We start from the raw sequence: 47,225 nt of genomic DNA on the forward strand, positions 1-47,225 counted from the left end.
ACATGAGATTAGAAAATTGATTTAATTTTGTCGCATTACTTATTGCAATCCATCATATGTAAAAATTTCATTATATGCCAAAAAGCGATACCCTAATCAAGTTAGAGTATCGCTTTTATTTTATTCTTCAGTATCGAATACAACGTCCAGAGGTTGACGTTCCACGATATTACGATAATGAACGCGTGGATAGCCCATCAAGATAGCACCAGCAATAACTTTATCCTCTGGCACACCTAAAAGCGCCAACAATGGTTCATATTCTGCTTCGCCTGCATGTTCAAAAAAACCTGCCCAACAAGTACCAAGCCCTAATGTCGGCGCATATAGTTCAGCATAAGACAAGCAAGAGTGACCACTATCATGGGTACGGTGAATATCCTTTTTAGAGCCGATAGCCACTACGAGAGCCGGTGCATCGCGCAAGATATATTCCTTGCCTTTATCTACTTCTGCTTGAGCAGCACGAGCATAAAGGCGCATGATTGGTACTGTTTTTGCAGCCAAATGCATCCACTCCAAAACGAGATCAGCAATACGGCGCAACTTTTGTTTATCCCGAATTACTATATACGAAATACCTTGTGTGTTAGTTGCTGTTGGCGCCATTCTTGCAACGTTTAGCACTTTGCGAATGAGCTCTACAGGGACTGGTTTATTTTGATAGTTACGAATAGAGCGGCGACTACGCATAAATAGTTCAGCTTGCTCAGGCGTTAACTTAGGTTCCTTTGTAATATCGATTTGCTCCTTGCGCGGTGTCATATCGCTATCAAGAGCAAGCGTTGGGCATACGGAAATACAATGCCCACAGGAGATACAACCTCCCCTGCCAGTTATAGGTCCAGCATCGGACATCACCAGCAATCCGGTCGGACAGTCAGCAACGCAAAGGCCGCATCGTGTACAGACTTCTGTATTGACGGTAAATAACATCTGAATATCCTCCAAATACTACTATAAAGCCTATTATAACATACAAAATCAAGTCATATCTAGTTTTAAACAATTATTCTAATTGTATTGGGACTCAACTAACATTTGTTCATCCGCTTTTAGGATGGGACCCCATCTCGTTAGTACAACTTGGTAAAAAAAGTAAGAATACGCTTGCTTGCTCCGTTCTTCGCAAAGTCGCTGCACAAGCGTATTCTTACTTTTTTATCACTGTATTTATAAAGATGTCCCATCCAAAAGCGTAAATAATCTAGCTAATACTTATGTAGAGTCATTACAATTACACCTTGAAATAAATCATAGAAAACACTATCATTTTACACATTATAATAAACTTTATAGTAGTGGCGCCATGCCCACCGTATGGGAAGGACTGGCCAGAGGCTAATCTACCGTCTAGTCTTGATGCAAATTCAGTCAAAACTACTTAGCCGCTCTCGCCTCTCCGCTCCTCTAATTATAAAAGCATATTGAGTAAATATCAGATGTAGCTTGTCATGGGACTGGTTAATAGCAGACGCTCAAATAATAAAAAGAGTTCCCTATGCAGCGACTTTGCGAAGAACGGAGCAAAGAGGGAACTCTTTTTATTATTTATTGAGTTGTCGCAATCTAACAGAGCCCCATCACAAGCGGAAACCACATTTACTCAAATGCTTTTATAAGTTCCATGTATTGCGCTTTGTGTGTCATTCTCCATGTCCCAAAGTCTGGTTCTGGAGATTCGTTTAGAATATTTGCCAAAGATTCCAAAAATTCCGGAATTTTTGTAGCTACAATATTGCCAGCCATTTTACCGAAGTTTTCAGAACCCATGTGTTCTGATCCACCATCTACAAGGATGAATGCTACCATAGGTTTTTTATCTACTAATTTTACAGCACCATGGAATCCAATTTCACCGATTTGGTGTGTACCACAAGAATGTGGACAGCCGGATATATGTAAACGAGGTAGTTTTCTTGTGTCTACACCCTTTTTTTCAAGGTGTGCGAAGATATCTTTTAACAGACCGTTAGAGTCTTGCATACCAATCTGACATATAGTAGAACCAACACAAGATACGGAACGGCGGAAATCATTTTCGGCACTATCATCAGTTATTTCCGCAATTTTGCGTGCTTCATCAGCTGTGAGATTAATGAAGAACAATGCTTGGTCTGGCGCAATACGTGCTTCTACTTGGTCAAGTGTCACTGCATAGTCAAGGGCAGCCAACAAGTGTTCTACGTTCGCATCACCACCTGCTGGATGGTATTCTACGTAATATAAACCTTCCTGTTTTTGACGGTGAATACGATAATTTTCCACAGAATCATCACGCTTACCAGTTTTTGTAATTTCATAAGCATAATCAGCTGGATTAATAGTTAGGTGTTCTACTTCTTTTACCATAGCTAGGGTTTCTTCATAGATCTTGATGAAAACTTCCGCCCCACCCATTTCAGCAGGCATGTAACGGGTACGAGCCTTACCACGGTTTTTGAAATTACCATGGTTAGCAAAAACCATAAGCATAGCTTTCACATGGTACAAAACATCCTCAGGTGCTACATCATGTGCCACCGGAATACCAATGCGAGGATTAGGACCAATACCATCACAAGCATACACATCAAAAGTATTGTGTTTTGTTAAGTTAAAACCTAGGTCCTTGAACGTAGAATGTGGGGTACTATCAAAACCATTATCTATACCCATTTTAAATTTGCGAGGAATCTTGATATAGAACATTTGCTCCATAAGAAATACACTAATAGCTGTTGCATATGGCGTAATATCTAAAGTTTCACGAGGATCAATGCCGCGTAAAATACTAGCCACCACATTGGGATTGTCACCGCCAGCGCCACGGTTATAGATACCGTGGTCATAACATTCCTTATAGAGACTCAATATAGTATCACCATCAAGGCCATGCATTTGTAAGCATTGGCCGGTAGTGAAATGTACGTGTTGCAGGTTATATTTACGAATGGAATCCGCTAAAAACTGTATGTGCTCGCGCGTCATGCGACCACCGTTGAAGCGCCAACGGCTCATGCCAGTATTTGCACCGCGCTCAGCGTAACTACCATAAGCACCAGATTGTCCTTTATAGTCTGCAATGGATAGTTCTTTCTTATAGAACTTATGTGTCATATCCTCAAACTTTGGATAATCTGCAATTAATCGATCTTTCAATTCTTGTGTAATCATACTATTACCCTCTTGGCTTATATTTATTAAGCATAATTCGTAACTTTATAACGCTTAGTATACCATACATGCATAAGCATGTTTGTAGCTAAGCTCACAATTTCAATACCGATTATTAATAACATGGTTTACAATCTGTAATAATTATCACTTGTAAAAAAAGAACAGCCCTAAGACTGTTCTTTTGTATGATAGTTTTATATGGCTAAGTGTTGCTAGTTTTTATACGCGACCTTCATTAGGATTATTGTATGCGTCTTTATCGATAGTTCCCATGATTTTATCTACTACGAGAGCATTTGTTAAGGAACCAGATACGTTCAAGCATGTACGGCCCATGTCGATCAATGGATCGATAGCTAAGATTGGACTAATGGAGGTGAAGTATGCACCAAGGCCTGTACCACTAAGGGATACGGATGCAGCCATTGTAGCCGTACCTGGTACACCTGCGATACCAACGGAACCGATAGCGATAACGATAACACTCATGATGTACATAGTCATATCGAATGGAATATTCGCTACATTAGAAATGTAAACAACAACAAGTGCAGGGAATACGCCGGCACAACCTTGCATGCCCGCAGTAGTACCGAAGGAAGCTACCGTATTAGCCGTTGTAGCATTTACGCCAAGACGTTTTGTCAAGGTCTCTACAGTTAATGGCAATACCCCCATCGAAGAACGAGAAGTAAACGCCAATAAGAGTGGTGCTTTTGCTTTCTTGAAGTATGTAATCGGATTGTAACCAAAACTAGTAATCAAGATCGCTTGTACAACAAACATAATCAAAAGACCAACGTAAAGTAATACTACGAACAAGCCCATATCAAGAATAGCTTGTACACCGCGTGTTGCCAATGTAGAAGCTAATAAGGCAACTACACCATATGGCATAAGACCAATAATGAAATCAGCTACCCAGGAAATCAACTGGTGAAGTTCATTAAATAGTTTTGTGAATACCTCCATAGAGTTTGTCCCTGTTTGTTTTAATAGACGAGCTACGCTACCCAAGATAATTGCAAATACAACAATGCCGATAACATTTGTTTCAGCAGCCGCTTGAATTGGATTGCTTGGAATTAGTGCTCGGAATGTATCAACCATAGGTTTGATTTCACGAATCTTCTTACCAGATTCAACAATATCAAAACCTTGACCTAAACCGAAGGCATTCCCCAAAATTAGACCGACTATAGCAGCAACGGCTACCATGCCGAGATTCGTAGAAATCATAGCAACTACTAACTTTTTAAGATTAGCATCTGCCTCCATGTGCAAAATAACGTGAACAATAGAGATAAAAACGATAGGAATAACAAGCATGCGGATTAAGTCGATGAAACCGCCCCCTACGAGAGAGAACCACTTTGTACTTTCCTTGATATAAACCACTTTTGATGGATCATCAGGGAAGCCTGCAATAATTTGGACCGCTATACCAAGTACGGCACCAGCAATAGTACCAATAATAACGAGATTACCGAAGGATGTGCCCTTGCGTTGCAATACATAAATACCTATTAACACGAGCACGAACACCGCGATAATACCAATACTTAATGGATTGCTTAACATGAGGTAATCTGTAAAGAATGGAATATTCATAATACACCTCTTTAATTCATATCACAACAATAGGTTATGAACTTAGTATAGCATATATCGAAAAAAATACAAGTATAATATTTAATTTTTGATAACATTTAATGTATTCTGTAATATATGCACCAAAAAGGCGATTTTCTAAAAGAAAATCGCCTTTAGTAAATCTAGCTATTATATTATCTATTAATTAAGATATAGGTTACTTGGATAGGACCATGAGCACCATCTACAGTTACCAATTCGATATCCGCCGTACGGGACGGACCAGAAATCAAGCAGATATTTGTAGGGAACTTAGCTGGATCGTTATGATACCGTTCAGCCAAATGTTCCATTGTTTGTGTCATGCGAGGATTAATTGTGTCAGTATACAACACAGCAATATGTGTTGTAGGCAACAAACTAATCGCACGGCCAGAATCCTCACCAGAAGCTTGTACTACAGTAGCAGTTTCCGCAATACCGCAGTATGGGAATGTAATACCAATATCAGCATTAGCAGTATTAGAAATACATTCTTCACGACCTTTAGCTGGATCCCATTGGAAGTATGTACGAGTGCCGCCATTATTAGCTGCATCTTGTTCGAACAATTCTTTTAATTTATATTCTTCTACTTCAGGAGAGCTTGGGAATACAATTTTACCGTTTCCCCAGTCGTCGATAGCTGCCAAAATTGTTTCACCTAGTTTGTCAGGTGTAGTTTCAACGAATTTTGTACCAACACGTTGACATTGTTCCTTAAACATTGTCAAAATTTGATCGCGGTTCAAATCTTGGAACATAGTTTCTTGAGGACCATGGCTATAATCAAAGCCTTCTACAAAAGCAGGGCACATTTCTTGATCACGGCCTAATGCACGAGATAAACGTGCAATAAATTGATTACGTTTAGCTACATCCATTATTTTTTCTCCTTCTTCTTGTTCTTTTCATGTTCAGCATATAAATCACGGAATTTCTTGAATTTCAAGGAACCCAATTCTTTAGATTTAGTCCAGCCATTCATAACTGGAATAGCTTGAGTCCATTCAGGCATGTTACCCTCTTTATTACTAATTAAGTTCATACCGATAGCACCAGCTTTTGTGCCAAGATCAAATAATGTTGCATTACCGAACATCTTAGCAGCTGCTGTGAAGATAGCTTCTTCTGCTTTTGGACGAGTCTTTTCAATATCAGCCATGATATGACGGTGCTCCATCAACAATTCATGCAATGGAATAGCTACTGGACAGTTCTCTGTACATGCACCGCATAATGTAGAAGCATATGGAAGATCGCCGGCTACATCGTAACCTTTGAATAATGGAGTCAATACAGCACCCATTGGACCTGGATATACAGAACCATATCCATGACCGGAAACGTGACGGTATACAGGACAAATATTCATGCATGCGCCACAACGGATACAACGTAGCATTTCTTGGAATGTCCCACCCAAGATGCCAGAGCGTCCGTTATCGATAATAATGATATGAGTTTCTTCAGGGCCATCAGCTTCACCAGGACGCGCAGGGCCAGTCATCATGGAGAAGTAGTTAGAAATTTTAGAACCTACTGCAGAACGGTTCAACATTTCCATCATAACATCAAGAGCTTTAAAATCAGGAACAATACGTTCTGTACCTAAGAAGATTAATTGAGTCTTAGGAATAGAACTAGCCATACGACCGTTACCTTCGTTGGAAACGATTGTACATGTACCAGATTCAGCAACTGCAAAGTTACAGCCGTTAACACCTACATCAGCTTTTAAGAAGCGCTCACGTACATAACCGCGTACAAAGTGAGTCATTTCCGTAGGGTTTTCAGTTCCTGTATAACCTAATTTTTCAGCGAAAATTTCGCGGATTTTGTTACGTTCAAAGTGAAGACCTGGTACTACGATGTGAGATGGAGGACTTACTGCAGTTTGCAAAATAAATTCAGCCAAGTCAGTTTCGTTAACTTCAATACCAGCTTCTTCTAACACTTCGTTCAAACCAATTTCTTCAGTTAAGATAGTTTTGGATTTAACGATCATTTTTGCTTCGCGTTGGCGAAGGATATCTAATGCAATTTGAGTTGCTTCTTTGTCATCGAACGCAAAGTGAACTTTAGAACCTGCTTTTTCAGCGTTGTCAGCAAATTGACTTACATAGTAATCCAAGTTGTTAAGTACGTGATCGCGAATTTTAGCCGCTTCAGCGCGGAAATCTAACCATTCAGGAACATCCGCAACTACTGTATTACGTTTATCATAAAACACGTCTTGTGCTTTTTTTATAGCTGCAACTTTGAAATCGTCAGCCAAACATTCTTTTATACGTGTTTTATAGGGGCGATTGTCATATATAAGTGCCATGTCGTCTCCTCCTTAACGGCAGTTTAAGATTTCAGCAATATGCATAACTTTGATACGGCGATCAATTTCGCCTTCTTTATGAAGACGATCAAGCATACCAGCGATGTTCATCAAGCACGCTTGGTCAGAACCGGAGATAACGTTGGCACCTGTGCCAGCAATTTCCAATGCTTTTTCGCGTGTCATAACTTCACTGATTTCAGGGTTTTTAACTGAGAAAGTACCGCCGAAACCACAGCAACGATCTGCACGTGGTAATTCAATCAAGTTGATATCTTTAACATTTTTAAGGAGTTTGAAAGGAGGCTCTTTAATGCCCATCAAACGAGTTACGTGGCAAGATGTATGGTATGTTACGGATTCGTTGAAACGAGCCCCTACATCTTCAACACCTAATACGTCAGTAATAAATTGAGTGAATTCGTAAATTTTACCACTCAATTTTTCTGCGCGCGCCAACCACTCTGGTTGATCTTTTAAGAAATGATGATATTCATCGCGGATTGCAAAAGCGCAAGAACCGGACATGCTGACTACATATTCAGCGTTCTCAAAGCATTCGATTGTATTCTTAATTGCATCCATAGCTGCGTCATTGTAACCGGAGTTAGTAAACATTTGTCCACAGCATACTTGTTTCTTAGGTACTACAAGCTCACAACCTAATCTTTCAAGTACTTCTACACCAGCCATACCTACATGAGGGTAGAACATGTCAATCAAACACTGTTGGAAAAGATGAATTTTCATATTATCTTCCTCGTCTTTTCTAGTACTTAACCTAATAAAAAATTTTGATATGTATGTGTTATGGCAATTTTTAGTAGTGAATTTTTCGACTAAATTTCTGCCCTGAACATTACTTATGCTTTCAAATAAATATTCAAAAGCTCATCGCTATAATTATAAATTAATCATGTAGATATTGTCCAAAGAATTGCTATATTCGTATGTACCCTTTTATTTCTTATATCGTTATGACTTTTTGTAATAGCAAACATTGAATTTTATCACATCTATTATTTCATTTATCATTTTTTCTTGTAAAAGCCCCTTAAAAGCTATATTTTGCGAATGTTTATCATTTTGCATTTTTAACTACTAGAAAATCAACTTTTATCTATATTTCATTCTATATTTATATAATCAAACTTAATTTTTCAAATTCATGTAAGTTTTATCCTTATATATTACATTTTCTTATAGTAGTGTATAAATTTAAAAAGTGTTATAATTTATTTTATAATAAGTATAGTTTGAAAGGAGCCCTTTTCATGAAACTAAATAAATTATCTTTGTCTTTAGCAATTACATTGGCCCTTGGTTCTACATTCAGCATGGCTCACGCTGAAACAACTGTAGCTCACACTAAAGCAACACCAGTAGTAAATACACAAACTAAAGCAACTACGGTTAAAGCTACAACTACAACCGAAAAATCAAATACTAAAACTACTAAGTTAGAAACTAAAACTGCAGAAGCAAAACCGGCAACTACTGATAAAGTTACAGAACCAAAAACTGAAGCTAAGACAGCCACTAAGGCAACTGAAGCTAAAGCAGCTACTAAGGCTAGAGAAACATTGCCAGCAGGCATTTATTCTGATACAAAAGATAACTGGGCTCGCGATGCTATCCAAGCAATGACACAAGCCGGTTACCTTTCTGGTTATGCTGATAATACATTCAAACCTAGTGCACAAATTACTCGTGAGCAAGCAGCTGCTATTTATGGCAAAGTGCTACAACACAACTTAAACGAACAAGAATTAGCGGAGATTGTAACAAAAGAATCCTCTACCTCCTACTCTGACGTGGAAGCAGATCGTTGGTCTAGCTCTGCTATCAAATTAGTTAGTGCTGCAGGCGTAATGGAAGGCACATCTAAAACAGCTTTCACACCTAGCAAAACTATGGACCGCGAACAATTCGTTGCATCCGCCGCTAGCCTAGCTAAAAAATTAAATCTTTCTACACCTGTAAAAGCAGAAAAAGTAACATTTAAAGACGAAGCTAGCATCTCCTCTGCTTACTTGGCAGATATCCAATACATGGCTCAACGTGGCATCGTAGCATCTGGGGCAACAGAAAACTTTAACCCTAAACAACCTGTAACAAGAGCACAAGCGGCAACAATCTTGAACCGCATGCTTAATGGTGCTGGCCTTGCAACACCGAAACATAGTACAACTGAAGCTAAAGCTGAAACAACTGTAAAAGAAGATATAATGAAAGCTGATACAGCAATCGAAAAAGAGGCCTCCAAAGTAAATAAAGATGCAAAAAAAGATATGTCCAAAACTGATAAAGACATGAAAAAAGAGGCAGAAAAGACAGATAAAGTAGCCAAAGCTGAGGCAAAAAAAGCTGAACCTACTCGCACAGTTCGCCCTGTTCGTCGTAGCACACTAAAAGCACTTGATCAAAAGCAACAAGCTGCATTAGAAGACAAAGTATTTTCTGAATTAAATAAAACTTATAAAACAGAAGATGCATTCCAAAATTACGGCGTAATGTACTGGCGTGACAACCAATTACACGTAGCTTTGAAAACAGACAGCGATATTTCCACAGTAAAAGCGAACCTTGCAAACCGTGGTGATTCCACTGTAAATAACTATGTTGTAGTTGAATCTTCCCAGTACAGCCAAGCTGAATACGATGCAATTGATACAAACTTCCGCAACTACTACAACAAAAATGAAAAAGCAGGTACAATCCTAGCTACATTCCCTGATGTAGAAAATAACCAACTTTACGCAGTTGTATCTACAGCATCTAAAGAAACACAACAAGGGATCTCTAAATTATTCGGGTCCAAAGTAAAAATGACAGTAAAACGCTAATCGGCGTTACACTTAACCAGCCAAAGCAGCGTATACTCAATAGTACTACGCTGCTTTGTTGTATATCACAATGCATGCCAACTAGTTGACTATAATGCGACGGATATAGCTTTTTATGCTGGTAAAAGTTTATATTCTACGGCTATCGCGCATTAGCCTTTACCATGATTAGGAAGGATTTTTATGTACAAGAATACCCCTTACGCATTACGTGCCCTCGTGCTCGGCACATTATTAACTACAACAGGCCTTGGTTTTGCTTCTGCAAACACAACCACTACAACTCATGCTCCTGCGACCACTGTTAAATCCACTAAAATGGAAACTACTAGAGCAGATGTAGCTAAAACAGAAGTAGCTAAAATGGATGTTGCTAAAATGGAAGCTACCAAAACCGAAACAGCTAAAATTAAATCTACTAATACTGCATCACCTGCAGTTGTAAACACCTCTATTGGTACGCCTCAAGATATTCAAAAAATCCGCGCTCACATCTTTACAGATGTGCCTAGTGATTTTTGGGCAGCTAACTCGATTAGCACTGTAACAAAAGCTAACCTAATGAAGGGGTATTCCGATGGTACATTCCGACCTAACCAACCTATGACACGTGAAGAAGTAGCAGCGCTCTTCAACAATATCACGGATGATGGTACAGCCGCCTTTTTATCAAGTAAATTTAAAGATATTACATCTGACCGTTGGTCTGCTCTTGCTATTGAATCTGTAGCGCGCAAGAATATCATCAGCGGATATGGCGATGACACATATAAACCAGAAAAATATATGTCTCGCCAAGAGTTTGCTGTAGTAGCAGATAACTACATCCATTATTTAGGATATACCACTGAAGACCCAACAGTTCTTGATAATATATCCTATGGAGACCAAAAATTCGTGGCTCCTTGGGCACAAAATGCCGTTCGCGAGCTTGCCTATCTTGGGTTCACAAACTACGCTCCAGGTACATTGTTTAACCCTGAAAAATATGTAACTCGTGCAGAAGCCGCGGAAATTGCGTACCGCATGACACAAACAGAACAAGCACTTGCCTTCCACAACACATTGTTCAAGCAACAAGTAGAAAATAAAACAGCTAATATCATCGACAAAGCATTAGGCTATGGCAACGATTTCACCAAATTTCGTCAAGATGGGGCTCTCTTCTGGGAGGCAGGCCAATTACATGCATCTTTAACGGATCAAAAGAAAACTGACCTCGTCTCCAAAGCTATTACAGAGGCTCATGATCCACAGCTAGATAGAACTGTAGTCGTGTCAAAAGGCAAATTAAATCAGGCCCAACTAGAGGAGTATCAATCCGATGCCATCGCCCTTTACCAACAAAAAGAACCTCAAGGAAAGATCATTTCCATCTCCCCAAATACTGATACGAGTGCCCTTCTCATTACCGTTGATTCTATTCAAAAATCGACGTTGAAAGCATTTAAAAAGAAATTCCATGATAATGTATTCTTACAATTACCACCGGAACCGCTTACAAACTCAGATGGAAACATTCAATTCCCATTACCGCCACGCGTAAACTATTATAACGACAAACAATAAAGTAGATAAAAAAAGAACCGCCCCCTTAGGAGCGGTTCTTTTCACAATTAAACAGCTGTTACTATACACACATAATCGAGTTTACACAGTTCGATTATTTTTTTGTTACATCATTTTCGCCGTCACGCAAGATACCAACTGGTACATATACAGTACCTGCGCTATGGATTGCATCTACGTCTTGTTGCAAGATCATTACAACGGAATAATCATCTGTTGTGTAGAATTCAGTAGGCATTTTATCGATATTTACATCGCCACCTAATTTATCTTTCACATCTTGATTATTATTAATCGCATTCACCAATTCTTTTTTATTAAGACCACCAAGATCGTACAAGGACAATTGGCGACCTGTTGTGGTATTAAATGTGAAGCCTTTTACATAGTTTACACCATTGGCATCATGATCACGCATTGTATATGTGTGAATCAATACGCTGAAAATACCGTTTTTATCTGTTTTAACATCATAGTACATAACTACATTTGTTTTAGCAGATTCTTTAGCATTTAACTTTTCTACATCATTTTGTATTTTAGAAACATACTTTTTGATGGTCGTATTGATTGCTTTTTCTACCGCAGGGCTAACAGATTTAACCTCTGGGAATACTAAATCCAAATGATCTGTAGTAGATTCCACAGGTGATACAGCAACCTCTTTGCGATCCATATAACGGTCCGCATTTGGAGCTATCACTTCAACTGCATTACGATCTACTTTAGACGCTTTAGAGCGCAACGCACGGTTCTGCTCAGGTGTAGCAGTGCTAGAAATACGATATGTTAAATCATTACGATTTACACGTTTCGCATTTGTTTGATTTGCTTGTACATTTACAGTATCTTGCGTTACAGGTATTACTTCGCTTGCTGCGAAGGAGACTACTGGCAATGCAGCAGCCATAATGATGAGTACAGACTGTTTTAATTTCATTGTTTAACCTCTTATTGTTCTTGCTCAGCTTTCATAGCAAGAGCTTCTTCTTTATTGAACTTGTGTGTAACAACACGGCGAACAAGATAGAGACCAGCGAATATGAATGCAAGCAATCCTAACCATTGTGCTGTGCTTTCAAATTCAGGACCTACTAATTCAAGTGGGAATTCCCCACCACCAGTTGTAACAGACAATACAATAATAACAGCTATGATTACACCAATCAAGCTTTCACCAACAATCAGACCAGAAGCAAAGAGAACACCGCGGCGATTGGATTGCTCTACATCGTAGTCAGCAAGCTCACCGGCACGCATTTTAGCACGAGCTACAAGATAACGACCTACGAAGTAGCTGATGAAAGAACCAATAATAAGCGGTACTTCTAAAGTAGGTGGTAAATAAATACCCATACCAACAGCCAACGGAGGCAATGTTAAGGTAGCAGTTGTGCTCTTGAGAATCAAGTTGATGATAATCGCCACAACACCAACGCCAACGCCGATTAAGATATAATCCCAATCCATGCTAGAGTTGAAGATACCTTGCGCAATGGTAGTCATCAAAGTCGCTTGAGGAGCAGATAATGCAGCGTTTGGATCCATTTCAGCACGTGGTAACGCACCTGTGAAACCATATGCTTGGTAAAGCAAGTTAAGAACTGGAGCAATTGCAATGGCACCGGCTACAGAACCAAGTAACAAGGCAATTTGTTGACGCCAAGGTGTAGCACCAACGAGTTGGCCAGTTTTCAAATCTTGTAAATTATCATTAGAAATAGATGCAATCGCAATAACTACGGATGTCATAAAGATAGCCATAGCGGTAGCGAACTGAACACCTTCTTGTGTAGCAAATAAATTATTTTCCGCTGCGATAAAGTATACAACTAAGGAAGAAATAATAGTCGCTAAAATACCGATACCAGAAATTGGAGAAGCAGATGTACCGATAAGGCCTGCCATATAGCCACATGCTGCAGCTACGAAGAAGCCAATCAATAAAGCTACTACGATACCTACTACAACAAGTGTCCACATTAAACCTGCACTAATAGGTACGACAGATACGAAATCCCAGAATGTAAATACTAATCCAATAAGAATAAGTATGAATACACCTAAAACGGATTTTGTACTCATATCTGTATCCATACGATGCAATTCACGTTCAGCAGAACTGCTATTCATAGATTTTACAGAAATCTTCATGCCTTCGATGATAGGTTTGATTAAGGTAATCAAAGTCCAAATCGCAGCAATACCAATAGCACCAGCACCGATGAAACGAACTTTAGATTTCCAAACAGCCATTGCAAACTTGGCAGTAGCACCGCCATCTGGAGCAAACATATTAGTGAAGTAAGGTACGAAGCCAGCCCACGCGATGAGTACACCAACGAGGATAGCGATACCAGAGGCGATACCAATAAGATAACCAGCACCTAACAACGCTGTAGAGAAGCCCAAAGGAATTTGAGTAATCCCTTTGCTACCTACAGGAATCCAGAAGCTCATGCTATCGCTAAGCACTTTGAAACCATTTGCACAAAGGCTAATAAGGCCAGCTATAAAGCCACCGGACACGATATCGGTCATACCGGAGCTAGATTGAGGGCCTTGTTCACCATTGTAAGAGCCAACTTTCAAAATTTCTGCTGCTGCACGGCCTTCTGGATATGGTAGATCACTATTCACTACCATAGCACGACGCAATGGAATGGTGAATAATACACCTAGACAACCACCGCATGCGCAGAGCAAAAATGTTTGCCAGAACGGAAAGCCGTTCCAATACCCAAGCATGAGTAAACCTGGCAAGATAAAGATAATGGCGGACAATGTACCAGCGGCAGAAGCCTGCGTTTGTACCATGTTGTTTTCAAGAACGTTAGAATCCTTGAAGAACCGTAAAATCGCCATTGAAATAATTGCTGCCGGAATGGATGACGAGAATGTCAAACCAACCTTCAAACCGAGATATACGTTAGATGCTGTAAAAATAACAGTAATCAATGCACCAAGTAGCATCCCACGTAACGTCAGTTCCGGCAGATGAAGGTCATGGCTCGTAAAGTCATGTTTCATAAGTACTTACCTCCTCTGTGAACTCATAAACTTAAAACAATATACTAAGCTACTTTCATTTTATCGTGTTAAAGCGATGATTTCAATATATATGCGATATTTATAATGTATACATATAAAAGATTATAAATTTAAGAGCCTTCAATAGATATCTTGAAAGGTCTATTCTCTCCCCTAAACTCTTTATTAAGCGTGGTAGCCCTCCAAAAGCCTCCAAAGCCACCCACCCCGCTTCCGCGGGGCCGCTAAATCGTTTTTGTAGGACCACCACGCTAATATATACCTAATCGTCTTACTATAAGAATAGACCTTTCATTATTCACCAAGTAAAATATTTAATTTATAATCTTTCTACATATAACGCATTATCAATCTTACATATAGATTGAAATCATAAAGGTATGGGGAAAAGGAGTGCGCAATATGCGTTCCCTTTCTTATATGCGCATTATGCATATACACCTATCAATTATATGAAAATAGAAATCATTCTCTTTTATTCTGTACAAATATACAGAATTTTATATAATTAAAGTACCGACAATAGGGTCGGCATGTCTTTTAAGGAGGTTGTAAACATTATGGAAACAAGAATTGAATATGATTCAATGGGACCAGTCGAAGTCGACGCTAGACGAATTTACGGACCTCAAACGCAACGCTCGTTCAATAACTTTAAGATCGGTGACCACCGCATCCCCATTGAACAAATCAAAGCGCTTGCGCTTGTAAAAAAAGCATGTGCTTTAACCAATGCAAAATGTGGCGCAGTAACTGAGGAAAAAGCGAAACTCATCGCTCAAGTAGTAGATGAGATTGTAGACGGCAAATGGGATGATGAGTTCCCGTTAACGGTATTCCAAACAGGTTCTGGCACACAGACTAATATGAATGTGAACGAGGTAATCGCTCACCGAGCTAAACAGTTAGATGAAAGCAACCCACTCCATCCTAACGACGATGTAAACCGCGGCCAAAGTACAAACGATACATTCCCTACGGCAATGCATATCTGTGGATACTTTGAAATTACAAAACGCGTAATTCCTGCTTTGGACGGCCTTATCGCATCCTTTGAGAAATTGCAAAAAAAAGGGAAAGGCTTGCAAAAAGTTGGTCGTACACATTTACAAGATGCTACTTTCATCATGGTGGACCAAGAAATTAGCGCCTTTGTGGACGGCTTAAAAACTGCTAAAACTATGCTCGTGCAAAACGCTGATTACCTACTCGACGTAGCCCTCGGCGGCACTGCCGTTGGTACTGGTGTAAACACACCTAAAGGCTATCTAGACGTTATGGAAACTGTATTACCAAAGGTAACAGGCGCTCCATTCCGCGTGAAGAACAACAAATTCCAAGGACTTGCCCTCAAAGATGCGTTCATGATGGCTCATGGTGCACTCAATACGTTAGCTACTACACTATTCAAAATCGCTAATGATGTTCGTTTCTTAGGCTCTGGCCCTCGCTGTGGCTATGGCGAATGGCATCTTCCTGAAAACGAACCGGGCTCCTCCATCATGCCAGGCAAGGTAAATCCTACACAATGTGAAGCCTTGACCATGGTATGCGCCCAAGTATTCGGCCATAATACGACTATGACACTCTGTGCAGGTAGCGGTGCATTCCAATTGAACGTGTACATGCCTATCATGATCTATGACTTTGTTGAAAGCTGTCGCCTCCTTGCAGATGCTATGAATTCGTTCACAACACACTGTATCGACGGTGTAGAATTCGTACCTGAAAAACTCAACTTCTTTGTAGAACAATCCCTCATGATTGCTACATCCTTAACACCATACATCGGCTACGATAAGAGCGCTAAGGTGGTAAAAGAAGCGTACAAACGCGGTTGCTCTATTAAAGAAATCATCTTGGAAGAAAAACTCATGACCGAAGACGAATTTGCTGAAGCAGTTCGCATGAAATAAAATCTCTCACATCTCTATGATATATCTGTAACATCCTCTCATACCTCAAATGAACGTGTAAAAGGGACTGTAAGTAAAATGCTAATATAAAGCATTAGCTTACAGTCCCTCTTTTTAGTTAAAACGCAAAGTTATAAAAATATAAAAAGGGTTCTAATTTTAATATCTATACTTCTTTTAAATAGATTTCATTAGAAGATTTTACAGCAATTTTTTACATTAAAAATAACCCACAATCTCTCGCCTCTATAATATCTTTCAAACTTCTACCATTTATTAATGGATTTTCTAATAAAGGTAAAAAATCATTACATTCAGCCAAAAGTTCTTTATCTTTCCATAATTGCCATAATTCCCCATAAGTAACAATCCCATATGTATAATCATTATAATATATTTCTAATTCCCTATTATACGTCAGGCCTTCAATAATTTTCTCATATAAAGAAATATCTAAGTTACTCATTTACGTTTGCTCCTTCCTAAATTTTCTAACCAAACCAAAATACTAAACCAAAATACTAAATTTAAGAAGTTTATATAACAACCCCTACTAGGATAATATCCTAGTAGGGGTTTATTAGTTATAAAGGATAATAAAAGATTGAATTACTCTCCTGATCATACACTGCTGAAGTTTTATTATATAACAAGTACAGTACATATATATTAACGAATGGTACAAATAAGAAAATAAGCCAGAAAATGCTACTATTAGTATCCATCAAACGTCTACATATCATTATAATTACAGTATATATAAGATAAATGTATAACGCATATCTTAAAATGGAAGTTTCAATCGTATAAGTTACAACAAAATTATACATAATAAAAGCTAAGAACACATTAAACATATGCCACTGCCGGACAGTACTACGTCCATAAAACCATAAACTATCTATCAAAATACTTTTATAGATATCAACCCAAAACGGATAGTTATCTTGACTACTGTAATGCAGCTTTAAAGTCTTGATTTGTCCATCGGTTAAATCATTTCTATTGCCCCACCACACATCAATAACTTTATTATCAAAAATAATCCCATTCGTTTCAATAGTTTTATCATCAGACCATAATTTATCGATTCCAAATGCCCCAAATAGTATCAATCCCATCAAAAGCGGAAAGAACATCTCAGGTACATCTACACTCCATAGTACATTGTTACCCAATATATAGTCAGTAGCACCTCCAAAGCTAAAATTAGAATTAGAAATAGTAATACTATTCCCCAGAATTAAAACCATTACTAAAGAAATCATTACAAAGACATTAATCCAATTAAGAGAACCCTTTTTATAATAATTCAACCGCATATAATTTGTAATAAAGACAAACAAAATATACAGAGTATGCCCTACATAAAATAACATATTATAGTACTCTTGATTATATGTTTTATCAAAAGGAATAGAAAACATAAAAATATTTGCTTCTATACCCAATAAAACTAAAATATTTATTGAAAGGTAGGTCTGTATATTCATCGTAAGTGTTTTTAATTTACATACATATTGAATTAACTCTTTTACTTCAATCTTAAATTTAATGAAATCTGCTTGTATAAAAGTATTCATTTCTTCTCATCCACTTTATTATTCTTAATAGACTTCATTAAATCCTAAAAATCATCATATTGACTCATGACGCAATATACATCAAATTGACGTGGCTGCATCAATCCACTCGTTACTTTTACTACTTCATTCTCCCAATATGGCAAGACTTCTTCCCAAAAGACTGACATAGCTAAGGATTGTAAGGTTAAATCTCTACAAAATAACTCATCAATATTTTTAAAGATTATTAGAATAGATTTATTTCTATCCCAAAATGCTAAATCTCTCATCCAATCGGAAAAAGCAGCCCAATTATCAACCTGTGTAGGAAAGTTAAAATATAATCCGAAATAAAACCAGAACTTATCTTCTGTTGTCATATCTTTACAATCAAGCTCTAAGACAGAATCATAGTTATTACGTAGATTATCCATTTCCATAAATCCATCATAAGAGAAATATGTTAATTTATTTATATATTTCACTACTTTATAAACCTCTTTTACGTCTTAAATAATTATAAATATAGTTCCATACCACATAAAACAAAAGTATTAATACATATGCGATAACAAAGAAATAAAAGTCTATTTCATCTTCAATCAACTCTGGATTTGTGACAAGACTATATGGAATACATATAAGTAAAAAAAGTACTAAGCCTCGTACAAAATAATTATAGATTTTTAAAAACATATACTCACACCAACCATAAAAACTATATTCTCATAACATAATTAAAACTTTAGCTCTAATATCTCATAACTTTTATAGCTATTAATATCATAAAAAATACGATTAGAAAAACATATTTCATATTGAATAGATTATTAATCTCTTTAAATCCATTTTGCTTAAATGCTTGTATTAATAGCTTTACTTGTTTACGACTGAGTATATATAAAATTATATGGAATACTATCACCGCTAGTATTGTTGCTTTTAAATTTCCTTCGTATCCACCAGTTATTATTGAGCAGATAAGAGCTATGTCCATAAGAAGAATTGGAATGGTACATATAATAACTTTGTAGATAAAAAATTTACTATACATTAATCTACACCTATAAAATAGCTCTACAATATCGAGTGTTTCAGTCTAGTCAATCATTCAATTAAATATCATCCACAATAATATAGCTGTTATAAAATATAAATAATACCGAAAAACCTTTGCATTAGAATAGCTTTTTGAGGATTTAAGTTTAAATGTTGCAATGGTTTCAACAATTACTAAGATCCCCATATTTACATAGAGTAAACTAAGGTAATCAACTAAATCGGAAATAAAAAATGTCTGTACTATAAGAAAGAGACTGACCGGAATCCCTAAACCTAAGGAAAGACCGTATAGAGTTGGGAATTTCAACTCCATATTACTTTTTAAAATATAAATTCTAAACAACCTGAATACATAATAAGCAAAAAGGCCTACAGGTAGACAAATTTTATAAATAGACAACGGAATCATTTTTAATACACTCTCTTCTTTAATCAACACAATCAAATTTTTAACTCTAATATATCACAACTATCATATAAGTTCATATAAATAAAAGAGGTATTGTATTTTCATATACAATACCTCTTTTAATTTGTACCTTATGGGTTTCTAATATTTTATAAGGTTTGTAGTCATTAACAGGATCAAAGCTATAATGAAAATAGCTTGTTTTGTATTTAACAATTCATAGGTCTCGTTAAATGTATCATGCTTGAATGCTTGTATTATCAATGCTTCTTGTTTACTGAGTTCCAGGTATAAATCTAAATGGCATCCAATTGCCACTAGTATTGCTATTTTAAGATATCCCTTATATATATTCGCTGTCATATCGTAAATTAGAGAGATATCAAATAGCATAAGCACAATAATACATATGAAGATTTTATGGATAAAGAATGTATTATACATGATTGTATCCCTATAGTGAGCTCATCTTTTGTTCTAAGGAACTCACCTTTACTTCTAAGCTACTCCGTCAAAGAATGTAATGACTGTAATTTCTCGTGGGCAGTTGATACGGATTGGGAACCAGTGTCCTGTACCATTATTAACGTAGCACACGCTTTGTTCTTCTACGTAGCGACCTTTTGTATATGGTGTGCCTGTTGGTACTAAGGGCATGCCCATAAAGACGATTTGACCTCCGTGTGTATGACCAGATAGAGTCAATGGAATTTTACGTTCAATAGATTCTTCGAAGAATTCAGGGTGATGAGCCAATAGGATAACAAAGGCATAGTCCGGAATGCCAGACAAAGCTTTATTAATCATAGCTTCTCGGTTATCCTTTTTACGATCGTTATCGTACGCAACGCCCGCAATATATACAGGTTGCTTGCCACCCATGATTTGAATATTACTATTCACGAGAATATTCATAGATGTATTTCGTTTAAGTGAATCCAGTACCTTATTTACATCGTGATGATACTCGTGATTTCCCAAGATAAAGTCAACGCCATCTGGGATTTGTTTTGCAAAGGTTGTTAGTCTTTCACAGACTTGCGGCAACCATGCAAGCTTATCAATGAGGTCACCAGTGATAACAACGCGATTAGGCTTTTGTAAAAGCGCTAATTTCAGGATTTCATCAAAGTCATCTAAGTCGATACTCGGTCCTATATGAATATCACTAAGTTGTACAATTTTATAGTTTTTCAACCCAGGTGGTAGGTTCGTGTAGCCAAAGCTTTCATGAGTTACCACTACCTCTTGTTGACCCGCAAAGGCAGCATAGCTAGAGCCACCGATAGTAGCCAACGGCACTATAGTTGCAGCAGTTCTAAAAAAGGCGCGACGCCCCGTTCTATTTTCCTCTGGTGTTTTGCTCCAAATCTTATTGATTGTCCAATATAATAGACTAAGTATGATAAATACAGGAATCGCTAGAAATACGCCAAAGAGGAACCCATAGCTTTCGGTACGGAACATATTCATCAAAGGATAGTACATCGTACCATATAAATCCACTTGATTGAGTATATAGTATCGGATAGCAGCAAACCACGCACCGATAATGATTATATAGCCCACCCAGGCAGGCCATTTCTTTTTGGGCTTCCACAAGTTGAGGAATAGAGCCCAAAATCCTACCAACCCTATTACGAGGATGGCAGAAAAAATAATATTAAATAGAATTCTCATTCATTGCTCCTACAAATTATTTTGCGATTTCCGTCAATTTACCATGAGGACCCGCCCAAGCATAGTCGGAGAACTCATCGCGCTTGATGAGCATCCAGTCCTTTGGCAATTGCTGTTGGATATCTGCAATCGATATATTATTCGCATTCCCTGTGTACGTTAAATCACCGCGGAATGCTTTCATAAACCATTTTCGGTGAGAGAAAATATGTGTTATTTCTTTCACAAGTACTGGTTGCAAAGATACCTCAAAGCCAAGGGCCTGAACTAATTCCTCAAGGACTCGTTCTCCGTCCTCAAAGGCAGATACCATTTCCACAGATGGAAATTCCCACATGGATCGTAAAAGTCCACGATTCGGCCGTTTATGCAACAAATAATAGCCTTTATAATTCAAGATGCCCACGAATAAAGGCACCTCTACTACCTTTGTTTTCTTGATGCGCACAGGCAGTTTATCTGTATCTTCATGTTGATAGGCAGCGCACATATTTACAATAGGACATTCCCCACAACGTGGCATTTTTGGAATGCACACAGCAGAGCCAAAGTCCATCAAGGCTTGGTTAAAATCACCAGGTCGATCGTGAGGCAAAGTCTCCTCCACGATGGCCGTAATAGCCTTTTTCCCTTTAGTGCTTAAAATATCGTCAAAGATGCGATATAAGCGAGCATAAATGCGCAATACATTGCCATCTACAGCCGCTTCTGGTTCATTGTACGCCATAGATAGTACGGCTCCAGCCGTATAAGAACCTACGCCCTTTAAGGACTCCATGGTCTTACGATCATGAGGCACGATACCGCCGTAATTTTCAACTACATCCTTTACACCGAGGCGCAAGTTACGAGCACGGCTGTAATAACCAAGCCCTTGCCAGGCGTGAACCACCTCATCTTCGGAAGCCTTTGCCAAATCCTCCAAAGTTGGAAATAGACGCATCCAGTTGTCATAATATGGCTTCATAGCCTCAATGCGCGTCTGCTGACTCATCACCTCGGAAACCCATATTTTATAAGGGTCCCCACAATCGCGCCACGGCAACTCCCGTTTATGCACATCATACCACGCCAATAGCTGTGGCACCCACTTTAGGTTCTTTTTATCAGTCATATTACCTCAATATATTATAAATTTAGGAGCCTAGTACCACTTTTATGGCTACATAGTCCCTATTTCATACTCCAATACCCACCAAGCAATAATTTTAATGTTAGATTGTAATAAATCGTATGTTCATCATCCATTAATATAAAGATCAATGCGCGCCAAGTGTTCACTTTCAAGAACAGTATCAACAGTGGTCAAATCCATCTTGTCCACCATGCTATTATCTCGGCCGAACACAATAGGTCCTTTTAATTTCTTTCCTTCAAGCAACATTGGCAACCATTGACGATCACCATCCCACATATGTTCGTAAGGAATTTGATTCGGTACTAGCCAATGAGGCTCCATTTCATCTGTTTCCTCTACAGTACCTGTGAAAGTACGCAAGAAATACACATAGCTTACGTGCGTTAAACTTTCATCAAAAGGAAATTGAAAATCAAAAGCCGCTACACATTCTAAGTCTTCGGGGCGCCCTTGAAGGCCAGATTCCTCAAATAATTCGCGAATGGCACACTCTCGGAAGCTTTCACCATTATCTAGTTTACCACCGAAACCATTATATTTATCAGCCCCAAAACCACGCTTCTTACGCCCTAATAATATACGATTTTTTTCATCAATGGGAAATACGAGCGTCGTCGGTTTCATAGAACCTCCTTAGTCACAAAAATAACACACTATTATTATACCATTATTTCATGTACGAATGCGCTAGTTGTGGTATGATTAAGAGTATAGAGTTTCTTGCAAGGAAGGAGGCACATGATGAACAAACCACTTAGATTTAATATCGAATTAGGGCGCACAAAGCCCGTCAATATTCGCAATGAACAAGTGCGTTGTCCCTTCTGTGATCGTTCCAAATTAACGGATATTCTCGATACATCAGGTCATATTATATGGCTCATGAACAAGTATCCTGTATTAGAAAAAACTTGGCCTACCGTCATTATCGAAACGGAAACCGACGAAGGCGAATTTTCTACCTTACCTACAAATGAAGCTGCCCACATTCTCCAATTTGGTCTCGATAAGTGGCGCGAAACTCGTCAGCGTAAAGAGTTCAAATCTGTACTCTTTTTCAAAAATTACGGCTATATGTCCGGCGGCTCTATTCGCCATCCACACAGCCAAATCATAGGTCTTGAAAATTATGATTACCACAAAGATATTACGGTTCAAAACATGGAGGGCTGGCTCTTGCACGAGGATCAAGATGTACGTATCACCTTGTCTACCCATCCAATTATCGGGTTCTTTGAGTATAATATTCGCTTCAAACCAGATTCACCGGTTCGTGCTGTAGCCCTTCGACTACAACAAATTTTGCGCTATGTATTGCACAGTGTAGCAAACTTTAGCCAGTCCTATAATTACTTCGTATATAATCTTGAGGACGGCTATGATTACATCAAGGTAGTGGCGCGTTATGTAACGACGCCCCTCTATGTAGGCTACAAAATTCCTCAAACTTGTGATGAGGAACGAGCTGCTAAAATCAAGCACGATATTACGCCTTATTTTCAAGCTACTAAATAGTTCTGACCATATACCGTACATAATTTATATATGGTTTTAACCATACATATTTGAAAGGATTTTTATGAAAGTATTTGCCATCGGCGACCTCCATCTATCTGGCAATCCTCCAACAAAGCCGATGGATATTTTTGGCCCTCACTGGAATAATCACTGGGCCCGCATCAAAGAGCATTGGAATGCCAATGTAACCAACGAAGACATCGTCTTTCTTGTAGGTGACATGAGCTGGGCGCTCCGTCTCGATGAAGCTGCCTGCGATTTACAAGAAATTGCATCTTTACCTGGTAAAAAATATATGATTCGTGGCAACCATGATTATTGGTGGGCATCAGCAAACAAGATGCATAATCTCATGGGTGACGCTATTACCTTTATACAAGGTCACGGCACTGCAGAGCTCATCCAAACTGAAGAAGGCCCTCGCCTTATTGCATTCGGTGGAACGCGCGCCTATCTCTGTCCTGGAGACTCCCACTTCTCACCGGAAACGGATCAATCCATTTACGAAAGAGAACTGATGCGTACCGAAGCAGCACTACAGGAAATGGATAAGGCAACGGCCTATTTATCATCAACATCTGATTTAAGTATAGATATAGAAAATATTCCTGTAACAAAGTTATTGTTGCTACACTACCCTCCATTCAACGAGTCCAACGCCCCTTCGGGATTTACGGATCTCATGGAGCAATATAATGTAGATATCTGCATTTTTGGCCACTTACACGATCAAATTTCTTTTAACCGGATTCCAAAGGAATTTGGTACGACAAAACTAGAGTTGGTATCTGCAGACTATCTAGATTTTAAGCTAAAGCAAATTATCTAAGGAGAGACCATGAGTCGCATTCATAAAGAACATTTACAAGCTGGCTATATCTTTGGTGACAATGTTAACCAAGAATATATTTACTTGCCTTCTGGTGAGGTAGGCACGGAGCATCCGTTAGCAGTCCTAGAAACACCAACGAAGCGCGAAGATATCACATTGGACGAAGCAGTCCATATGATTGATACCCTAACGCTAAAACGTTGTAGCCACCCTACACTAGGTAAAAAATCATTTTAATAACGCCATCAATAATGTAATTAATTGAACAAAATAATAAAATAGCGGATAGTTGACTATAATCTGCACTCCAGAAAAGGATCATAATTTCTGATTTCTGAAAGTACAGATTGTTATTAAATCAACTATCCGCTAGATGAAAAGAGACTGTTTATCACAGCCTCTTTTGTTTTTTCTTTAGTTTATAAAAGAACTATTTTGTTGTCTTCCTTTTAGTTTAAAAGGTTATTTCAAGACAAGTAATTACTTCGCATTACGCTCGATATGACTACCGTAAACATCTCTGTAATCATTAGTTTGCTTATTGTCTTTATTGTTTACACGAAGTCGTTCTACCTTATGACGGTCATTGTCTTTACCCGAGATTCGATCTACACGAGTGCGATCCAAGTCACGAAGACGAGCCAATTCAGGATTAAATTCGTTAATTGCACGTCCCATTTTGCCATCAATTGGAGCCCCCAATTGTAAAGCACGGTAAATAATCGCAGCATATTCATAACGAGTCATTGCGCGATCGCCTTTAAATTCGCCATCAGGATAGCCTTCAACAAGACCTTTATCAGCCAAGTCTTTTACATATTCATAAGCCCAGTGATTAGCTGGTACATCAGGGAAGTTCACATCCTTCATTTCATACTGAGGTGCCATACCCATGGAATCCTTCATTTGCTGAATTTCAGCATTTTGAGCTTTTACAATAGCTTTTAAGTCCTGAACCTCTTTAGCCAATGCTACTCGAGATGTGGATACGCCGTTTTTCTGACCTAATTTCACTGTAACACCAGCATTAACCATGTTTTCACCGTTGCCCATGGATCCGGCTACACTGAACATAGTATCTTCATTTGGTCTATAGAAAGCACCTAATGCCATAGCATTTTCACCGGCATAATTACCGTAACCGGCTGCAAAGTTCCATTTATCATCAGGATCAAAATCCAACGGATGAATGGCCGCTAATGCAGCTGCACCGGCACCGACTTTTCCGATTTTATGATTCAATCGAGCCACATTACTGCGGATACCGTCAGTCGCCTGATATAGCTGACTGCCGTTAATCGCATCCGTTGACGTAGGAGATATGTCACCGGCGCCGACATTCGTGATTTTCTGATTATTCGCATTCAAACCGTCACCGGCAACATAAGTATTGCCGCCTACGGTAACACCGTCGTTATTAATAACGGTACCTCCGGTCGTCACACTGTCCACCGACAGATTTTTGGAAACATCCACGACATATTCCGTGCCGCCTGTAGCATTGCGATTCGAATTCGTTACCGTAATGTTGGAACTGCCCGCCTTTACAGAAGCTTCTTTATCATAAGCGGATTTTATAGCATCATGCACGGTGGAGGCCCCTGTTTCGCCGATATTGGACATAGTAATCGTCCCATCGCTGCCGACTGTGGCGTTACCGCCTAAAATATTCTTTACGGAGCCCGCTATGTTTCCCACTGTATCAGCCACTGCATATAATTGACTGCCGTTTACAGCATCTGTACTGTCCGAAGACACCTTTCCTGATGCCACATTAATTATTTGACGTTCTTTACCTAATGCGCCAACACTTGTAACACCATTACGGGCTGCTCCAAGCCCAGAAAATCCGGAATAGGTAATACCATTTATGTTAGCTTTTGTTTCTGTTGTAGCAGCTCTATCGGTAGATACATTTCCTAAGAGAACACTATTTCCTTGTGTCGACGTCACATTGCTGCCCAATACATATGTATTAGCCTGCGCTATGGTATTTCTTACACCGAAAGCGCCCGAATCCTTACCGGAAACAGTATTACCAGTACCGATTCCGATCGCCCCCTGTGCGGAAATTTTGCTGACTGTACCTACAGCCACGGCATTTACCGCACCTGCATCGGCGTTATTGCCGATAGCGACGGCACTCTCCTGCGCTTTTGTACTGTAACCGACCGCTACGGAACGGGCCCCGGTTGCCTGTGCGCTGTTACCGTATGCTGCGGAATAGCTACCGGCCGCATTCGCATTAAAGCCCGCAGCGGTACTGGAAATGCCGCCCGCTCTTGCACTGTTGCCGACTGCAGTACTCCCTTCAGCGGATGCATTGGCGGATGAACCGAAAGCATTTGAATTACGGCCCGAAGAAACCGAGCCATGCCCTATGGCGCTGGCATTCTCACCCGTCGCCCTCGCACTTTTACCTATCGCGTTTGTATTAGCCCCTGTCGCCTGCGCACCTCGGCCTAAAGCCATCGAAGACTCTCCCGATGCGACGGATAACTGCCCCAGGGCGGTTGAATAGGAACCGGACACCTGATTATTGAATCCTGCCGCCAAGCCATGATCTGCGGTAACGGTATTACCCGTACCGAAAGCACTGGAATAGTCCGCCGGTTTTACGGGCAGTTTATCCTCCACATCATACTTTCCGTGTTTAGGATGCTGCTTAAATTCACCTACTATATTGTTTCTGCCGTATCCGCTTACCTGCGCGCCGTACACGGCGTTATTGTCGCCGAACGCCATGGCCTGTCCATCGCCGTTCTTCGTAACGGCAGGATTATCACCCGTTTCATCAACAGATGTCAACGTCCCGTATACATCATTACCTTCCCCGAATGCATCGGAATCCTTGCCGTTCACATAGTTCTGATTGCCGAAAGCACCGGAACTGCCGTATTGACTCGTGACAATATTCTGCTGCCCTGCGGCCACATTGCCGGGACCGTCCACCTTTGTCACCGACACCTTATTGTCATATGTTGCATCCGTAGATGCATTAAGAAATGCACCGGACATCTCCTTTTCCGCACCAAATACGGTTCCCGTTCCTAATGCCAGCACAATTGCCAATGATAACGCCATCTGTTTTCTTTTCATATATTCTAAATCCCTCCCTGCATCACATCTAAAATTATAAATATTTTATGCAACTATTATCATTTGCAGTATATATAGGATAAAAAATCCTCATAAAATATACTTAATCGCAGGCAATGTATTATCATTACCTGCGATTATTATACTTTAAAACTTAGATGAAGTAAAGAATTCTTAAAAATCAGATGAAGATATCTATTTTTATAGATTAACAATTTTTACAAAACTTATCTCAGATATATAGATTAATAAGTCTTATGAATATAAAATACAGCTTACGTCCCCGTCATGCTATCCCAAAAATCCTCCATGCCCCATACGGATACAGTCTTCCTTCGTAATTTCATCGTCCGCAACGAGGCGCGGCATGATCTCGTCAAATGCCGTAGGCCTACTGAACAGTACGCCGCCCGGTACACCGAGAACCGGAGTGCCGTCCGCACAGTACGCGATGCATACCATGGACCCCGGCAACACGGGCAGACCATACGTGACGACGCGGTCCGCATAGCGTTTGATCGCCCCCGGGGTAAGATCATCAGGGTCGACGCTCATACCGCCGGTACAGAAAATAATATCTACACCCGCCGCTTTCACCTTGTCGATAGCCGCCACGATATCATCCGTATTGTCTGTTACAATCTCATGAGCTAACTTTGTGACGCCAAATTCTGCACAACGTTCTTCAATGATTGGGGTGAAAGCATCTTTAATACGACCTTCAAATACTTCAGAACCAGTCGTAACGACGCCCATTGTTTTGCGTACGAATGGCTTCACATGTAGTAAAGGCTCGCCGTTAGCAATTTTCTTTGCCGCCTCTACTTGTTGTTCTTCTAACAACAATGGAATACAGCGCATGCCTGCTAGTTTATCACCAGCTTTCACAGGTGTATTATTAAATCTTGTTACAATAGTCAGCTCACCAATGCTATTGATAGCGTGTAAGCGTTCCACATCAACCTTGAAAAGACCATCTACATCTGCAATGGCTTCAATTTTACCTTGTGCCATAGGGCCATCGTGCATGTTTTCGCCGCCTGCCATATGATACAAAGCACGAGCTACATCCTCTTCGTGCAAGAAACCTTCATCTTCTGGTTCCATCACAAAGATATGCTCCTTACCAAGGTCTAATAATTTTGGAATATCCTCTTCTGTGATAACATGTCCACGGCAGAAAGGAGTGTCTTTCACCTCACCGATGACGATTCTTACAATATCGTGTAATAATGTGTGCCCTACGGCATCTTGTGTTCTAATAGATTTCATAATATCTCCCAAGTCATTAATAATAAAATACGCTATGATATAACATCAAAATGTATTTAATACTATTATTCAATGTTAATATGTTTAAATACTACAGAGTAGACGCACTACTAGCATACCAACCCAACAGAGGATTAAGCCCCCCACGACTTGTACTACACCGTACCATAATGCTTGTACATAGGATTCAGCCATCATAAGCTGTAGCATTTCAAAGGCAAAGGTTGAAAAGGTGGTAAATGCACCTAGCCCACCTACAACGAGGAAAAATCTCGCCCACTGAGGTAGATCTGGCTTTTGCATATAAAGGCCTAAGACTAAACCGATAATGAGGCAACCAACGAGGTTTACTACTACCGTACCATACGGAAAAGAGCTGACCTTTGTCATAATCCATTCACCGAGAGCCATACGGCATAAGGCCCCAGTGGCGCCACCGAGGGCAACGGCTATGTACTTTTCCATATTGCCTCCTTTACTCACAATAACATACTAGATGTTATGATCACATTACTATAGCATACATGTAATACTACTTTCACAATTCGTGTAATTATCTGTAATAGCCGATAATTATCTACTTTTCTATATTAGTCAGACGCTAACAATCTCAGTATACTATATTTAGAGAGTAGGAAAAAGGAAGGAGTCCCTATGAACCCCTCGGCTACACCGCTCACCGAACTGCGGATCAACACGTACGAAGACCCGTTTTTACAACATCAATATGTTTGTTTAGGTCATAAAATCGCCATTATTCGTGTATCCCTAAATATGTCTCAACAAGAGTTAGCTCGTCACATTGGTATCAGTCGTAGTTATTTAAGTAAATTAGAATGTGGTACAGGAATCTCGGGCATGTCTTTAGAAATTCTTTTTAAAATCGCTCAAGCCTTTCAAATCAACGTAGGTCAGCTCGTAAGACTGCGTGTTATAGATTATAAAAACTGTAATGCGCACCTAACATCACACTATAAACGGCTAGAGCTTCTGAACCACACCAAGAGAACGTCTCGAAACCAAACAAAAGCAAACTAATCCGATAGTCTAAAACAACGGTTAATTAAATACAACAAATGATAACTAATTTATATCAAGATGCTCTAAGTACTCTAAATGAAAATTGAATTAGATATTCAAAATAATAATTAAAAAAGCTCCACCATTGGCGGAGCCTCTCATATGTCATTATGCCCATTGCATCAGCATCAGCATCAGCATCAGCATCAGCATCAGCATCAGCAGGCATTATACTTCATTAAGTTTTTTATGCTGTACTTCCGCGTTTGCTTTTTTGAAGATAAATGCATTGTTGATATGCTGACGCATAGCCGTTTCTGCTGCTACTTCGTCGTGGCGTTCAATAGCGTCTACGATTTGGTCATGTTCATCATCACAGTCATGTGTACGTACAGCATTGAAAGAACTGATGTACATGTCACGATTAACGCGTTCACGGAAACCTGCTAGATAATCTACAATACGTTCATTGCCAGAGTAATGAGCAATCATTGTATGGAATCGGCTATTCACATCAACACGTTCTGTGGCATCTTCAATTTCATGCATCTCTTTACAAAGGGTTCTTAGCTCTTGTACTTGCTCAGGTGTAGCATGACGAGCACATAATCTAGCACCAAGTCCTTCCATTACTTCGCGAACTTGGTAAAGTGCTACAATTTCTTCTGGAGTGTCAGCTTTTACAGTAACGCCTTTCCAAGGAACGATAACTACGAGATTATCTTTAGCTAATTTACGGAATGCTTCACGTACAGGTGTAGCACTCACTTGTAATTGTTCTGCAATCTTTACTTCGTTAAGCTTCTCTTGAGGCATCAATTCGCCTGTTAAGATAGCTGTTTTTAATGTTAAATATACTTGTTCACTGAGAGGTAATCTTTCGATAGAATCCACTGCGGACAATTTGTATTTATCTTTTGAACTTTGTCTTCCCATTACTAGCCCCTAAACCTTACTAACCATTCGTGCTTTCAGACTTTCAAAGAACGGTTAAAATGAGTATAATATAGTATACAACATATCTTAGAAAGTATGTTGTGCGAAATTAAGTGCATACATTACAATTATAGAACTCATCATTAAGACTGTCAATTTAACTATAGATAATAGCTATATCTCATTTTTGAAAGTAAGGAAGTATACTATGAGCCGTTGTTTGATTATCATCAACCCTGTCTCAGGAGGCGGTGCAGCGCGCCGTTATGCCCTCGATTTACAATGGAAATTGAGTACCTTGTTCGAAACGATTGAGGTCAAATTCACCAGAGGCGAAGGCGATGCTACACGTTTCGCTAAGAACGCTTGTGAACGTGGGTTTGATGCCGTATTCTGCATGGGTGGTGACGGCACTGTTAACGAAACCGTTAATGGTATTGCCCAAGGTGGATTCTCCTGTACCTTTGGGTTTATTCCCGTTGGTACAGTAAATGATATGTCTCGTGCGCTCGGCATTCACCAAAATCCAACGCAAGCTATCAGACGTATCGATATCAATGAAACTCGAACCATTGATATCGGCCGTTGTAATGATCGGTATTTCTGCAATAATATTGCAGCTGGCGTTATTCCTAAGGTTGTAGATGAAGTTACACCAAAGGAAAAAAGCATACTCGGCCCTCTCGCGTATTTCTTGAGAGCAGGCCAAGCGTTGTTCACTACAAAGGACTACACGTACCGCATTAAAACAGAGGACGATGATTTCATTTGCAAATCTCCTCTCGTTTTAGCCCTACTTACCAATGTAGTATCTAGTTTTGAGCGTTTTATGCCAGAAGCCTCTGTAGATGATGGTTATATGCGTATCATCATCTTCAAAGAATATTTTATCCTCGATATTCTCAGCGTATTACCACTCATTATCAGTGGTGCCATCTATAACTCTCGTTATACAACGACATTAACTGTGAAAAAAGCTCATATCGAACTTCTATCTGACGTCGATGATTTATCGACCAATATGGATGGTGATGCAGGTCCTGCTATGCCAGTAGACATTGAAGTATTGCCGCGCGTACTCAAAGTATTTGCACCTGCAAAGCATAAAAAGAAAAAAGCCTTAAATCTGCCTAAACTACCACATATATAACAAGTAATTGGCAACACAAAAGCTCTCTATCAACGAATAGAGAGCTTTTGTGTTTATTAATTTATAAGAATCTATACACTTTAGTCCACGATGATTGCATCGTGCAAGCGGAAGCTATAAATATAGCAAGCTTTCACGGGCATCCCCGTCAATCGCTGCAAGGCCTCTTTATAGAGATCCATTTGGATTTTATAGCGCTTGATAAGGCCTTCTCCGGATGTAACACGATCCGTTTTGTAATCTACGAGAACCCATTCACCGTTCTCTTCAAAGGCCGTATCAATAATACCTTGAAGGAAGAGATTTTCCCCGTTCTCTAAAGTGTCATATACGCGTTTCCCTTCAAAGAGCATACTAAACGGCAATTCTCGCTCGATACGTTTTGCATTGATAAGGCGCTTACCAAGATTAGAGCTGAAAAATTTATACAAACTTGTATCGCTTAATAAATTTCTCTCTTTCTCTGTGAAAGTCCCTTTCGCCACCAGTGCATCTAGTTCTTTTGTCAAAGAAGCTTGCGTATACTCAACAAGAGGCAACCATTGCATAGCCTCATGCATCAAGGTACCCCATTGAGCGCCGGTCAATACATCCTCTTCGGACTGTAATGCTTGTGGCTTTCGACCGAATACGGAGTTTGCTAATTCATCCTCCGAAACTATAACAGGCTGAACACTAATATTACTACTGTCATCGGCACTAAGATTCGGGTTCGTTGTATCTAGCTTGATAGCCTGAACCGCATCCGCCAGGTCTCGTTTAGCACCCAAATCTACCATTGCAACCGATTCATTAAGAGTGTCTATATTTCCTGCCTCTAGTTCTCGCTCTTGGAATCGTCGTTTCAATTCACTAACGGAGATTTTTGCGGTCCGACGAGTAGCATCATTGTACGGATAACTATAGTTGAATCGATCCACGATTTCCTGCGGTAATTCTACGGAATTAACAGCTTCCAAATCCCGTACCTTGTTAATCGTAGTCTCGTCGATATCCGCTTTGTAATCGAGATCACCATAAAGAGAGCCATCATGGATCTCAACCTTTAAACGACACTGTTTATCCGGTAAATCAAAATAAGTTGGCCCTTCGTACTCGATGGCTACGCGCAATGGGTTACCACCATCTAAATGACGAGCAAAGCCCATAATCATCCAATCTAGATAGGTATTAGCTTGTGTGATAATATCTGTCGGTAACTGTTGAGTTTCTACGGAAGCCGCATTTTTAATGAGCTCACCCATGGTGCTTAATACACCTTTAGAATTTTTAAAGCCTTTAATAAAGCCTGTCATGAATAGCTTATCTCGTGCCCGTGTCAAGGCAACATAGAGAATGCGCTGCTCCTCCGCCTTGAGGGCCGCTTCTTTTACGTCTTTCACATAGAACCAGGGCATGGTCGGGAAGGACACTCGAATATCTGAAAAATATCCTTTCAAACCAAGTCCTGCATTTTTATCGATAAGAAGCTCTGAACGCAAGTCCATCATATTGAATCTTTTTTGTACACCAGATAAAAATACTACAGGGAATTCAAGGCCCTTACTCTTATGGATGGTCATGAGGCGCACCACATTATCTGCCTCGCTCACCACATTGGCAAGTGGCATATCTTGGTTGCTGTCGCGCAAGCTTTCCACAAAGCGCAAAAACCTAAAGAGCCCGCGGAAGCCAGAAGCTTCATAGCCCTTAGCTCTATCATATAAGGCAAGCACATTAGCGCGGCGCACGAGACCATTCGGCATAGCCCCTACATAGTTTACGTAATCTTGAGATTCGTAAATATCCCATAACAAATCGGTCACACCATGGCGACGCGACAAGGTGCGCCACCGCTCCATATGGCCAATGAAAGCTAATAAGCGCTCATCTTGAGCCTCTTCTGCATAGGTTGGCATGAGCGACCATAGAGAACCCTCACCAGACAGGCGCAATGCGCCTAGTTCGTTGGCATCAAGACCTACGAGGCCAGAGTGCAATACGGCAGCCATCGGCAAATCTTGTTCCGGATTATCTATGATGGATAACAATGCCAATAATAGCTGAATCTCTTGTGCTTCAAAGTAACCGTCTCGCTCATTTACAACCGCAGGAATCCCCGCTTGACGCATGGCTTCTACGGCACGCGTCCCCCAACCCGCCAAGGATCTGCGCAAAATAGCAAAGTCTCGCCACTCGATTTGACGGAATGTGCCATCTGGATTTTGCACCTGTTTCTTAGCAGCATGGATTTCCTTGATTTTTTGAATGATGAAATCTAGCTCACGCTCGTTGTTTTCAGGGTCATCCCCTTCATCTTCGTCACTTTTACTAGCACCAAGGGTATCCTTACTCACATCTAAGAGCTGCAATTCCACGTCGCCTCCAACCCAATCCTCTGGTGCATCCTCTACGATGCGGTCAGGAATAAGCGATTCAGCCTCTGTATAATTAAGCTCTGCCGCGTCTTCCGTCATGATTTGATAGAACAAAAAGTTCGTAGCAGCCAAAATATTTGCATCAGATCGGAAGTTTTTCGCCAAGTCGATACGTCGTTCTACCGCATCAGTACCACCGTAAGTATTGTACTTCTCCATAAATAAAGAACTGTCGGCCATACGGAAGCTATAAATAGCCTGCTTCACGTCCCCCACGTAGAACCTATTATCGACGCGAGAAATCAAGTTGATAATCGTCTCTTGCACGCCGTTCGTATCTTGGTATTCATCGACCATGATTTCTTTGAAAGTATCTTGCAGTTCCTTTGCCACTTCAGATGGCTGAGGGTCATCCTCTGTGCCAGGTTCAACGAGAAGAGCCAAGCATAGATGCTCAAGATCGCTGAAATCCATGATGCCTTGCTCTTGCTTCATGTCTCTATAAGCTTTATGAAAAGCAATCGTCAGCTCTACAAGGCCTTCTATGATTGGATATTGAGCCTTAAACTGCTCTTGCAAGGTAGCTTCCGGAACGGTGAATATAGCGGTTTGCATGGCCTTGAGGTCATCTTTATTTTGACCACCCAAAGTTTTAAACTCTGCTACCAACATAGGGTCATAAGCTTGTGCCTCTTTTGAACCCATACGGAATTGATCCTTAATAAAGGTATCCATATGCTTACAAGCATCGCCCATATCATTCCAAGATTGAGCTGCTGAAAGCATACTTAGTGCAGCCAGTTGATTATCGTATATATTTTGCCACTTATGAGGACCTACGGGATCAAGTAAAATTTGCTCCATCCGCTCTAAGCGCTCCCGAATACGGTCGATAATAGCTAAATGATTAGACCACATATATTCACCCCACAACGTATCACTAGGGTTTATGGTCATCGCCTCTTTATACGGCTCCAAGGCTTTTCTTAGCCATCCATCGGGATTAGCAAGGGACATGGCATAGTTATATAAGGACATAATCTTCGCCGTTAAGCCTGCATCGGATTTATCGTCGCTGAAGAAGTCCGCTAGCTCATAGATATTATAAAGGCCCTCTTCATAGGACTTAGTTAATAAGTCGGCTAATACCTCTTGTTGTAACAACGCCATTTCTGCTTCATTGCCGATACGAGCCGTTGGATTAATATCGAGCTTGTAGAAATAGGAACGTATTACCCATTGGCAAAAAGAGTGCAAGGTAGAAATATGAGCAGACGGCAATAGGTTAAGCTGTCGTTCAAGGCGTTCTTGCATTGCTGCATCCTCAGTGGATTCCATAGCTTTAGCCAAGGCAATGCCAATACGAGCACTCATCTCTTGGGCTGCAGCCTTTGTGAAAGTTACAACCATGAGTTCTTGAACGGATAAGGGATTATCCATATCCTTAAGGCGCGTAATAATGCGCTCTACGAGGACCGCAGTCTTACCTGAACCGGCAGCAGCCGCAACAAGTAAGGTCTGATTATCTAAGGAGGAGTCCTTAGGCGCTATGATGGCAGACTCCTGCTCTGGCGTCCATTTAACACCCATGGTTTTCACCTCCTTCGCTACTATTATTTCCTTCGTTACTGTTATTTTTTTCGTTGCGGTTATTTCTGTCGTTACTGTTGTTTCCGTTGTTTCCGTCGCTTAAGACCTCTTTCATCCGTTCTAATGCATCATCTTCAGACAGTCTAGACAAATAATTATATCGATTACGGCTAGAGTCAAAGCGACATACCGTTCTGTAATCGCAGAATGTACAAGGTCTAAAGCCATTTAATTGATATGGCTTAATCGGGAACTGCCCTTCCCCAATGTGACGGCCCGTCTCAGCCATCACGTGATTTGTATAACGGCACATTACGTCAAACTCACCAGTACTCTTAACCTTACGTAAATCTCTACTGGAAATAGTTTGATCTTTCTTCGTAGCAATTGGCACATAAGGGCCTCGTTTAGAACCATAGGATAAAAACTGATTGTCAATATGCGTCAACAACTCTATATCATCGGAGAAGTACCCACTGTTTTGCCAAGCATCGCTTTCATTAGCCAACGAAACGGCATCTTCATAAGATATAGGCGCATCAGCAGGGATTTTAGGGTTCTTCACGTAAGAATAAACCACCGCCGCAGGGGACATAGATCCGCCATGTGTTTTACCATAAGCGGATTCTAATGCCAACAGATAGGTCATGAGCTGCAGTTTAAGTCCATAATACACATCTTGGGCCGTCACATGAGCGCCACCCGATTTGTAGTCGATAACCATACCATAGGTTTGACCATCCCGTGTATATTCGTCGATGCGGTCAATTTGCCCGATGAGGCGCAAGTAACGTTCTTCACCAAGAGGGACTCGAATAGGGTCCCAGCCACCTTGACGACCAAAGTCTTGCTCTAAATACTTCGTATCAAAATCACTGCGCTTTGACCATTCTACGAGACGGTCTACCGTCACATGCAATGTTCTCTGTACACGTTGCTCGATGGCTTTTTGGTAGGCATCGCTCGTTTCTTCACCCAGTTGATTCTCTTGCAAGATTTCGTCTGCCACGGTGCGGCATAGATTTGCTTGTTCCTCTTCGTCGAGGTCACGCCATTGCTTGTTGTTTTCTAATAGATAATTACCTAAGCGCTCTAAATTCGCATGCAAGAACGTACCGATTTCAGGAGCTCCAAAGGAACGCACTGGACGCGGCTCTAATTTCAAACCATATTGAGCATAGAACTTGAAAGGACATTGTTGGTATCGTTCAAGGCGCGTCACAGAACCAGACATATAGCCTTTAGACAGGAACAACCCATTTACTAAATCCTGCGTAATGACAGGCACATCGTTATTATCTCGAATGCCACGTGACACCTCAGCTAAACGAGAACGATAGGTTTCGCTTTCACGAGCCCAGTTATAGAGGCCCCACCAAAGAGGATTAACCTCATAACCACTAAAGAGCGCCCCCCAACGCTCCGACAACAATGATAGACTTTGGAGTGGTCGCCATACATAATCCGCCTCTGTATCAGGTGCAATGGAGAGAGGAATCTCTACCGTCTGATCTACGTACCCAAGGGATTCTAATCGTTTCACCACGAGGGATGGCTCAAGACCGGTTCCATCCTCACCAGAGCCCGCATAGGACAAGGTCAACGAATCGGATGCCCGTGTCATGGCGAGGTATAATAGGAAATTCTCGTTGAAAGCCTTCGGCAAGGCACCTTCTGCTAAGGTAATGCCTGCATCGGCCAATTCTTGACGCTCCTTATCCTTGATGAGTCCTTCATCGCCCATACTTTGAGGGAACACACCTTGGTTGAGGCCCATTACAAATACCTTAGGCCACCATTGGCTATATCCACGTTCGATAGTGGTGATTACCACATGATCTAGAGACGGCGGAATCATAGAGTAGTTTACATCGCTAAGGCCTTCTTCGAGAAGTAACATCATTTCATCCAAGGTCAATACTTCGTCCTTCATGACCATAGATATTTCGTCTATAAAGGAAATGACCGCATTGTACATCTGCTCATGGCTAGCTTTGGATTCTTGATCACCTACAGTTTCTGCGTCCTTCGCCCATTCATAGAGGCGCTCTGGCACTTGCAATATTTCTAACAAGCCATATAATTGAGCTCCCCACTCAGCGCCCGTATGTCCATCACTATGAGCTGCAAAATCAAACCACGGAGATAGAACATCCATAATGGTTTGTCTTGCTTTGTTTACACGCGCTCTGCGTGGTGCATCTACGTGGCTTTCTTCATCTTGCCCCTCATAAAAGCCTCGTAGGTATGGCCAACTTTCACGTTCCCATTTATAATGGTCGATACCAAACTCAAGAACGTAGTTCTCTAACTCATCTACAGCCTCACGAGTAAGCGGCATCAAGTCCGTCTTGAGCAAGAGGAACATGCTGTCTCGACTATAATTATGACGCACGATATCAAATAGAGCCGTCAATAGCTCGCCTAACGGATGGTTTTTCATAGGCCGCTGACGGTCAATAAAATGCGGAATACCGTAGCGAGCAAAGACCTTTTCTAAAGTGTCACCATAGGTTTCAGACTCGCGGAGCATGATACATACATCTCGGTAACGCGCCTCTTCAGATGATTCTACATAGGCTAAAATGTGACGAGCCACAGCATCTGCTTCGCGTTCCCGGTTATAGCCTCGAATAAGCGGAATCGTTTCATCTGTAGAGTTTTTCTTACTAGGGCTAATAAAGTAATTAGACTCTAACTCTCGAACGATTTGAGGGCCTCGTTTCCCATCAAAGCCAACCCAGTTGATACTAGATCCATAACGAGCGACTAAGGTGTCGTAAATCTCTAAAGGGCGGCTGAAGAGATGCTCCCCTCGACGAGCTAGATTTAACGCCTTTGGAGGCATCGGTAAATCAATAGTAATAACGGCTTCCTTCGCCAAGTCAAGCAAGGTATAAATCAACTCATAGTGTGTGGGTGTAAACCAATGAAAACCATCGATAAAGACGTGGCTATTCTCCATGAGAGGAGATTGTGGCAAAGCCTCTACGATTTCCATGATAGGATCGATGTCGCGCGCCCCATGGCGACTGAGTTCCTCTTCATAGGCAGACATACAAATAGCTAGCTCGCGCAATTTCTTTTGTAATACTTTATTTTTAACAGATTCTGCCCCTCGTTCTAGGTCAGCAGGACCTACACGGAAGGCGCGAAATTCAGAAAAGAGTTGTTGCAATACAGAGGAAAACTCAGGTCGCTTTGTGGCCTGTTCTAACAGCCCTAGTTCCTTTTGCTTTCGTTTCATTACAAGGCGCAACAACATAGACCGGCCAAAGCTTGATAAACTTGATTGACCGACCCCTTTTGAGCCTATAGATTGATATACCTGATAACCCAAACGACCAAAGCCTACAACGCGAACCGTAGTAAAGCCTTTCTCAGGCATAAATTCAGCTAGCTCCCGTTCCACCCGATAGGTGGCAGGTTCAGGAACAAGCAAGATTATTGGTTCCCCTGGACAATCTGTCATGACCTGACGTATGCGCTCATATACAGCGCGCGTCTTGCCTGATCCAGCTCGTCCATAATAGACGCTAATACTCATGAGACCTCCCTAGTGAAACTTTCACCATCTCAATTGATATAATTCACAAATTTATATTGCTCATATCAGTTAACGCATTAGATATAGCACTACACAAATTAATTGTAGCACTATACGAATTAGATATAGCATTAAGCGAATTTTTTCGATATAATAAATTACTATACTGATTATTATTATATAGTAATATGACATTCTATGGCTAATTGTACAATATTTGACTCATCTGATTATATTTATTTATAATTAAGATAATATTTTATATTTTATTTACAATTAGTATGATTTCCTATATAATACAAGTTAGTATCTGTGTTATTTGTAGAATCATGTATTTAGGAGTGAATTATTATGAACAAAAAACATTTAGCAACTGCTTTTGCAGTATTTGCAGCTACAACGATGTCTTTCTCTGCGTTCGCTGCAACTATTGATGCTAACGCACGCGCTTATGAACGCGCTTCTGCAGAGCAATATTCTTATCCTGCACCACAAGCTGCTACACCAGCTTACCAAACTAGTTATGCAACAAGTGCACCGCGCCCTGGTTACAAACCATTGCCGGCAGTGCCTTACACAGCAGGCGATATGACTCAACAAATGCCTGTATCTAAAGAATTGGGCGATCCAATCTTTGTAGCGCCACAAACAACAGCTGTAGGTCTTCAAATCATGGACCCTATCGCTACTGAACATCAACCAGTTTACCAAGAAACTATAAGTTCCGTAACATCTAATGGCAACGGCAGCTCCTATGTTTCTCGCTACAAAGCTAACCAATTGAACGCTTTCGACTTGTTGTTAAACGGCAAAACCTACACATATGACTTGCCTGCATACACTAACGGCTACCAAGTGAAAACTGCTAGCTCTTACAACCGTGCTGGCAACGGTGTTGCGAATGTATTCTCTACAAACGTAATCACTGAAGCATTTGTAAACAACAACTCTTTGCGCATCACTGTAAACATGACTCAACCAACAGCTGTAGCAGCTGCTAAATTGCGTTCCATGCAACAATCTGGTCAAGTAGCAAGTGGTGAAGTAGCTGCATTGTTCGCTTACAATGAAAGCTATGATGGTGTAAAACAAGCAGCTCATTATGATATTTTCAACAACAACGGTCGTTACATCGTTGTTAAATCCGGTGCTGTAACTGTACCAAATGGTGCGCAACACCCTTACGCAACTGCATTATTCGCAGTAACCGAAGACACTGTAGCAGCTGTAACAGTATCTGGCAATACTGCTGAAGCTTATGATTTAGTAAAAGGCACTGCATACGCAATCGCGCAATCTGCTAAAGTGTCCAACAATAAAGTATCTACTAAATCTAAAAAATAATTCGTTACGAATTTAATTTTATTTGGTGAAAGATCCCAGCTTTCACCAGCAAAAAAGACTATAAATCACTAACGCCCCCAATGAGGCAACTCATTAGGGGCGTTTTTATGTTCTTTATATTACAGTTGCATGTTGCATTGTAGTCCCATTACAGTCATATTATAGTGCCGTTATAATCGCATAAAGACCTCTAATGCCTTATACGCCATTAATCGATAACCGAGCTCGTTAGGATGTACCTCTCCGGCAAAGACAATTTGTCCAATTTGATCCGCTTCAAACAAGGTGGTATAAAAATCTATGACCTTAATATTACGCGCCTCTGCGTAGGCTTTTAGCTGTTCATTAACCTCTCGTACAACGAGATCTAATCCATCCATATCACTATCAATTTGAGTTTCTAAACCAATGATTACCGTCCCTTTTGTACTAGCCAGCTCAATAGCTTTCACCAAAGTCTTGTACACATAGCTACTATCTCGACCTTGTAAAATATCGTTAGTGCCACACATCAAGAAAATATGACGTGTTGGATCGGATACAGCAGTAACCGCCCAATTTTCAATATTATATATCATCCCCTGTACGGAGCAGCCATCTTCACCATAATTTGTAAAATTAACACCCTCTATGGATGCATCACAGATTTCGACCCAACCGCGTCCATAAGGTACATCATAGCCACGCGTAATGCTATCGCCAAAACAGATGATTTCCATTTACATCCCTCCTGTACTATGACTCAATCATATAATAAAAGAACACCATATACAATATACATATTAATTACAAAAAAGGACCCATTTTGAACTGCCCTCCAATTAGACGCAATTTTAGAAGGGTAGTTCATTTACGGATCCTTTTATATTATTTAAGACGAATGAAGAACAATGCACATGCACCGATAATAGGCGCTATAGCAATAGACATCAAGGACATTTGGTAACTGCCCGTCATAACGAGGACATTGCCCAAGAGCAGTGGTGCCAAGAGAGCCCCAATTTGATTAAACAAGTTTACAAAGCCCGCTGTTGTGCCGCGTAAATGAGGTGCTGCCGATTGAACTACAAGAGCATTAGTCAACGCACTATGCATAAAGGCACCTATACCGAGGATTGGACCTGTTACAAAGAGCATGTTTGGATTTGCCGTACTTGCAAACAAGATTAAAGCGGGCGCAAATAAGAACATAACGAGCGCCGCTAAATGGTTCTTCTTAATTGGCAAAATATCAGATAAAATACCAATTGTTGGTTTCGCAATGAGCGCAGCCGTACCGAATACGCTCATGACTTGGCCTGCATAGATAGCAGTTACACCTAATTGTTTAACCATGTATAAGTTCGCCCATTGCGTTACGCCCCAAGTCGTACCTGTGGCGAAGAAGCCTGCAATAGCCAAGCAACGAATGTTACGGTTGGAAATGATGTGCTTCAAGTTTTCTACTAAAGACGTTTGACCTACGCCAAGCTTAGCAGCCGCTTCAGAAGCCTCAGCTTCTCGTTGTGCGAGAATTTCTGCACTCGGCTTACGCACTGTGAAGTAACATAATACAAGTACTAACAATGGCAAGATTGCTGTAGCAAGGAATGCCGTTTGCCAGCCGTAATGTGTTGCCACATATGGTGCGTAAAGGTTTACCGTAGTAATACCAAAGGACGTACAGCTCATAAAGATACCTACGGCCGCACCCCGTTGATTCGGACCGAAGTGATCTCCGATAGCGCTCAAGCAAGAAGCTTGTACAGGACCAGACATAACCCCTAATAAGAAGCGCAAACCCCAAGCCATGGTATAGTCTGTAATGGTACTCATCAAAGCCATTACAGCGGCCATACCAATCAAACTAAACAAGATAGTACGTCTGTAACCGATTTTATCGGCTAAAATACCGCCTGGTAATACCGTTAAAGCATAACCAAAGTAAAAGGCCGAAATATGTTGAGCCCCCATCTTAGCTGTAAAATGCAATGCCTCATTGAGAATAGGCATAACAGATGCCCAAGACAAGCGCATAACAAAGCTCAACAAGAATGTGAGCCACACGCTAAGGAGAATTAAAATCTGAGTTCGCGAGAAACTAAGTCGATTCATACGAGCTCCTTTCTACAGAAAACCTAATAAATATATCGATAGCATATCATAGTGAATAAAGATTGAAAAGCCCTCTAGGCATAAACCTAGAGGGCTTTATTATGGCGGAGAGGGTGGGATTCGAACCCACGGCCCCTTGCGGAGTCACTGGTTTTCAAGACCAGCTCCTTAAACCACTCGGACACCTCTCCATAACGGTACTATTATATCAGATTGGTCTAATAATAAGCAATAACGTAATAGTTAAGCAAGCAAAAAAGCTGGCTCATAGCCAGCTTTTTTCATGTATAGTTAGTGTTGAATCAAACTTTCAACTATTGCTCCAGCATCTTAGAACAAGTCTTTTTTCCACATGCCAAAGATGGCGATGGCAGAGCAAATCACAGAAATAACGACAACTTTCACAAAACCGTCTGGATCATCTTGGAACGGCAAGTGTACGTTTGTCCCCCACAAGCTGAATATGATGGTTGGCACAGCCATTGTAATAGTAAGGGTTGCCAACATTTTCATCACCATATTAAGGTTATTTGAGATAATCGATGTAAAGGCATTCATCATATTCATCAAGATATTAGAATACATTTCAACCATCTCAATGGCCTGTTTATTCTCGATGATAACGTCCTCTAGTAAGTCCTCATCCTCTTCGTACATCTTGAGCAAATGTCTATAAGTGCTGTGTCCACGCAAGCGCAATAGACGTTCCATAACGGTACCATTCGTGCGCAACGCAGAGGTAAAGTATGTCATGGATTTCTGTAATTCCAACAATTGGAAGAAATCTTTATTCTTCGTCGTATGACGCAACTGAACTTCGATATCGTCGGTACGGCGGTTAATTTGTTGCAAGTAACGTAAGAACAACGTCGCTGTACGGTACAAGATTTGGAACAAGAACCGCGTTTTTTTATACGTATAGAACGTAGACAGTTGGTTTGAAATGAACGGATACAACACCTCGGATTCTTCAAGACATACGGTAATAAAAAAGTCAGGCGTCAAAAAGATACCAAGTGGCACCGTATCGTACATATCATTGCCACGAATCGCAGGAATGTTGATAACCACGAAAATATAGTTGTCCTCTAACTCCACGTGAGAACGTTCTTCCATATCGAGGGCGGTCTTTAAAACGTCCGTTGGAATTTCCGTCAAAATGTTGATGAGGGACAACTCATCGGGGTCTGGGTTCACCAAATTTACCCAAGAACCTTTTGTGGCATCTGATACAGTGCAGTCTGAAACCAACTCTTCTTCTATGTGTTTGTACACCGTGATCATGCTATCCCTCCTTCCAACGAACATATAGTAATCATCTAATAAATTATATACTATTTTATAGCTATTATTCAATTCAATTGTGAAAGTTTTGTTTATGTAGTATATACATAAACCGCTTTATGTCTATTAACAATGCACAACTGTATATGTTAAAAGCATCTCAAAACTATTCTTATATCAAATCTACAAAAAAAAACTCTAGCAAACAGATAGATTAATAAAGCTGCTAAACTAAAAAATCCACCAAAAGATTAAACCACTAAAACTTACAGTGAGTAAGTATGCAAACAAATAATCAGCAATATATCATTAGGTTAAAGCTTATAAAAATAACCTCTATACTGGCTTATCGCTAATATAGAGGTTATTTGTTTTATCCTATTCTGTCAGATTAGGATAATGTCATTTGTTATATTTCTGCATTGATCTATAAGATTACTTTCACCAAATTAACGGCGTAAGATACGAATAGAGTTCAAAATACAAAGGATGGATACGCCAGTATCACCAAATACCGCCCACCACATGGATGCATAGCCCATAAGGCCTAGTGCCATGATAAGAATTTTAACAGCAATAGCGAATACTACGTTTTGCCATGCTACGCGCAACGTTGCTTTGGACAAGTCAAGGATATGTGCAATAGCAGTCAAGGATGGACGCATGAATACAACGTCTGCCGCTTCGATAGCCGCATCAGCACCGCTACCCATCGCACCACCTACGTCAGCACCAGCAAGCACTGGTGCATCATTGATACCGTCGCCTACGAACATAGTTGGACCATATTCAGAGCGAATATCTTGTACAACGGACAATTTATCTTGTGGCAACAGTTGAGCACGAACGGCACTTACGCCAGTTTCTTTGGCAATATAATTAGCACTTGCTTCAGCATCACCTGTAAGCATTACAGTTTTAATGTCTTGACCATTAAGATCAGCGATAGCCGCTGCGGAATCTGGACGAGCTTCATCGGCGATAATAATGCGACCGAGATATACATTACCTTCTGCTACTAGTACTTCTGTGCCGTATGCAGCAGCTTCTGTTGGGTAACCTTGAACAGCATAGCGTTCCATGAGACGACGATTACCAACGAGCACTTGTTGACCATCAACAGTGCCCACCATACCTTCACCGGCTAATTCTTGAACAAAGTCAGACGCTTCTACAACGATACCTTGTTCTTTTGCTTCAGAAACGATACTTGTTGCAATTGGATGTGTAGATACTGCTTCAATAGCTGAAGCCATGGATAGCAATTGAGCATTGCTCACATAGGAGCCTACAGTTTCTACGTTTTGTACTTTAAATTCACCAGATGTGATGGTACCAGTCTTGTCGAGAGCCACTGCTTTCACATTAGCCAAGGCCTCGATAACACGACCACCTTTAAGTAAGATACCGTGTTTAGAAGCATTGCCGATACCGGAGAAGAATGCGAGTGGCACGCTAAGTACCAGTGCACATGGACAGGAAATAACGAGGAATGTTAAGGCTGTGTAAATCCATTTATGCCATTCCCCTGTGATAAGGGATGGGATGATAGCTACCGCCAATGCAAGAGCTACAACGATTGGGGTGTACACGCGAGCAAAACGCGTAATGAAGCGGTCGATTTTTGGTTTAGAAGATGCTGCGTTTTCAACGGCATCTAGGATTTTTGTAACCATAGATTCTTCAAGAACCTTATCAACGCGCATCGTAATGCGACCAGATTCGTTGATACAACCAGACATGAGTTGTGTACCAGGTACAGCGCGAACCGGTACTGGTTCACCTGTTACAGGAGCTGTATTAACGCGAGTTTCACCTTCTAGAACTGTACCGTCTAAAGGAATTAAATCGCCAGGACGAACTTCGATAGTACTGCCTACCTCAACCTTTTCAGGCGCCATAACTACGATTTCACCACCACAGCATGTATCAACAACACGTACCTCTTGTGGACGCATATCAACAGCATTCATGATTTCTGTACGGCTACGATCAGTCGCTTTATGTTCAAAGAACTCACCGATACGGTAGAACAAGATAACGCCTACGGCTTCGGGCAATGCATCGATAGCGATAGCGCCCAATGTAGCGATGGACATCAAGAAGTTTTCATCAAACACTTGGCCTTTTAAAATATTGCGACCTGCGATGCGCAATACAGGGAACGCAAGTAAAATATAGGCAATATAGTAAATTGGAGTTTCGATAGACTCTGGCATGCCAATGGATGGAACAACTGTAGTCAACGCTTCATAGGCCATGAATAACAAGCCTGCTACGATAACTGCAATTGTCATCACCTCACTGCCATGGTCGTAGCTATGGCCGTGATCATCCATGGCTGCTTTAGATTTACGCTCGTAATCAGCTACTGTTACGCCCTCTTCGATAGAGTCGCAAATATCTTGAATATCGCGTTTAAGAGCTTCACGGTTTCCCCAAGCGCCAGTCAAACGTAATTGATGTGTAGCTACTGTGAAGTTAGCGGATTCAATACCTTCCATTTTGCGGATACGATCTTCAATTTTTGCTGCGCAGTTTGCACAGTTTAAATCCTTCAGCAATAATGTTTCTTCCATGATATCTCCTTTGATAATAGTGAAAGTTTCTATTCATGTATTTTAAAATATTAGGTTAATATATTGCTAATACTTATTAGAGCTTTCTATTAGATACTCTTCTCTTATATGAACACCTGTTCATATGTTTATTTTATATTGAGAGAGATTAAATGTCAATACAAAATTATATTCACTATATATCAAATTTTATTCTTAAATTGCAATATGAAATTGAACAGTATCCAAATCTACAATTCTATTAACT

General features: G+C 40.4%; 33 protein-coding genes and 1 tRNA gene. 9 read left to right on the forward strand and 25 right to left on the reverse strand.

Translation table 11 applies throughout. From position 1 onward, the window contains the following. Nucleotides 1-120: 120 nt before the first annotated feature. The 6 genes from Q7O55_RS06285 to Q7O55_RS06310 form a co-directional block, all read right to left on the reverse strand. On the reverse strand, nt 121-936 hold the full coding sequence (locus Q7O55_RS06285; RefSeq protein WP_303929271.1) for a nitroreductase family protein: 816 nt from the start codon (nt 934-936) through the stop codon (nt 121-123). A gap of 666 nt (nt 937-1,602) precedes the next feature. Then, nucleotides 1,603-3,156: a nitrite/sulfite reductase gene (locus Q7O55_RS06290; RefSeq protein WP_303929272.1), complete on the reverse strand. Its 1,554-nt coding sequence runs from the start codon at nt 3,154-3,156 to the stop codon at nt 1,603-1,605. 222 nt (nt 3,157-3,378) lie between these two features. Then, complete coding sequence (locus Q7O55_RS06295; protein WP_303929273.1) at nt 3,379-4,770, reverse strand: cation:dicarboxylate symporter family transporter; 1,392 nt, start codon at nt 4,768-4,770, stop codon at nt 3,379-3,381. 176 nt (nt 4,771-4,946) lie between these two features. Then, on the reverse strand, nt 4,947-5,675 hold the full coding sequence (locus tag Q7O55_RS06300) for a lactate utilization protein C (RefSeq protein WP_303929274.1): 729 nt from the start codon (nt 5,673-5,675) through the stop codon (nt 4,947-4,949). After that, nucleotides 5,675-7,120 carry a LutB/LldF family L-lactate oxidation iron-sulfur protein gene (locus Q7O55_RS06305; RefSeq protein WP_004694882.1) on the reverse strand — a complete coding sequence of 482 codons (1,446 nt, stop codon included), beginning with the start codon at nt 7,118-7,120 and terminating at the stop codon, nt 5,675-5,677. The genes Q7O55_RS06300 and Q7O55_RS06305 overlap by 1 nt, the downstream gene beginning before the upstream one ends. Before the next feature lie 12 nt (nt 7,121-7,132). Further along, nucleotides 7,133-7,870, reverse strand: a complete 738-nt coding sequence (locus tag Q7O55_RS06310; protein ID WP_004694880.1) for a (Fe-S)-binding protein — start codon at nt 7,868-7,870, stop codon at nt 7,133-7,135. Between the two features lie 524 nt (nt 7,871-8,394). Between Q7O55_RS06310 and Q7O55_RS06315 the strand changes: the two genes are divergently transcribed. Continuing rightward, on the forward strand, nt 8,395-9,966 hold the full coding sequence (locus Q7O55_RS06315; RefSeq protein ID WP_303929275.1) for an S-layer homology domain-containing protein: 1,572 nt from the start codon (nt 8,395-8,397) through the stop codon (nt 9,964-9,966). 183 nt (nt 9,967-10,149) lie between these two features. Further along, nucleotides 10,150-11,535: an S-layer homology domain-containing protein gene (locus Q7O55_RS06320; protein WP_303929276.1), complete on the forward strand. Its 1,386-nt coding sequence runs from the start codon at nt 10,150-10,152 to the stop codon at nt 11,533-11,535. A gap of 94 nt (nt 11,536-11,629) precedes the next feature. Here Q7O55_RS06320 and Q7O55_RS06325 read toward each other — a convergent pair whose 3' ends face one another. Next, nucleotides 11,630-12,475: a hypothetical protein gene (locus tag Q7O55_RS06325; protein ID WP_303929277.1), complete on the reverse strand. Its 846-nt coding sequence runs from the start codon at nt 12,473-12,475 to the stop codon at nt 11,630-11,632. An 11-nt stretch (nt 12,476-12,486) separates the two neighbouring features. Further along, nucleotides 12,487-14,565 (reverse strand): OPT family oligopeptide transporter, encoded by a 2,079-nt coding sequence (locus Q7O55_RS06330; protein WP_303929278.1) that lies wholly within the window; start codon nt 14,563-14,565, stop codon nt 12,487-12,489. A gap of 581 nt (nt 14,566-15,146) precedes the next feature. On the opposite strand from Q7O55_RS06330, the gene Q7O55_RS06335 reads away from it, so the two are divergent. Further along, the gene (locus tag Q7O55_RS06335; protein WP_303929279.1) at nt 15,147-16,502 is read left to right on the forward strand and encodes a lyase family protein; all 1,356 of its coding nucleotides are present in this window, start codon (nt 15,147-15,149) and stop codon (nt 16,500-16,502) included. 214 nt (nt 16,503-16,716) lie between these two features. Here Q7O55_RS06335 and Q7O55_RS06340 read toward each other — a convergent pair whose 3' ends face one another. The 6 genes from Q7O55_RS06340 to Q7O55_RS06365 form a co-directional block, all read right to left on the reverse strand. Continuing rightward, nucleotides 16,717-16,968 carry a hypothetical protein gene (locus Q7O55_RS06340; protein WP_303929280.1) on the reverse strand — a complete coding sequence of 84 codons (252 nt, stop codon included), beginning with the start codon at nt 16,966-16,968 and terminating at the stop codon, nt 16,717-16,719. A 118-nt stretch (nt 16,969-17,086) separates the two neighbouring features. Beyond that, nucleotides 17,087-18,085 (reverse strand): DUF805 domain-containing protein, encoded by a 999-nt coding sequence (locus Q7O55_RS06345; protein WP_303929281.1) that lies wholly within the window; start codon nt 18,083-18,085, stop codon nt 17,087-17,089. Nucleotides 18,086-18,129: 44 nt separating this feature from the next. Next, complete coding sequence (locus Q7O55_RS06350; RefSeq protein WP_303929282.1) at nt 18,130-18,501, reverse strand: hypothetical protein; 372 nt, start codon at nt 18,499-18,501, stop codon at nt 18,130-18,132. A 1,535-nt stretch (nt 18,502-20,036) separates the two neighbouring features. Then, on the reverse strand, nt 20,037-21,218 hold the full coding sequence (locus tag Q7O55_RS06355) for a metallophosphoesterase (RefSeq protein ID WP_303929283.1): 1,182 nt from the start codon (nt 21,216-21,218) through the stop codon (nt 20,037-20,039). Nucleotides 21,219-21,234: 16 nt separating this feature from the next. Continuing rightward, nucleotides 21,235-22,332 carry an A/G-specific adenine glycosylase gene (mutY, locus tag Q7O55_RS06360; protein WP_303929284.1) on the reverse strand — a complete coding sequence of 366 codons (1,098 nt, stop codon included), beginning with the start codon at nt 22,330-22,332 and terminating at the stop codon, nt 21,235-21,237. 126 nt (nt 22,333-22,458) lie between these two features. Next, nucleotides 22,459-22,980, reverse strand: a complete 522-nt coding sequence (locus tag Q7O55_RS06365) for an 8-oxo-dGTP diphosphatase (RefSeq protein ID WP_303929285.1) — start codon at nt 22,978-22,980, stop codon at nt 22,459-22,461. A 117-nt stretch (nt 22,981-23,097) separates the two neighbouring features. Here Q7O55_RS06365 and Q7O55_RS06370 point away from each other — a divergent pair, with 117 nt between their 5' ends. The 3 genes from Q7O55_RS06370 to Q7O55_RS06380 all read left to right on the forward strand — a co-directional run bounded on the left by Q7O55_RS06370 (nt 23,098) and on the right by Q7O55_RS06380 (nt 24,943). After that, entirely contained in the window at nt 23,098-23,871 is a 774-nt protein-coding gene (locus Q7O55_RS06370) for a DUF4931 domain-containing protein (RefSeq protein ID WP_287528731.1), read from the forward strand. Between the two features lie 64 nt (nt 23,872-23,935). Continuing rightward, nucleotides 23,936-24,703, forward strand: a complete 768-nt coding sequence (locus tag Q7O55_RS06375) for a metallophosphoesterase (RefSeq protein ID WP_303929286.1) — start codon at nt 23,936-23,938, stop codon at nt 24,701-24,703. Between the two features lie 9 nt (nt 24,704-24,712). After that, a complete protein-coding gene (locus Q7O55_RS06380) occupies nt 24,713-24,943 on the forward strand; it encodes a hypothetical protein (RefSeq protein WP_004698256.1) in 231 nt (76 codons plus the stop codon). Between the two features lie 243 nt (nt 24,944-25,186). On the opposite strand, the gene Q7O55_RS06385 is transcribed toward Q7O55_RS06380, so the two are convergent. From Q7O55_RS06385 to crcB, 3 genes are all read right to left on the reverse strand, one after another. Continuing rightward, nucleotides 25,187-27,805: an S-layer homology domain-containing protein gene (locus Q7O55_RS06385; RefSeq protein ID WP_303929287.1), complete on the reverse strand. Its 2,619-nt coding sequence runs from the start codon at nt 27,803-27,805 to the stop codon at nt 25,187-25,189. Nucleotides 27,806-28,096: 291 nt separating this feature from the next. Continuing rightward, a complete protein-coding gene (locus tag Q7O55_RS06390; RefSeq protein ID WP_303929288.1) occupies nt 28,097-29,077 on the reverse strand; it encodes a molybdopterin-binding protein in 981 nt (326 codons plus the stop codon). Between the two features lie 84 nt (nt 29,078-29,161). Then, complete coding sequence (crcB, locus tag Q7O55_RS06395) at nt 29,162-29,542, reverse strand: fluoride efflux transporter CrcB (RefSeq protein WP_303929289.1); 381 nt, start codon at nt 29,540-29,542, stop codon at nt 29,162-29,164. 189 nt (nt 29,543-29,731) lie between these two features. On the opposite strand from crcB, the gene Q7O55_RS06400 reads away from it, so the two are divergent. After that, the gene (locus Q7O55_RS06400) at nt 29,732-30,115 is read left to right on the forward strand and encodes a helix-turn-helix domain-containing protein (protein WP_101928542.1); all 384 of its coding nucleotides are present in this window, start codon (nt 29,732-29,734) and stop codon (nt 30,113-30,115) included. A 210-nt stretch (nt 30,116-30,325) separates the two neighbouring features. On the opposite strand, the gene Q7O55_RS06405 is transcribed toward Q7O55_RS06400, so the two are convergent. Beyond that, on the reverse strand, nt 30,326-31,033 hold the full coding sequence (locus tag Q7O55_RS06405) for a GntR family transcriptional regulator (RefSeq protein ID WP_004694848.1): 708 nt from the start codon (nt 31,031-31,033) through the stop codon (nt 30,326-30,328). A gap of 208 nt (nt 31,034-31,241) precedes the next feature. Here Q7O55_RS06405 and Q7O55_RS06410 point away from each other — a divergent pair, with 208 nt between their 5' ends. Beyond that, nucleotides 31,242-32,183 (forward strand): diacylglycerol kinase family protein, encoded by a 942-nt coding sequence (locus tag Q7O55_RS06410; protein WP_287510918.1) that lies wholly within the window; start codon nt 31,242-31,244, stop codon nt 32,181-32,183. An 80-nt stretch (nt 32,184-32,263) separates the two neighbouring features. Here Q7O55_RS06410 and addA read toward each other — a convergent pair whose 3' ends face one another. Both addA and Q7O55_RS06420 read right to left on the reverse strand, forming a co-directional pair. Continuing rightward, nucleotides 32,264-36,130 carry a helicase-exonuclease AddAB subunit AddA gene (gene addA / locus Q7O55_RS06415; RefSeq protein WP_303929290.1) on the reverse strand — a complete coding sequence of 1,289 codons (3,867 nt, stop codon included), beginning with the start codon at nt 36,128-36,130 and terminating at the stop codon, nt 32,264-32,266. Continuing rightward, nucleotides 36,120-39,677, reverse strand: a complete 3,558-nt coding sequence (locus Q7O55_RS06420) for a PD-(D/E)XK nuclease family protein (RefSeq protein ID WP_303929292.1) — start codon at nt 39,675-39,677, stop codon at nt 36,120-36,122. Before Q7O55_RS06420 ends, addA begins: the two co-directional genes overlap by 11 nt. A 351-nt stretch (nt 39,678-40,028) precedes the next feature. Here Q7O55_RS06420 and Q7O55_RS06425 point away from each other — a divergent pair, with 351 nt between their 5' ends. Beyond that, a complete protein-coding gene (locus Q7O55_RS06425) occupies nt 40,029-41,021 on the forward strand; it encodes a hypothetical protein (RefSeq protein ID WP_303929293.1) in 993 nt (330 codons plus the stop codon). 170 nt (nt 41,022-41,191) lie between these two features. Here the strand turns inward: Q7O55_RS06425 and Q7O55_RS06430 are convergent, their stop codons facing one another. From Q7O55_RS06430 to Q7O55_RS06450, 5 genes are all read right to left on the reverse strand, one after another. Continuing rightward, nucleotides 41,192-41,740 (reverse strand): GDSL-type esterase/lipase family protein, encoded by a 549-nt coding sequence (locus Q7O55_RS06430; RefSeq protein ID WP_303929294.1) that lies wholly within the window; start codon nt 41,738-41,740, stop codon nt 41,192-41,194. Nucleotides 41,741-41,888: 148 nt separating this feature from the next. Then, nucleotides 41,889-43,115, reverse strand: a complete 1,227-nt coding sequence (locus Q7O55_RS06435) for an MFS transporter (RefSeq protein WP_303929295.1) — start codon at nt 43,113-43,115, stop codon at nt 41,889-41,891. Nucleotides 43,116-43,217: 102 nt separating this feature from the next. Continuing rightward, nucleotides 43,218-43,306, reverse strand: a tRNA-Ser gene (locus Q7O55_RS06440). A gap of 139 nt (nt 43,307-43,445) precedes the next feature. Next, on the reverse strand, nt 43,446-44,399 hold the full coding sequence (locus Q7O55_RS06445; RefSeq protein ID WP_105087206.1) for a magnesium transporter CorA family protein: 954 nt from the start codon (nt 44,397-44,399) through the stop codon (nt 43,446-43,448). A gap of 449 nt (nt 44,400-44,848) precedes the next feature. Beyond that, nucleotides 44,849-46,978, reverse strand: coding sequence for a cation-translocating P-type ATPase (locus tag Q7O55_RS06450; protein WP_303929297.1), 2,130 nt, complete (start codon nt 46,976-46,978; stop codon nt 44,849-44,851). Nucleotides 46,979-47,225 lie beyond the last annotated feature (247 nt).

It is taken from the genome of Veillonella parvula, from assembly GCF_945949885.1.
In the GTDB taxonomy this organism is placed as follows: domain Bacteria; phylum Bacillota; class Negativicutes; order Veillonellales; family Veillonellaceae; genus Veillonella; species Veillonella parvula_B.

Bases quoted from the DNA above. Each gene is read 5' to 3' on its own strand.
- Q7O55_RS06355 (WP_303929283.1), bottom strand. From the start codon at position 21,218: ATGAGAATTCTATTTAATATTATTTTTTCTGCCATCCTCGTAATAGGG.
- Q7O55_RS06390 (WP_303929288.1), bottom strand. From the start codon at position 29,077: ATGAAATCTATTAGAACACAAGATGCCGTAGGGCACACATTATTACAC.
- Q7O55_RS06330 (WP_303929278.1), bottom strand. From the start codon at position 14,565: ATGAAACATGACTTTACGAGCCATGACCTTCATCTGCCGGAACTGACG.
- Q7O55_RS06340 (WP_303929280.1), bottom strand. From the start codon at position 16,968: ATGAGTAACTTAGATATTTCTTTATATGAGAAAATTATTGAAGGCCTG.
- Q7O55_RS06300 (WP_303929274.1), bottom strand. From the start codon at position 5,675: ATGGATGTAGCTAAACGTAATCAATTTATTGCACGTTTATCTCGTGCA.
- Q7O55_RS06335 (WP_303929279.1), top strand. From the start codon at position 15,147: ATGGAAACAAGAATTGAATATGATTCAATGGGACCAGTCGAAGTCGAC.
- Q7O55_RS06375 (WP_303929286.1), top strand. From the start codon at position 23,936: ATGAAAGTATTTGCCATCGGCGACCTCCATCTATCTGGCAATCCTCCA.
- addA (WP_303929290.1), bottom strand. From the start codon at position 36,130: ATGGGTGTTAAATGGACGCCAGAGCAGGAGTCTGCCATCATAGCGCCT.
- Q7O55_RS06370 (WP_287528731.1), top strand. From the start codon at position 23,098: ATGAACAAACCACTTAGATTTAATATCGAATTAGGGCGCACAAAGCCC.
- Q7O55_RS06365 (WP_303929285.1), bottom strand. From the start codon at position 22,980: ATGAAACCGACGACGCTCGTATTTCCCATTGATGAAAAAAATCGTATA.
- Q7O55_RS06320 (WP_303929276.1), top strand. From the start codon at position 10,150: ATGTACAAGAATACCCCTTACGCATTACGTGCCCTCGTGCTCGGCACA.
- Q7O55_RS06385 (WP_303929287.1), bottom strand. From the start codon at position 27,805: ATGAAAAGAAAACAGATGGCGTTATCATTGGCAATTGTGCTGGCATTA.
- Q7O55_RS06410 (WP_287510918.1), top strand. From the start codon at position 31,242: ATGAGCCGTTGTTTGATTATCATCAACCCTGTCTCAGGAGGCGGTGCA.
- Q7O55_RS06290 (WP_303929272.1), bottom strand. From the start codon at position 3,156: ATGATTACACAAGAATTGAAAGATCGATTAATTGCAGATTATCCAAAG.
- Q7O55_RS06420 (WP_303929292.1), bottom strand. From the start codon at position 39,677: ATGAGTATTAGCGTCTATTATGGACGAGCTGGATCAGGCAAGACGCGC.
- Q7O55_RS06435 (WP_303929295.1), bottom strand. From the start codon at position 43,115: ATGAATCGACTTAGTTTCTCGCGAACTCAGATTTTAATTCTCCTTAGC.
- Q7O55_RS06450 (WP_303929297.1), bottom strand. From the start codon at position 46,978: ATGGAAGAAACATTATTGCTGAAGGATTTAAACTGTGCAAACTGCGCA.
- mutY (WP_303929284.1), bottom strand. From the start codon at position 22,332: ATGACTGATAAAAAGAACCTAAAGTGGGTGCCACAGCTATTGGCGTGG.
- Q7O55_RS06315 (WP_303929275.1), top strand. From the start codon at position 8,395: ATGAAACTAAATAAATTATCTTTGTCTTTAGCAATTACATTGGCCCTT.
- Q7O55_RS06425 (WP_303929293.1), top strand. From the start codon at position 40,029: ATGAACAAAAAACATTTAGCAACTGCTTTTGCAGTATTTGCAGCTACA.
- Q7O55_RS06305 (WP_004694882.1), bottom strand. From the start codon at position 7,120: ATGGCACTTATATATGACAATCGCCCCTATAAAACACGTATAAAAGAA.
- crcB (WP_303929289.1), bottom strand. From the start codon at position 29,542: ATGGAAAAGTACATAGCCGTTGCCCTCGGTGGCGCCACTGGGGCCTTA.
- Q7O55_RS06345 (WP_303929281.1), bottom strand. From the start codon at position 18,085: ATGAATACTTTTATACAAGCAGATTTCATTAAATTTAAGATTGAAGTA.
- Q7O55_RS06285 (WP_303929271.1), bottom strand. From the start codon at position 936: ATGTTATTTACCGTCAATACAGAAGTCTGTACACGATGCGGCCTTTGC.
- Q7O55_RS06350 (WP_303929282.1), bottom strand. From the start codon at position 18,501: ATGGATAATCTACGTAATAACTATGATTCTGTCTTAGAGCTTGATTGT.
- Q7O55_RS06380 (WP_004698256.1), top strand. From the start codon at position 24,713: ATGAGTCGCATTCATAAAGAACATTTACAAGCTGGCTATATCTTTGGT.
- Q7O55_RS06405 (WP_004694848.1), bottom strand. From the start codon at position 31,033: ATGGGAAGACAAAGTTCAAAAGATAAATACAAATTGTCCGCAGTGGAT.
- Q7O55_RS06325 (WP_303929277.1), bottom strand. From the start codon at position 12,475: ATGAAATTAAAACAGTCTGTACTCATCATTATGGCTGCTGCATTGCCA.
- Q7O55_RS06310 (WP_004694880.1), bottom strand. From the start codon at position 7,870: ATGAAAATTCATCTTTTCCAACAGTGTTTGATTGACATGTTCTACCCT.
- Q7O55_RS06445 (WP_105087206.1), bottom strand. From the start codon at position 44,399: ATGATCACGGTGTACAAACACATAGAAGAAGAGTTGGTTTCAGACTGC.
- Q7O55_RS06400 (WP_101928542.1), top strand. From the start codon at position 29,732: ATGAACCCCTCGGCTACACCGCTCACCGAACTGCGGATCAACACGTAC.
- Q7O55_RS06295 (WP_303929273.1), bottom strand. From the start codon at position 4,770: ATGAATATTCCATTCTTTACAGATTACCTCATGTTAAGCAATCCATTA.
- Q7O55_RS06430 (WP_303929294.1), bottom strand. From the start codon at position 41,740: ATGGAAATCATCTGTTTTGGCGATAGCATTACGCGTGGCTATGATGTA.